The 57,671-nt window shown below is 55.4% G+C and carries 51 protein-coding genes (1 of these 51 running past the window's edge); 16 read left to right on the top strand and 35 right to left on the bottom strand.

From position 1 onward, the window contains the following. Positions 1–87 precede the first annotated feature (87 nt). Positions 88–654 carry a D-glycero-beta-D-manno-heptose 1,7-bisphosphate 7-phosphatase gene (gene gmhB, locus AB1287_RS19720; RefSeq protein ID WP_312626264.1) on the bottom strand — a complete coding sequence of 189 codons (567 nt, stop codon included), beginning with the start codon at positions 652–654 and terminating at the stop codon, positions 88–90. A gap of 188 nt (positions 655–842) precedes the next feature. Here gmhB and metN point away from each other — a divergent pair, with 188 nt between their 5' ends. From metN to proS, 6 genes are all read left to right on the top strand, one after another. After that, a complete protein-coding gene (gene metN, locus AB1287_RS19725) occupies positions 843–1,874 on the top strand; it encodes a methionine ABC transporter ATP-binding protein MetN (RefSeq protein WP_435618843.1) in 1,032 nt (343 codons plus the stop codon). After that, positions 1,867–2,520 (top strand): methionine ABC transporter permease MetI, encoded by a 654-nt coding sequence (locus AB1287_RS19730; RefSeq protein WP_312626262.1) that lies wholly within the window; start codon positions 1,867–1,869, stop codon positions 2,518–2,520. Before metN ends, AB1287_RS19730 begins: the two co-directional genes overlap by 8 nt. Positions 2,521–2,562: 42 nt before the next feature. Then, positions 2,563–3,378, top strand: a complete 816-nt coding sequence (gene metQ / locus AB1287_RS19735; RefSeq protein ID WP_312626261.1) for a methionine ABC transporter substrate-binding lipoprotein MetQ — start codon at positions 2,563–2,565, stop codon at positions 3,376–3,378. A gap of 106 nt (positions 3,379–3,484) precedes the next feature. After that, entirely contained in the window at positions 3,485–3,889 is a 405-nt protein-coding gene (gene rcsF, locus AB1287_RS19740; RefSeq protein ID WP_312626259.1) for an Rcs stress response system protein RcsF, read from the top strand. Continuing rightward, complete coding sequence (gene tsaA / locus AB1287_RS19745) at positions 3,886–4,593, top strand: tRNA (N6-threonylcarbamoyladenosine(37)-N6)-methyltransferase TrmO (protein WP_312626257.1); 708 nt, start codon at positions 3,886–3,888, stop codon at positions 4,591–4,593. The genes rcsF and tsaA overlap by 4 nt, the downstream gene beginning before the upstream one ends. A gap of 112 nt (positions 4,594–4,705) precedes the next feature. Then, entirely contained in the window at positions 4,706–6,424 is a 1,719-nt protein-coding gene (gene proS / locus AB1287_RS19750; RefSeq protein WP_435618844.1) for a proline--tRNA ligase, read from the top strand. A 50-nt stretch (positions 6,425–6,474) separates the two neighbouring features. On the opposite strand, the gene nlpE is transcribed toward proS, so the two are convergent. The 3 genes from nlpE to AB1287_RS19765 are packed head-to-tail and all read right to left on the bottom strand — an operon-like array spanning position 6,475 to position 8,169. After that, on the bottom strand, positions 6,475–7,173 hold the full coding sequence (nlpE, locus tag AB1287_RS19755) for an envelope stress response activation lipoprotein NlpE (RefSeq protein ID WP_435618845.1): 699 nt from the start codon (positions 7,171–7,173) through the stop codon (positions 6,475–6,477). Between the two features lie 31 nt (positions 7,174–7,204). Next, a complete protein-coding gene (arfB, locus tag AB1287_RS19760) occupies positions 7,205–7,627 on the bottom strand; it encodes an alternative ribosome rescue aminoacyl-tRNA hydrolase ArfB (protein ID WP_312626253.1) in 423 nt (140 codons plus the stop codon). Then, complete coding sequence (locus tag AB1287_RS19765; RefSeq protein WP_435618846.1) at positions 7,624–8,169, bottom strand: YaeQ family protein; 546 nt, start codon at positions 8,167–8,169, stop codon at positions 7,624–7,626. Before AB1287_RS19765 ends, arfB begins: the two co-directional genes overlap by 4 nt. A 195-nt stretch (positions 8,170–8,364) precedes the next feature. On the opposite strand from AB1287_RS19765, the gene AB1287_RS19770 reads away from it, so the two are divergent. Together AB1287_RS19770 and rof are read left to right on the top strand one after the other, a co-directional pair. Beyond that, a complete protein-coding gene (locus AB1287_RS19770; RefSeq protein WP_312626250.1) occupies positions 8,365–8,565 on the top strand; it encodes a YaeP family protein in 201 nt (66 codons plus the stop codon). Beyond that, a complete protein-coding gene (rof, locus tag AB1287_RS19775) occupies positions 8,552–8,812 on the top strand; it encodes a Rho-binding antiterminator (RefSeq protein ID WP_312626249.1) in 261 nt (86 codons plus the stop codon). Before AB1287_RS19770 ends, rof begins: the two co-directional genes overlap by 14 nt. A gap of 17 nt (positions 8,813–8,829) precedes the next feature. Here rof and tilS read toward each other — a convergent pair whose 3' ends face one another. From tilS to rpsB, 20 genes are all read right to left on the bottom strand, one after another. Beyond that, entirely contained in the window at positions 8,830–10,131 is a 1,302-nt protein-coding gene (gene tilS / locus AB1287_RS19780; protein ID WP_435618847.1) for a tRNA lysidine(34) synthetase TilS, read from the bottom strand. 3 nt (positions 10,132–10,134) lie between these two features. Then, a complete protein-coding gene (locus AB1287_RS19785) occupies positions 10,135–10,524 on the bottom strand; it encodes a VOC family protein (protein WP_312626246.1) in 390 nt (129 codons plus the stop codon). Between the two features lie 59 nt (positions 10,525–10,583). After that, positions 10,584–12,722 carry a lysine decarboxylase LdcC gene (locus tag AB1287_RS19790; RefSeq protein ID WP_312626244.1) on the bottom strand — a complete coding sequence of 713 codons (2,139 nt, stop codon included), beginning with the start codon at positions 12,720–12,722 and terminating at the stop codon, positions 10,584–10,586. A 105-nt stretch (positions 12,723–12,827) separates the two neighbouring features. Beyond that, positions 12,828–13,787: an acetyl-CoA carboxylase carboxyl transferase subunit alpha gene (accA, locus tag AB1287_RS19795; protein ID WP_312626242.1), complete on the bottom strand. Its 960-nt coding sequence runs from the start codon at positions 13,785–13,787 to the stop codon at positions 12,828–12,830. A 12-nt stretch (positions 13,788–13,799) separates the two neighbouring features. Continuing rightward, positions 13,800–17,282 carry a DNA polymerase III subunit alpha gene (gene dnaE / locus AB1287_RS19800; protein WP_435618848.1) on the bottom strand — a complete coding sequence of 1,161 codons (3,483 nt, stop codon included), beginning with the start codon at positions 17,280–17,282 and terminating at the stop codon, positions 13,800–13,802. Positions 17,283–17,304: 22 nt separating this feature from the next. Then, a complete protein-coding gene (gene rnhB, locus AB1287_RS19805; protein WP_435618849.1) occupies positions 17,305–17,901 on the bottom strand; it encodes a ribonuclease HII in 597 nt (198 codons plus the stop codon). Then, on the bottom strand, positions 17,898–19,043 hold the full coding sequence (gene lpxB / locus AB1287_RS19810; protein WP_312626238.1) for a lipid-A-disaccharide synthase: 1,146 nt from the start codon (positions 19,041–19,043) through the stop codon (positions 17,898–17,900). Before lpxB ends, rnhB begins: the two co-directional genes overlap by 4 nt. Continuing rightward, positions 19,043–19,831, bottom strand: coding sequence for an acyl-ACP--UDP-N-acetylglucosamine O-acyltransferase (gene lpxA, locus AB1287_RS19815; RefSeq protein ID WP_435618850.1), 789 nt, complete (start codon positions 19,829–19,831; stop codon positions 19,043–19,045). Before lpxA ends, lpxB begins: the two co-directional genes overlap by 1 nt. Positions 19,832–19,834: 3 nt before the next feature. After that, positions 19,835–20,290: a 3-hydroxyacyl-ACP dehydratase FabZ gene (fabZ, locus tag AB1287_RS19820; protein ID WP_012016126.1), complete on the bottom strand. Its 456-nt coding sequence runs from the start codon at positions 20,288–20,290 to the stop codon at positions 19,835–19,837. A gap of 102 nt (positions 20,291–20,392) precedes the next feature. Then, positions 20,393–21,418, bottom strand: a complete 1,026-nt coding sequence (lpxD, locus tag AB1287_RS19825) for a UDP-3-O-(3-hydroxymyristoyl)glucosamine N-acyltransferase (RefSeq protein ID WP_435618851.1) — start codon at positions 21,416–21,418, stop codon at positions 20,393–20,395. Between the two features lie 3 nt (positions 21,419–21,421). After that, entirely contained in the window at positions 21,422–21,916 is a 495-nt protein-coding gene (gene skp / locus AB1287_RS19830) for a molecular chaperone Skp (RefSeq protein ID WP_312626231.1), read from the bottom strand. A gap of 123 nt (positions 21,917–22,039) precedes the next feature. Next, the gene (gene bamA, locus AB1287_RS19835) at positions 22,040–24,451 is read right to left on the bottom strand and encodes an outer membrane protein assembly factor BamA (RefSeq protein WP_312626229.1); all 2,412 of its coding nucleotides are present in this window, start codon (positions 24,449–24,451) and stop codon (positions 22,040–22,042) included. Between the two features lie 31 nt (positions 24,452–24,482). Further along, positions 24,483–25,838, bottom strand: coding sequence for a sigma E protease regulator RseP (rseP, locus tag AB1287_RS19840; protein WP_435618852.1), 1,356 nt, complete (start codon positions 25,836–25,838; stop codon positions 24,483–24,485). Between the two features lie 11 nt (positions 25,839–25,849). Then, the gene (gene cdsA, locus AB1287_RS19845; protein ID WP_435618853.1) at positions 25,850–26,707 is read right to left on the bottom strand and encodes a phosphatidate cytidylyltransferase; all 858 of its coding nucleotides are present in this window, start codon (positions 26,705–26,707) and stop codon (positions 25,850–25,852) included. A gap of 12 nt (positions 26,708–26,719) precedes the next feature. Continuing rightward, positions 26,720–27,478, bottom strand: a complete 759-nt coding sequence (gene ispU, locus AB1287_RS19850; protein ID WP_312626225.1) for a (2E,6E)-farnesyl-diphosphate-specific ditrans,polycis-undecaprenyl-diphosphate synthase — start codon at positions 27,476–27,478, stop codon at positions 26,720–26,722. A 187-nt stretch (positions 27,479–27,665) separates the two neighbouring features. After that, positions 27,666–28,862, bottom strand: coding sequence for a 1-deoxy-D-xylulose-5-phosphate reductoisomerase (ispC, locus tag AB1287_RS19855; RefSeq protein WP_312626224.1), 1,197 nt, complete (start codon positions 28,860–28,862; stop codon positions 27,666–27,668). Between the two features lie 92 nt (positions 28,863–28,954). After that, positions 28,955–29,512 carry a ribosome recycling factor gene (gene frr / locus AB1287_RS19860; RefSeq protein WP_312626223.1) on the bottom strand — a complete coding sequence of 186 codons (558 nt, stop codon included), beginning with the start codon at positions 29,510–29,512 and terminating at the stop codon, positions 28,955–28,957. Between the two features lie 163 nt (positions 29,513–29,675). Next, positions 29,676–30,401, bottom strand: a complete 726-nt coding sequence (pyrH, locus tag AB1287_RS19865; protein WP_312626222.1) for a UMP kinase — start codon at positions 30,399–30,401, stop codon at positions 29,676–29,678. Between the two features lie 150 nt (positions 30,402–30,551). Further along, the gene (gene tsf, locus AB1287_RS19870; protein WP_435618854.1) at positions 30,552–31,403 is read right to left on the bottom strand and encodes a translation elongation factor Ts; all 852 of its coding nucleotides are present in this window, start codon (positions 31,401–31,403) and stop codon (positions 30,552–30,554) included. 117 nt (positions 31,404–31,520) lie between these two features. Next, the gene (gene rpsB / locus AB1287_RS19875) at positions 31,521–32,246 is read right to left on the bottom strand and encodes a 30S ribosomal protein S2 (protein ID WP_097162942.1); all 726 of its coding nucleotides are present in this window, start codon (positions 32,244–32,246) and stop codon (positions 31,521–31,523) included. Positions 32,247–32,568: 322 nt separating this feature from the next. Here rpsB and map point away from each other — a divergent pair, with 322 nt between their 5' ends. The 4 genes from map (at position 32,569) to AB1287_RS19895 (ending at position 37,443) form a co-directional block, all read left to right on the top strand. After that, positions 32,569–33,363: a type I methionyl aminopeptidase gene (gene map, locus AB1287_RS19880; protein ID WP_312626220.1), complete on the top strand. Its 795-nt coding sequence runs from the start codon at positions 32,569–32,571 to the stop codon at positions 33,361–33,363. A gap of 60 nt (positions 33,364–33,423) precedes the next feature. Further along, positions 33,424–36,087 (top strand): bifunctional uridylyltransferase/uridylyl-removing protein GlnD, encoded by a 2,664-nt coding sequence (gene glnD / locus AB1287_RS19885; protein WP_435618855.1) that lies wholly within the window; start codon positions 33,424–33,426, stop codon positions 36,085–36,087. Between the two features lie 30 nt (positions 36,088–36,117). Further along, complete coding sequence (gene dapD / locus AB1287_RS19890; protein WP_097162939.1) at positions 36,118–36,942, top strand: 2,3,4,5-tetrahydropyridine-2,6-dicarboxylate N-succinyltransferase; 825 nt, start codon at positions 36,118–36,120, stop codon at positions 36,940–36,942. Positions 36,943–37,053: 111 nt separating this feature from the next. Then, a complete protein-coding gene (locus AB1287_RS19895; RefSeq protein ID WP_154159731.1) occupies positions 37,054–37,443 on the top strand; it encodes a DUF3461 family protein in 390 nt (129 codons plus the stop codon). 106 nt (positions 37,444–37,549) lie between these two features. Here AB1287_RS19895 and cdaR read toward each other — a convergent pair whose 3' ends face one another. From cdaR to dgt, 3 genes are all read right to left on the bottom strand, one after another. Next, entirely contained in the window at positions 37,550–38,710 is a 1,161-nt protein-coding gene (gene cdaR, locus AB1287_RS19900) for a DNA-binding transcriptional regulator CdaR (protein WP_435618856.1), read from the bottom strand. Positions 38,711–38,876: 166 nt separating this feature from the next. Continuing rightward, on the bottom strand, positions 38,877–40,313 hold the full coding sequence (degP, locus tag AB1287_RS19905; RefSeq protein WP_435618857.1) for a serine endoprotease DegP: 1,437 nt from the start codon (positions 40,311–40,313) through the stop codon (positions 38,877–38,879). 139 nt (positions 40,314–40,452) lie between these two features. After that, the gene (dgt, locus tag AB1287_RS19910; protein WP_435618858.1) at positions 40,453–41,967 is read right to left on the bottom strand and encodes a dGTPase; all 1,515 of its coding nucleotides are present in this window, start codon (positions 41,965–41,967) and stop codon (positions 40,453–40,455) included. A 74-nt stretch (positions 41,968–42,041) separates the two neighbouring features. Here dgt and mtnN point away from each other — a divergent pair, with 74 nt between their 5' ends. Genes mtnN through AB1287_RS19925 form a run of 3 tightly spaced genes read left to right on the top strand, consistent with a single transcriptional unit; the run spans position 42,042 to position 44,171 of the window. Then, positions 42,042–42,740 carry a 5'-methylthioadenosine/S-adenosylhomocysteine nucleosidase gene (gene mtnN, locus AB1287_RS19915; protein ID WP_312626211.1) on the top strand — a complete coding sequence of 233 codons (699 nt, stop codon included), beginning with the start codon at positions 42,042–42,044 and terminating at the stop codon, positions 42,738–42,740. Continuing rightward, positions 42,733–43,533, top strand: coding sequence for a vitamin B12 ABC transporter substrate-binding protein BtuF (gene btuF / locus AB1287_RS19920; RefSeq protein WP_435618859.1), 801 nt, complete (start codon positions 42,733–42,735; stop codon positions 43,531–43,533). Before mtnN ends, btuF begins: the two co-directional genes overlap by 8 nt. A gap of 14 nt (positions 43,534–43,547) precedes the next feature. Beyond that, entirely contained in the window at positions 43,548–44,171 is a 624-nt protein-coding gene (locus AB1287_RS19925; RefSeq protein WP_312626208.1) for a TRIC cation channel family protein, read from the top strand. A 45-nt stretch (positions 44,172–44,216) separates the two neighbouring features. Here AB1287_RS19925 and erpA read toward each other — a convergent pair whose 3' ends face one another. Next, positions 44,217–44,561: an iron-sulfur cluster insertion protein ErpA gene (gene erpA / locus AB1287_RS19930; protein WP_097162931.1), complete on the bottom strand. Its 345-nt coding sequence runs from the start codon at positions 44,559–44,561 to the stop codon at positions 44,217–44,219. Positions 44,562–44,639: 78 nt separating this feature from the next. Further along, positions 44,640–46,058 (bottom strand): H(+)/Cl(-) exchange transporter ClcA, encoded by a 1,419-nt coding sequence (clcA, locus tag AB1287_RS19935; RefSeq protein WP_312626206.1) that lies wholly within the window; start codon positions 46,056–46,058, stop codon positions 44,640–44,642. 180 nt (positions 46,059–46,238) lie between these two features. Here clcA and hemL point away from each other — a divergent pair, with 180 nt between their 5' ends. Continuing rightward, positions 46,239–47,519: a glutamate-1-semialdehyde 2,1-aminomutase gene (gene hemL / locus AB1287_RS19940; protein WP_435618860.1), complete on the top strand. Its 1,281-nt coding sequence runs from the start codon at positions 46,239–46,241 to the stop codon at positions 47,517–47,519. Between the two features lie 100 nt (positions 47,520–47,619). Here hemL and fhuB read toward each other — a convergent pair whose 3' ends face one another. The 6 genes from fhuB to hrpB form a co-directional block, all read right to left on the bottom strand. After that, complete coding sequence (gene fhuB, locus AB1287_RS19945; protein ID WP_435618861.1) at positions 47,620–49,602, bottom strand: Fe(3+)-hydroxamate ABC transporter permease FhuB; 1,983 nt, start codon at positions 49,600–49,602, stop codon at positions 47,620–47,622. Next, positions 49,599–50,489, bottom strand: a complete 891-nt coding sequence (gene fhuD / locus AB1287_RS19950; protein ID WP_435618862.1) for a Fe(3+)-hydroxamate ABC transporter substrate-binding protein FhuD — start codon at positions 50,487–50,489, stop codon at positions 49,599–49,601. Before fhuD ends, fhuB begins: the two co-directional genes overlap by 4 nt. Next, positions 50,489–51,286 carry a Fe3+-hydroxamate ABC transporter ATP-binding protein FhuC gene (gene fhuC / locus AB1287_RS19955; RefSeq protein ID WP_435618863.1) on the bottom strand — a complete coding sequence of 266 codons (798 nt, stop codon included), beginning with the start codon at positions 51,284–51,286 and terminating at the stop codon, positions 50,489–50,491. The genes fhuD and fhuC overlap by 1 nt, the downstream gene beginning before the upstream one ends. Before the next feature lie 49 nt (positions 51,287–51,335). Continuing rightward, the gene (gene fhuA / locus AB1287_RS19960; protein ID WP_435618864.1) at positions 51,336–53,582 is read right to left on the bottom strand and encodes a ferrichrome porin FhuA; all 2,247 of its coding nucleotides are present in this window, start codon (positions 53,580–53,582) and stop codon (positions 51,336–51,338) included. Positions 53,583–53,876: 294 nt separating this feature from the next. Continuing rightward, positions 53,877–56,411 carry a bifunctional glycosyl transferase/transpeptidase gene (mrcB, locus tag AB1287_RS19965; RefSeq protein ID WP_312626196.1) on the bottom strand — a complete coding sequence of 845 codons (2,535 nt, stop codon included), beginning with the start codon at positions 56,409–56,411 and terminating at the stop codon, positions 53,877–53,879. Between the two features lie 231 nt (positions 56,412–56,642). After that, positions 56,643–57,671 carry the final stretch of an ATP-dependent helicase HrpB gene (gene hrpB, locus AB1287_RS19970; protein ID WP_435618865.1) on the bottom strand. 1,401 nt of this gene lie beyond the right edge of the window, so only the last 1,029 of its 2,430 coding nucleotides appear in the window; its start codon lies off the right edge, out of view — the gene reads right to left on this strand; the stop codon is at positions 56,643–56,645.

Below are 57,671 nucleotides of genomic sequence, written 5' to 3' on the forward strand. Positions count from 1 at the left end.
ATGGAGGCGCATTATAGGGAGCTCCCGAGGAATGACAAGCGGAAAAATACATTTTTATTTCAACCGCTCATCTTTTCGCCTCAAAGCCTACTTTTTCTGCTTTTTGATGGCTGCAGGCAACGCTGCCAGGCTATCAATCACCCAATCAGCTGCATTTTCAGCCTCATTGGTAACAGGTTTGCCGGTACGGACCAGGACCTTCGTTCCAACGCCTGCGGCAGCAGCGGCCTGCATATCTTCAACTTTGTCGCCAACCATAAAAGAGGCGTCCATATCGATATGCAGGAAATCACGAGCAGAGATAAGCATTCCCGGGTGCGGCTTACGGCAATCGCACACCTGGCGAAACTCTTCAACCGTGCCCTGCGGATGGTGAGGACAATAATAGATGCCATCCAGATCGACGCCACGGTCGGCCAGTGACCAGTCCATCCACTCGGTCAGAGTTTCGAACTGCGCTTCCGTAAATTTACCGCGCGCAATACCGGACTGGTTGGTTACCAGCACCAACGCGTAGCCCATCTCTTTCAGCTCGCGCATAGCGTCAATGACGCCATCGATAAACTCAAATGCATCAATTTCGTGGACGTAGCCATGATCGACATTAATGGTGCCATCACGGTCTAAGAAAATAGCGGGAACGGTTTTTGCCACCGGTTTACTCCTGAATAAGGCTTGTGCCGCTAGTATCTCATGTTTCTGACGCCAATAAAGTGCTCATTATCGCCGCTCCGGATTGATTTAGACGTCTGGATGCCTTACCATCCATTTCATTGACGGTCTCTGCGCTGTGCAACAGCAGAAAATGCCACGGCAAATCACTACACGATAATAAATAGCTAATGATTAAACTTTCGAATATCACCAAAGTGTTCCAGCAGGGTCACAGAACCATTCAGGCACTGAATAATGTCAGCCTGCATGTTCCTGCAGGACAAATTTACGGCGTCATCGGCGCGTCAGGTGCAGGTAAAAGCACCCTGATCCGCTGCGTTAATTTACTTGAGCGCCCAACCCAGGGAAGCGTTCTGGTTGATGGCCAGGACTTAACCGCCCTTTCTGAATCCCAGTTAACCAAAGCTCGTCGCCAGATAGGCATGATTTTCCAGCACTTTAATCTGCTGTCCTCCCGTACCGTATTTGGCAACGTAGCTTTGCCGCTGGAGCTGGACAACACGCCAAAAGAGGAAATCAAACGTCGCGTAACCGAGCTGCTCGACCTTGTTGGCCTGGCAGATAAACACGACAGCTACCCGGGCAACCTCTCCGGCGGGCAAAAACAGCGTGTCGCGATCGCACGCGCCCTGGCAAGCAACCCTAAAGTACTGTTATGCGATGAGGCCACCAGCGCGCTGGATCCCGCCACAACCCGTTCAATTCTCGAGCTGCTGAAGGACATCAACCGTCGCCTGGGCCTGACCATTCTCCTTATTACGCATGAAATGGATGTCGTGAAACGCATCTGTGACTGCGTGGCCGTGATCAGCAACGGCGAGCTGATTGAGCAGGACACCGTCAGTGAAGTGTTCTCTCATCCGAAAACGCCGCTGGCGCAGCAGTTTATTCAGTCCACGCTGCATCTGGATATTCCGGAAGATTATCTGGCTCGCCTGAAGCCTGAACAGCAATCTGACAGCGTCCCGATGCTGCGCATGGAGTTTACCGGCCAGTCCGTTGATGCCCCTTTGTTATCGGAAACCGCGCGCCGCTTTAACGTGAATAACAACATTATCAGCGCGCAGATGGATTACGCAGGCGGCGTGAAGTTCGGCATCATGCTGACCGAAATGCACGGCACACAAGAAGATACGCAGGCGGCCATCAGCTGGCTGCAGGAACACCATGTAAAAGTAGAGGTACTAGGTTATGTCTGAGCCAATGATGTGGTTGCTGGCGCGCGGCGTCTGGGAAACGCTGGCGATGACCTTTGTTTCCGGTTTCTTTGGCTTTGTGCTGGGCCTGCCGGTAGGCGTGCTGCTGTACGTCACTCGTCCGGGTCAGATTGCCGAAAGCGCGAAGCTGTATCGTACCCTTTCTGCGGTCGTAAACATCTTCCGTTCTATTCCTTTTATTATCCTGCTGGTCTGGATGATTCCCTTCACTCGCGTGATTGTCGGAACCTCAATTGGCCTTCAGGCGGCGATCGTCCCGCTGACCGTCGGCGCAGCTCCGTTTATTGCCCGCATGGTAGAAAACGCCCTGCTGGAAATCCCTACGGGCCTGATTGAAGCTTCACGCGCCATGGGCGCAACAGCCATGCAAATTGTACGCAAAGTCCTGCTGCCAGAAGCGCTGCCGGGCCTGGTGAACGCGGCTACCATTACGCTAATTACCCTGGTCGGCTACTCTGCAATGGGCGGTGCCGTTGGTGCCGGTGGTCTGGGCCAGATTGGCTATCAGTACGGCTACATTGGTTATAACGCTACGGTTATGAATACCGTTCTGGTATTACTGGTGGTTCTGGTTTATTTAATTCAATTCTCTGGCGATCGCATCGTCCGGGCTGTCACTCACAAGTAACGTTACACACAACATACAACTCTAAGAGTTTAAGGAAAGAAAATGGCGTTCAAGTTTAAAACCTTTGCGGCAGTGGGTGCCCTGATTGGTTCTCTGGCACTGGTGGGTTGCGGTCAGGATGAGAAAGACCCAAACCATATTAAAGTAGGCGTGATCGTGGGTGCTGAACAGCAGGTTGCTGAAGTCGCTCAGAAAGTGGCGAAAGAGAAATACGGCCTCGACGTTGAACTGGTAACTTTCAACGACTACGTACTGCCAAACGAAGCGCTGAGCAAAGGCGACATTGACGCCAACGCCTTCCAGCACAAGCCATATCTGGATCAGCAGATCAAAGATCGCGGCTACAAACTGGTTGCGGTCGGCAATACCTTCGTTTACCCGATTGCAGGCTACTCCAAAAAAATCAAATCCCTGGATGAGCTGCAGCCCGGCTCTCAGGTTGCCGTACCTAACGATCCAACCAACCTTGGCCGCTCCCTGCTGCTGCTGCAGAAAGTGGGTCTGATCAAACTGAAAGACGGCGTGGGTCTGCTGCCAACCGTTCTGGACGTTACCGAGAATCCAAAAAACCTGAAAATTGTTGAGCTGGAAGCGCCTCAGCTGCCGCGTTCTCTTGACGACGCTCAGATTGCTCTGGCCGTTATCAATACCACTTACGCCAGCCAGATTGGCCTGACGCCAGCAAAAGACGGCATCTTTGTTGAAGACAAAGACTCCCCATACGTGAACCTGATCGTGAGCCGCGAAGACAACAAAGATGCGGAAAACGTGAAGAAATTCGTTGAAGCGTATCACTCTGATGAAGTGTACGAAGCTGCGAACAAGATCTTCAACGGTGGTGCCGTTAAAGGCTGGTAATCTTTTCACAAAGTAATATTATTCAGGACGGGCTTTATGCCCGTCTTGTCATTTTTGGCCGCCGCCTGATTCAAAACGGTCGGCTTTTATTTATTGAGGGAATCCTATGCGTGCTTTACCGATCTGTTTCTTAACGCTCATCCTGAGCGGCTGTTCAATGCTGAGCAGATCTCCTGTCGAACCAGTACAAAGCACCGCCGCGCCTGCCAAAACAGAGCCAGCGAAACCAAAAGCTACGCGCCCTGCGCCAGTAAGAATCTATAACAGTGCCGAAGAGCTGGTCGGGAAACCGTTCCGCGATCTCGGTGAAGTCAGCGGCGAATCCTGCCAGGCCTCTAATCAGGACTCCCCACCGAATATCCCGACAGCTCGCAAGCGCCTGCAAATCAACGCAGCCAAAATGAGGGCCAACGCCGTTCTTCTGCACAGCTGTGAAGTCACCAGCGGTACGCCTGGCTGCTACCGCCAGGCCGTCTGCCTTGGCACCGCCCTCAACGTTTCGGCGCAATGAGTGGATTTTCCTTCGAGCAGATAGGCGTTATCCGCTCACCCTATAAAGAGAAGTTTGCCGTACCCCGCCAGCCTGGCCTGGTACAATACGGCAGCGGCGAGCTTCACCTCCTTCCACCCTACAATCAGACTGACGCCGTTCGGGGTCTGGAAGATTTCAGCCATCTTTGGGTACTGTTTGTTTTCCATCAAACCATGGAAGGCGGCTGGCGACCTACCGTGCGTCCACCGCGCTTAGGGGGTAACGCCAGAATGGGCGTGTTTGCCACCCGTTCGACGTTTCGCCCGAACCCTATTGGAATGTCGCTTGTTGAGCTGAAAGGCGTGCGCTGCCACAAAGATCAGGTCATTCTGCAGTTGGGCGGCCTCGATCTGGTCGACGGCACGCCAGTTGTTGATATCAAACCTTATTTGCCTTTCGCCGAAGCGTTGCCGGACGCGCAGGCGAGCTACGCCCAGCAGGCGCCTGTGGCTAGCGTTAATATCAGCTTCACAGCGGAACTGGAAAGCCAGTTTCCTGTTCTGGAAAAGCGCTACCCTCATCTGCGTGCGTTTATTGCCGACGTGCTGGCTCAGGATCCTCGTCCGGCCTATCGTAAAGGCGAGGAAACCGGGAAAACCTACGCCGTCTGGCTACACGATTTTAACGTCCGCTGGCGCGTGACCGATGCGGGGTTCGAAGTCTTTGCTTTAGAAGCTCGCTAATTTTCGCCTCCTCTCTTTTGACAACTCTGCCAGGCTGATAAACTAAACCACTTTTTTTGTATCAGGCGGGCAACCCCGCCTGCGCCCATCGTTCAAATGGAACCGTAATAACATGCGTACTAGTCAATACCTGCTCTCCACGCTGAAGGAGACACCTGCCGACGCCGAGGTTATCAGCCACCAGCTGATGCTGCGCGCCGGGATGATTCGCAAGCTCGCTTCCGGGTTATATACCTGGCTGCCGACCGGCGTGCGCGTCCTGAAAAAAGTCGAAAACATCGTGCGTGAAGAGATGAACAACGCCGGTGCCATTGAGGTATTGATGCCGGTGGTTCAGCCCGCTGACCTCTGGGAAGAGAGCGGCCGCTGGGAACAGTACGGTCCTGAGCTGCTGCGTATTGCCGATCGCGGCGATCGTCCGTTTGTGCTCGGCCCAACGCATGAAGAAGTGATCACCGACCTGATGCGTAATGAGCTGAGCTCTTACAAACAGCTGCCGCTGAATCTCTTCCAGATCCAGACAAAATTCCGTGACGAAGTACGCCCACGCTTCGGCGTAATGCGTTCCCGTGAATTCGTCATGAAAGACGCCTACTCGTTCCATACATCTCAGGAATCCCTGCAGGAAACCTACGACGCGATGTATGCAGCCTACAGCAAAATATTCAGCCGTATGGGTCTGGATTTCCGCGCCGTTCAGGCAGATACCGGTTCGATTGGCGGCAGCGCGTCTCATGAATTCCAGGTTCTGGCTTCCAGCGGTGAAGATGACGTTATCTTCTCTGACGCCTCTGACTTTGCGGCAAATATTGAGTTCGCTGAAGCGCTGGCACCGAAAGAACCTCGCGCAGCCGCGACGAAGGAAATGACGCTGGTCGATACGCCAAATGCCAAAACCATCGCTGAGCTGGTTGAGCAGTTTGGTCTGCCGGTTGAAAAAACCGTGAAAACGCTGCTGGTGAAAGCCGTTGAAGGCAGCAGCTATCCGCTGGTCGCGCTGCTGGTACGTGGCGATCACGAGCTGAATGAAGTTAAAGCGGAGAAACTGCCGCAGGTCGCCAGTCCGCTGACTTTCGCGACCGAAGCAGAAATCCGTGCCGTCGCCAACGCAGGTCCGGGCTCTCTGGGTCCAATCAATATGCCTGTTCCGGTGGTAATTGACCGTACCGTTGCCGCCATGAGCGATTTCGCCGCTGGCGCAAACGTGGACGGCAAGCACTACTTCGGCATTAACTGGGATCGCGATGTAGCGACGCCGGAAGTAGCAGACATTCGTAACGTTGTGGCGGGCGATCCAAGCCCGGACGGCAAAGGTACGTTGCTTATCAAACGCGGTATCGAAGTTGGCCATATCTTCCAGCTCGGCACCAAATATTCCGAAGCGATGAAGGCTGCCGTTCAGGGTGAAGATGGTCGTAACCAGACGCTGACTATGGGCTGTTACGGTATCGGCGTTACGCGTGTGGTCGCAGCGGCCATTGAGCAGAACCACGATGAGCGCGGTATCGTCTGGCCGGACAACATCGCTCCGTTCCAGGTCGCTATCCTGCCGATGAACATGCACAAATCCTACCGCGTGCAGGAACTGGCGGAGAAACTCTACGCTGAACTGCGCGCACAGGGCATCGAAGTGCTGATGGACGACCGTAAAGAGCGTCCGGGCGTGATGTTCGCTGACATGGAGCTGATTGGCATTCCGCACACTATCGTCATCGGCGATCGTAACCTCGACAGCGACGACATCGAATACAAATACCGTCGCAACGGCGAGAAGCAGATGATTAAAACCGGGGAGATCCTCAACTACCTGGTGAAGGCCATCAAAGGCTAAAAACACAAAGGCCTCGCAGTGCGAGGCCTTTTTCATTTATCTGCGCTAACTTAATTCCTGCACTCTTTCCCAGGCATAAACTTCGCGTCTTTATCCGTCTTCAGCGTCTTGACCTGTTCGCCCGTGTCCGGGTTTGGCTCCAGCGTAAAGTGCGCTTCCACCGTCAGCAGCACCGGCTTCGTTGCCGTTCCACGCGCGGCGGCATAGTCACGTTCCAGCTGCGCATTATTCGCCACGGCAACGCGTTTACCGGTTGCACAATCGGTGAAGGTGGCGGCATCGGCCATGTAGGAATACATGCCGCGCATGGCCATTGGCGTATTCGGCAGGCTGGATTTAACCGGCTCCAGCGTGTAGTTCAGCTTAGAGACAATAGGGTTCCCTTCCCTGTCCAGCATTTCCAGCTTATCGCCTTTCGCGCGGTAGTAGGACTTCTCACCCTGGCTGTCAGTAAGCACCAGCTTCTCGGCAGTGCGTGCCCAGGTGCCATAAGAACCAAATGACGAAGGTTCATGTGCCACACCCTGGTAGCGCTCATTCATTACCCAGGTGCCATCTTTTTCGAGGAACAGCGTCGTTTCAATGCCTTCGCAATCCGCACATGGCAGCACACCACGCCAGCTCTGCTGCATCGGCTGTAGCGCAGCTTCCTGCCCGGCTTTCAGAGTTTGCTCATCTGAACGATTATTACAGCCCGGCAATACGCTCAGTATGCCCATCGCTGCGAGGGCGACCAGTACCTTCTTCACTTTAATTTCCTTATGCTTTTAATTCATCGAGTTATTCGCCGCCATGGCGAACTTTTCCCCGCATCGCTTTCACCGATGATTTTTGTGATTTTGACGCCAGACGCCGCTCTTTCGACGCGCGGGTCGGGCGGGTTGCACGGCGATGCTTCTGTTCGGCGGTTAACGTCTGAATGACTGACACCAGTCGTGCCAGCGCCGCTTCCCGATTCATTTCCTGACTGCGATATTCCTGCGCCTTGATAATAATAATGCCATCAGCCGTGATCAAATGGTGGCTGGCAGCTAACAGGCGCGATTTGTAATACTCTGGCAGGCCGGAGGCCCGGATGTCAAAGCGCAGATGAATAGCCGTAGAGGCTTTGTTCACGTGCTGTCCGCCGTTGCCCTGCGCACGAATAGCGGTGATCTCCACCTCTTCGTCAGCAATAGCCACCTGACGGGAGATAACGATCATTGCGGTTGTTGCCAGTTAACGGGAATAATTTCCAGATTATTCCGAGCGTCGGAGAGCCATAGCGTGCCCTCCTGTAGCGTCGCCTGCAGCGTCATGTTACGCGCAGCGAATGCTATCAACTGCGCGAGTTGGGCATCGTCGAAATACCAGACGGTGAGGTTATCAAATCCCGAAAGCGCAGCCTGATTTTGCTGCCACCAAATCTCTGCCGCACGGGTGTTGTAGGCAAACAGAGCCACCTGTTTCGAACGAGAGCAGGCTTTTTTGATTCGCCGCTCGTCCGGCAAGCCCAGTTCAATCCACAGATCCACGCCCAGATGATCGTTCAGTAGCCACACTTCCGGCTCGTCTTCCGCGCTGAGACCGCGGGTAAACTGCAGCCGGTCGTCGGCATACATGATCCATGCCAGCAGGCGCAGCATCATGCGCTCTTCGGTTTCCGACGGATGACGAGCCAGCGTCAGGCTGGCATCGAGGAACTGGTTACGGTCGAGATCGGCAACGTTCACCACCGCTTTATAAATAGTCGCTTTCAGCGCCATGATTTTACTCCTGAAAATTGGCGGCCATTGTACCGAAATCGGCCGCAAAAGGCTGTCGCCAATTCAGCGCTGAACCGCTCATCCTGCTGATATTGCTTAAATGAGTATGGTATAGTCACCTTGCTAAACAGAGTTTATCTTCGTAGGCTTAAACTTGCATCCCACAGTTAAGTCAGAACGCTGACAGGAGGACATGTGGAAAACTATTGTGAGTTAATACGCAAGCGGTATGCGGAAATAGCCAGCGGGGACTTGGGATATATTCCGGATGCGCTGGGTTGTGTGCTAAAAGTATTGAATGAAGTGGCGGCAGATGACGCGATTTCAGAGTCGGTCAGGGAAAAAGCCGCGTATGCGGCGGCAAACTTACTGGTGAGCGATTATGTCAACGAATGAGTCTTATCAACCGATCAACTGTGACGACTATGACAATCTCGAACTCGCCTGTCAGCACCATCTTGTTCTGGCACTGGAACTGAAGGATGGCGAAGCGCTGAAGGCGAAAGCCAGTGACTTAGTCTCACGAAAAAACGTCGAATATCTGGTGGTTGAGATCTCAGGCGAAAGCCGGGAACTGCGACTCGACAAGATAGCAAGCTTCAGCCACCCGGAAATCGGTACCGTCGTGGTGAGCGTCGAATAACCCCTGAACGGGCAGTGTTACTGCCCGTTTTTTTGTCTGATAAGCGCCAGCCCGACCTCTCCTTCCCTGTACTGCCCTTCAACCGTCACAAAGTAACCCGCCGCTGCAATCAGCGTATCACCATAAAAAAGCAGCGGCGTGGTATCCCGTAACCACGGTGCGACCCCCATCTCCTGCCAGATTTTCTTGAGTTTTCGCCCACCCTGACGCCCAACGATATGCAGCGTTCCTGAAGCGGCATAACGAATACTTACGGGTTCATCCGCTTTCGGCGCGCGAATCTCCTCTCCGGTAACCAGGCGAAGCACGCCGGAACCTGGCAGCAAGAGTGGCTGGTCCGTATCCGCCCAGGCCTGCTGCGAATAAAGTTCACGGTTGTATGCGGCAACCAACCACAGCTGCTGCTGATAGCGGCGAACGTCAATGTTCCCCAGGCGCAGCAGCGGGGCGGCATCTTCACGCGCGAGGGCGACCTCCTGCCACAGGCGTTCCAGCATGCCACGCGAAGGCATCGTCATCTGATGCTGCGCCAGCCAGCGGCGCAGAATGGCGGCTCGCCGGATCTCGCTGACCGCCAACAGGGGCTCAATCGCAATCTGCCCATATTCCCCCGTCAACGCCGCCAGTTCTTCGGCAAGCAATTCATCCAGGAGCTGTTCCTGTTCACCGCACAGCGACGCGCTACGTGCTACGGCCTGAGAAAAGTGCGGCCAGCGCTCAGTAAGCAAAGGGACGACACGAAGACGCAGGAAGTTGCGATCGTAAGCATCGTCCTGATTGCTTTCGTCTTCAATCCAGCTCAGCTGGTGGGAAATAGCCCAATACTCCAGCGATACCCGGGATTCGTTAAGCAATGGCCTGAGCAGACGTGTGCCGGCAAACGCTGAATCATTGGCCATCGCCGACAGCCCGGCAGGGCCACTTCCCCGCTTCAGCGCCAGCAGCAGCGTTTCACATTGATCGTCGATATGCTGCGCGGTTACCAGCACTTCTCCCTCGCGCAAAGCCTCGCGGAAAGCCTGATACCTGGCTTCACGCGCGTGAGCCTCTGTCCCTTTTCCGTCATCGGCGAGGCTGACTCTTGTGACAATGAGCGGTACCTGCCAGTCGGTACAAACCTGCTGACAGTGCTCCACCCACGCATCAGCGTTGGCACTGATCCCATGATGGACATGAATTGCGCGCAACTGTAAATCAGGTGTGCGTTCACGCAGATACACTAGCTGATGCAAAAGGACCGTCGAATCCAGGCCGCCGCTAAAGGCGACCAGAATGTTTCGGTGGGGATGTAACGCATCGACGAGGGAGTTAAGATTCATGATTTATTGCTGATACAGCTCCAGCGGCAGGCCGTCCGGATCGTTGAAGAAGGTAAACCGACGTTCGGTGAACGGATCGACACGAATCGCCTCACACTTCACGCCGTGGCTTTCCAGATGAGCGACCGCCGCATCGATATCATCGACGCTGAAGGCCAGATGACGCAGGCCACAGGCTTCGGGTCGCGACGGGCGCGCAGGCGGGAAAGGGAAAGAAAACAGCTCGATAGTGTACTGGCCGTTGAGCGCCAGATCGCCCTTCCAGGAGTCTCGCTCTTCGCGATAGAACTCGCTCTCCAGCGTGAAGCCGAGAATGTCACAATAGAACGCCTTACTGTTGGCGTAGTTGCTGGCGATGATAGCGATATGGTGAACCTGTTTTAAACCGAGCATGTTTTCTCCTTTGAGGTGTCGCAGCACGTTACCTGCCCCGGCCCGCCTGAGGCAAGCACTCAGGCCTCTTTTAAGACTCGTACCCGGTACACACCATCCTCGTCGCGCTTCGCGCCGTGAATGTCGGTTTCAAAACCGGGATAGTGGCGGCCAATCGAGCAAAGCATCAGCAGAAAATCGAGTACGGCGCGACTCTCCTCGGTGATCATTTCCCCCGGCATCAGCAGCGGCACGCCTGGCGGATAGGGCAGGATCATATTAGCCGATACGCGCCCCACCAGCTGTTCGATTTCGATCGTCTCAACTTCTCCTTTGATCTGCCGCTGCCAGGCCTGGTGCGGCGTCATTTTCATTTCGGGCAGCACGTCAAACGCACGCAGCATCAAATGGGACAGCTGATGCTGACGAATCAGCTTATGGATCCCCTGCGCCAGATCCTGAATACGCATATTGCGGTAGAAATCAGGATCTTCAGCATACAGATCCGGGAGCATATTTTTGACGCGAAGATTCAAATCGTAGGATCTTTTAAACTCCGTCAGGCCGCGCAGCAGCCCCATCGCACGGGTTTTGTCGATGCCGATGCTGAACAGAAACAGCAGATTATACGGCCCGGTTTTCTCAACCACGACGCCGCGTTCATCAAGAAACTTCGCCACCAGCGCAGCCGGGATCCCTTCATCGCTCATGTTGCCCTGCTCGTCCATACCCGGCGTCAGAATGGTCACTTTTACCGGATCGAGATACATATGTTCGGCATCAGCATCGGCAAAACCGTGCCACTCTTCGCCCGGTGATACCGGCCAGCACATTGCTTCATCGACGTTTTCCGGCTGCCAGATATCGAAGAACCAGCCATCAGACTCTTCACGCAGACGCTGAACCTCTTTGCGGAAATGCAGCGCACGTTCAACCGAGCGATTAATCAGGCGCTTACCCGGATTGCCGCGCAGCATCGCCGCAGCGGTTTCAATTGAGGCAACTATCGGATAGCTCGGCGAAGTAGACGTGTGCATCATAAAGGCTTCGTTGAAGGTATCTTCATCGTAATCGCCTTTGATGTGTATAAGCGACGCCTGCGACAGCGCCGCCAGCATTTTATGCGTCGACTGCGTTTCGTAGATCACTTTCCCCGGCACCCGCTCGCCGCTCATGCCGCTTTTTCCCTGATAAATCGGGTGAAAATGGGTGTACGGCACCCAGGCGGAGTCAAAGTGAATCGACGGCACGTCGAGCGTCTCTTTAATCCAGGTGGTGTTATAGAGCAGACCGTCGTAGGTGGAGTTAGTGATCACCGCATGAACCGGCCATTTCGCCCCGGCAGTTGCATTTACTTTTTGCGAAATTGTCTCGCGGGTGAATTCACGCTTCGGAATACCGCCGAGGATCCCCAGTGCATTGCGCGTTGGCTTCATCCACAGCGGCACCACGTCACTCATCATCAGTAAATGCGCCAAAGACTTATGACAGTTGCGGTCGATAAGCAGCGTGCTTCCCGCCGGAGCGGCGTACATGCCGACGATTTTGTTCGACGTCGAGGTGCCGTTCGTCACCATATAGCTTTGCTCAGCACCAAAGGTGCGGGCAATGTACTCTTCGGCTTCCAGATGTGGGCCGGTATGATCGAGCAGGGAACCCAGTTCGGTAACGGAAATGGAGACATCCGCCTTTAGCGTATTGCCGCCAAAAAAGTCATAGAACAGGCAACCGACCGGGCTTTTCTGATAGGCCGTACCCGCCATGTGTCCCGGTGTGCAGAAGGTATACTTGCCCTCTTTCACGTAGTTGAACAGCGCGCGGGTAAACGGCGGGGTAATGTTGTCGAGATACTCTTTGGTGTATTGCCCTATACGCGTGGCGATGTCTTCTGCCGCGCCGAGCGCGTATTCAAAGAACCACAGCGCCATGCGCATATCGTTGATGCTGACGTCGAGCGTCGAATGGGTATTGATGAAGGCATACAGCGGCAGGTATTCGTTAAGCTGATTGATGTCGCTGCACAGGTCTTCGCCGTACTCATCCCAGTCGAAGATAACCCCGCAGATCCGCGGATTTTGCTCAACGAATTTAATGAGATCGGCGCTGTTCTGCGGCCAGATAATTTTGAATCCCTGTTGGGTCAGTGCCGCTTCAAGATCTTTAATCGGCTGATCTTTGTGGTAGACGCCGTGCGGCCCCATGATGGCGATAATATTCACGCATTCCTCCTGGAAAAAACCTCCGTTAATCATAGCGCAGGTGGATAGCGGAAATAAAAAAAGCCACACGTAGTGTGGCTTTTTCAGAGCACTCTTTACGCTTTCTTACGCGTAGCCGTAGCTCATCAGACGCTGATAGCGACGGTTGAGCAGATCTTCGGTGCTCAGCACGTCGAGATCGGCCAGATCCGCCAGGATCTGCGCTTTCAGGCTCGCAGCCATCACTTCCGGCTTACGGTGTGCGCCGCCCAGTGGTTCCGGGATGACGGTATCGATAAGCTTCAGCTCTTTCAGGCGCGGGGCAATAATGCCCATCGCTTCTGCGGCCAGCGGCGCTTTATCAGCGCTTTTCCAAAGAATGGAAGCACAGCCTTCCGGAGAGATAACGGAATAGGTGCTGTACTGCAGCATATTCACTTTATCGCCCACGCCAATCGCCAGTGCGCCGCCGGAGCCGCCTTCACCGATTACGGTGCAGATTACCGGCACCTTCAGGCGAGACATTTCACGCAGGTTACGTGCGATAGCTTCAGACTGACCGCGCTCTTCCGCGCCCACGCCCGGATACGCACCCGGCGTGTCGATGAAGGTCACGATCGGCATGTTGAAGCGCTCTGCCATTTCCATCAGGCGCAGCGCTTTACGGTAGCCTTCCGGCGCTGGCATGCCGAAGTTACGGCGGATTTTCTCTTTGGTTTCACGGCCTTTCTGATGGCCAATCACCATCACCGGACGCCCATCAAGACGCGCGATACCGCCGACGATAGCTTTGTCATCGGCATAGGCGCGGTCGCCTGCCAGCTCGTCGAATTCATCGAACGCCAGACGCAGATAATCCAGGGTATATGGGCGCTGCGGATGGCGAGCCAGCTGAGCAACCTGCCATGCACCGAGATCGGCGAAGATTTTACGCGTCAGCTCTACGCTTTTTTCACGCAGACGATGCACTTCTTCGTCGATGTTAATATCCAGTTTTTCATCCTGACGGCCAACGGACGTCAGAGAATCGATTTTCGCTTCCAGCTCTGCAATCGGCTGTTCGAAATCAAGGAAATTCAGACTCATAGTATTCCTGTATTAGTCAAACTCCAGTTCCACCTGCTCCGACCCAATGAGGCCACGCAGATCGTTGAGTAAACGATCGCTCGGAGAAACACGCCAGGTCGCGCCAAAGCGCAATCGTGCGCGTGCATCCGCCCTCTGATAGTAGAGATGTACTGGAATGGTCCCCGACCGATGGGGTTCCAGAGACTGACGGAGACGGTTTAAAAGCTGGTCATCAATTTGCCTGTCCGTCAGCGAGATAGCAAGCCCGCGAGCATATTTTTCACGGGCTTCGTCAATATCCATCACTTCGCGGGCCATCATTTTAAGGCCGCCGCTGAAGTCATCAAAGCTGACCTGTCCGCTGACGATAAGTATGCGGTCTTTTTCCAGCAAATGCTGGTATTTATCCAGTGCGTCGGTGAATAACATCACCTCCAGACGCCCGGAACGGTCATCCAGCGTACAGATGCCGATGCGATTGCCGCGTTTGGTGACCATAACCCGCGCGGCAATCACAAGCCCCGCCGCCGTGGTGACTTTACCACGATCGGTCGGATGCATGTCTTTGAGCCTTACGCCCCCGGCGTAACGCTCAATCTCTTTCAGATATTGGGTGATTGGGTGTCCGGTCAGGTAGAGACCCAGCGTTTCCCGCTCCCCTTCCAGAACAATCTGTTCCGGCCATGGCTGACAGCTGGCGTAGGATTGTTCCACCTGTTCTGGCTCTTCCGCCAGCACGCCGAACATATCGACCTGCCCGATGGCTTCGGCTTTTGCATGCTGATCGGCTGCCTTCAGCGCGTCCGGCAACGAGTTCGCCAGCGCCGCACGATGCGGGCCAAGCCTGTCGAACGCGCCGGACATAATCAGCTTTTCCAGCACGCGCTTGTTCAGCTTTTTCGTGTCCACGCGGGCGCAAAGGTCGAAGAGCTCGCGGAAATAGCCGCCTTCGTTTCGCGCTTCGAGAATAGCTTCAATCGGACCTTCGCCAACGCCCTTAATGGCGCCGATGCCGTAGACAATCTCCCCGTCATCGTTGACGTGGAAATGGTACAGGCCAGAGTTAATATCCGGCGGCAGAATCTTCAGCCCCATGCGCCAGCACTCGTCCACCAGGCCGACGACTTTCTCAGTGTTGTCCATATCGGCGGTCATCACCGCAGCCATAAACTCTGCCGGATAGTGCGCCTTCAGCCACAGCGTCTGATACGACACCAGCGCATACGCCGCAGAGTGGGATTTGTTGAAGCCGTAGCCCGCAAATTTTTCGACCAGGTCGAAGATTTTCATCGACAGCTCGCCATCGATGCCGTTCTTAATAGCCCCTTCTTCGAAGGTGCCGCGCTGCTTCGCCATCTCTTCGGGCTTTTTCTTACCCATCGCACGACGCAGCATGTCCGCGCCGCCAAGCGTATAGCCGGAGAGCACCTGAGCAATCTGCATCACCTGTTCCTGGTACAGAATGATGCCGTAGGTCGGCTCCAGCACCGGCTTCAGGCTTTCATGCTGCCACTGCACGTCCGGGTAGGAGATCTCTTCACGGCCGTGCTTACGGTCGATAAAGTTATCCACCATGCCCGACTGTAGCGGCCCCGGGCGGAACAGCGCCACCAGAGCGATCATATCTTCGAAGCAGTCCGGCTGCAGGCGCTTAATCAGATCCTTCATGCCGCGGGATTCAAGCTGGAACACGGCGGTCGTTTCCGAGCGCTGCAGCATGTCGAAGCTTTTCTTGTCGTCGAGCGGGATAGCGGCGATATCAATCGGCTCAAGACCCTGCTTCGCCCGACGTGGGTTGATCATCTTCAGCGCCCAGTCGATGATCGTCAGCGTTCGCAGACCGAGGAAGTCAAACTTCACCAGCCCGGCATATTCAACGTCGTTTTTATCGAACTGGGTAACCGGATGATGCCCGGATTCGTCGCAGTAAAGTGGTGCAAAATCGGTAATTTTGGTTGGCGCGATAACCACGCCCCCGGCGTGCTTCCCGGCGTTACGCGTGACGCCTTCAAGCTTACGCGCCATGTCGATCAGCGCTTTAACCTCTTCATCTGCCTCATATATTTCCGGCAGTTGCGGTTCAGCTTCAAAGGCTTTGGCCAGCGTCATGCCCGGATCGGGCGGCACAAGCTTCGAAATGCGGTCAACAAACCCATAAGGATGGCCAAGCACGCGCCCTACGTCACGTATAACCGCTTTTGCGGCCATCGTACCGAAGGTAATTATCTGAGAAACGGCATCGCGCCCGTACATATCGGCGACGTGCTCAATCACCTGGTCACGTTTCTCCATGCAGAAGTCGACGTCGAAGTCGGGCATCGAGACACGTTCCGGGTTAAGAAAACGTTCAAAAAGCAGATCAAATTCAAGCGGATCGAGGTCGGTAATCTTCAGCGCATAGGCCACCAGAGAGCCCGCACCGGAACCACGGCCCGGCCCTACCGGCACGCCGTTATCCTTCGACCACTGGATAAATTCCATTACGATCAGGAAGTAGCCCGGGAACCCCATCTGGTTAATAACCTGAAGTTCGATATCCAGACGTTCGTCATATTCCGGGCGCTTCTCCGCGCGAACAGCCGGATCCGGGAATAAGAACTCAAGACGTTCTTCCAGCCCTTCCTTCGATTTCACGACGAGGAAATCTTCGGTGGTCATGTCGCCGGTCGGGAACTGTGGCAGGAAGTATTCGCCAAGGCGCACGGTCACATTACAGCGTTTGGCAATCTCAACGGTATTGGCCAGCGCTTCCGGAATATCCGAGAACAGTTCGCACATTTCGTCTTCGGTGCGCATGTACTGCTGCGAAGAGTAATTGCGCGGACGCTTGGGATCGTCGAGGGTAAAACCATCATGGATGGCGACGCGAATTTCGTGGGCATCGAAGTCACCCGCGTCAATAAAGCGCACGTCGTTGGTCGCGACAACCGGCAGCCCGCGATCTTCAGCAAGCTTCACGGCGGCATGAAGATAGTTTTCTTCATCGGCCCGGCCCGTGCGGATTAATTCGAGGAAATAACGATCCGGAAAATGCTCTTTGTAGAATGCCACACACTGCTCAACCAGCGCGGTGTTTCCGCGCAGCAGCGCTTTCCCGACGTCGCCCATGCGCGCGCCGGAAAGTAAAATCAGACCTTCTTTCTGCTCAACCAGCCACTCACGGTCGATATACGGCCCCTGAGCGCCATAACCACGCTGATATGCCCGTGAAATCAGCAGCGTAAGATTCTGATAGCCTTCGTTGTTGGCGGCAAGCACCGTCAGCTGAGTCAGCTCCTCGGCAAACAGATCGCTCTGAACGTGGAAATCGGCCCCGATAATCGGCTTCAGGCCCGCACCATGCCCCGCACCGTAGAACTTCACCAGACCGCAAAGGTTGGTGAAATCGGTGATCGCCAGCGCCGGCATGCCGAGCGCGGCCGCCTTTTTCACCAGCGGCCCGGTTTTCGCCAGCCCGTCAATCATGGAGTAGTCGCTATGCACCCGCAGGTGCACGAAACGTGGTTCAGCCATCTTCAGTTCCCGCTTAACTTAATCAGGCAATGCCCAGTGCGCGTTTGACAGGCCCGAAACTGCGCCGGTGGTGTTCGGTGGCGCCATGCAGAGCCAGCTTTTCCAGATGAAAAGCCGTTGGATACCCTTTGTGCCGGGCAAAGCCATACTCAGGGAAAGTCTGGTCCAGCGCCGCCATCTCCGCATCGCGGGACACTTTCGCCAGAATGGAAGCCGCGCTAATTTCTGCCACGCGACTGTCGCCTTTGACTACGGCCATCGACGGCACCGGCAACGCCGGGCAGCGATTACCATCGATCAGCACATATTCCGGCGGAATATGCAGGCCAGCCACGGCGCGCTGCATCGCCAGCATTGTGGCGTGCAGAATGTTGAGCTCGTCAATTTCATGCGGCTCGGCACGGCCAAGGCTCCAGCTCAGCGCCTTCTCTTTGATTTCACCGAACAGCGCCAGGCGGCGCTTTTCGCTTAGCTTTTTAGAGTCGTTGAGGCCGACGATCGGCCTTGCCGGATCGAGGATCACCGCCGCGGTGACAACCGCGCCCACTAAAGGACCGCGGCCTACTTCGTCGACACCCGCCACCAGGTAAGTGTGCGGATAAACAAATACGTCGGTCATTGCGCCAGCTCCAGCACCGCTTCTGCTGCCTGCTCATCGGCATTACAGCGAATTTGCTGGTGCAATTCGCGGAAGGTATCGTGCATAGCGTGGCTGGTTTTACCATCCGCGAGCAGCGGAAGCAGTGCCTCAGCGAGGCTTTCCGGCTGACACTCATCCTGCAAAAGTTCTTTCACCAGTTCCCGGCCCGCCAGCAGATTAGGCAGCGAGACGTAATCGGTTTTCACCAGACGTTTCGCCAGCCAGAAGGTAAACGGCTTCATGCGATAGCCCACGACCATCGGGCACTTCGCCAGCATGCATTCGAGCGCCGCCGTGCCGGATGCCAGCAGCGCAGCGTCGCTGGCGATCATCGCCTCACGACCCATACCGTTCAGCATATGCACGTTGAGATCGGGTGCGATCTCCGCTTTGATGCGCTCAAACTGCTCACGGCGTTTGGCGTTAACCAGCGGCACCACAACTTCCAGATCGGGGTAGTGATTGCGCAGAAGCTGCGCCGTTTTCAGGAAATCTGCGCTAAGCATTTCCACTTCCGCGCCCCGGCTGCCCGGCAGTAACGCCAGACAATGCACGTCATGGGCAATGCCGAGCGTATCACGTGCGGCATTTTTATCAGGATCGAGCGGCATCGCATCTGCCATCGTGTGTCCGATAAAGCGGCAGGGCACGTTGAAACGGTCGTAAAACGCTTTTTCGAAAGGCAGAAACGCGAGCACCAGATCGGTGGCTCTGCCGATTTTGAAAACACGTTTTTGTCGCCATGCCCAGACGGACGGGCTGACATAATGGATGGTTTTGATTCCCTGCTTCTTCAGGTTCCCTTCGAGGGTAATGTTGAAATCCGGGGCATCAATACCGACGAACACATCGGGCTTGAGTTCGGTAAAGCGACGGGTCAGATCGGCACGGATATGCAGCAAACGGCGCAGACGACCGAGGACTTCGACAATCCCCATCACCGCCAGCTCTTCCATTTCGTACCAGGCTTCACAGCCTTCAGCCTGCATCAGCGGTCCGGCTACGCCGACGAATCGGGCGTTCGGAACCCGCGCTTTCAGGGCACGAATCAGACCTGCACCAAGAATATCGCCGGAGGTTTCTCCGGCGACCAGGGCAATAGTTAACGGACGTTCAGCCATTAACGAATCAGACCACGCGTAGAGCGTTCGAAGAAGTCAGAGAAGGCTTTCACTTCAGGATGCTGCTCTGCAAGGTCGGCGATTTCCGGTTTGGCTTCTTCCAGCGTTTTACCGCTGCGGTAAAGCAGTTTGTACGCATTGCGAATGGCAATGATTGCTTCTCTGCTGAAACCACGGCGCTTCAGGCCTTCGATGTTGACACCGAAAGGCGTGGCGTGGTTGCCCTGCGCGATAACGTAAGGCGGAACGTCCTGTGCGACGCCGGAGCAGCCGCCAACCATCACGTGTGCACCAATGATGCAGAACTGATGGACAGCCGTCATGCCGCCGACAATCACAAAATCGTCCAGAGACACGTGACCCGCGAGCGTTGCGTTGTTCGCGAGGATGCAGCGGTTGCCCACTGTGCAATCATGCGCGACGTGCGCGTTGATCATCAGCAGGTTATCGCTGCCTACCTTCGTCAATCCACCGCCCTGTGTTGTGCCACGATGAATGGTGACGCTTTCGCGAATGCGGTTGCGATCGCCAATCTCCACACGGGTTGGTTCGCCAGCGTATTTCAGATCCTGGTTAACTTCCCCGATGGAAGCGAACTGATAAATTTCATTGTCGCGACCAATGGTCGTGTGACCATTTACCACCACATGAGACTTCAGTACGGTCCCTTCGCCAATGGTGACGTTCGGACCCACAATACAAAACGGACCAATGTGAGCGTTGGCACCGATAACGGCGCCCTCTTCCACAATGGAGGTTGGATGGATAAAGGCAGTTTTATCAATCACGTATCAGGCCTCCCGGCTACGCGCACACATCATCGTTGCTTCGCAAACCACTTTCCCGTCAACCGATGCCACGCCTTTGAAGCGAGTCAGGCCACGACGGGTTTTCTCGAAAGTCACTTCCATGATCATCTGATCGCCTGGCACGACAGGACGCTTAAAGCGCGCTTCATCAATGCCTGCAAAGTAGTAGAGTTCACCCGGCTCAAGTTTACCGACGCTCTTGAATGCCAGAATACCGGTGGCCTGAGCCATGGCTTCCAGAATCAGTACGCCTGGGAAAATCGGTTTACCCGGGAAATGTCCCTGGAAAAACGGCTCATTTACGGAGACATTTTTAACTGCGCGAAGAAAACGACCTTCTTCAAAATCCAGCACGCGATCGACCAGCAAGAACGGGTAACGGTGCGGCAGAAGTTCCAGAATCTCTTCAATGTGCAGAGTATGAGTGTCAGTAGTCAAAATACTCTTCCTGTCTAAAAATACTTAAAGTGCAATAATAACACGGCCTGCCGGATTCTAAAAAATCAGACAGGCCGGGAAGATGGCGCCTATGATGTAACGTTAGTCTTGCTGACTGTTTTTACGCTCAAGTGCTTTAAGGCGCTTGCTCATGTCATCAATGTTCATCACCAGCGCGGCGGTTTTGCGCCATGCCTTGTTAGGCTGCAGCGGAATGCCGGAGGAGTATACGCCAGGCTCAGTGATCGGACGCATTACCATACCCATCCCGGTCACCGTCACTTTGTCGCAGATCTCCATGTGGCCGTTGATGACGCTTGCGCCACCAATCATGCAGTAGCGGCCAATTTTCAGGCTGCCTGCCATGATAACCCCGCCCGCAACGGCAGTATTGTCACCGATGACCACGTTGTGCGCAATCTGGCACTGGTTATCAATGATCACGCCGTTACCGATGACGGTGTCATCCAGCGCGCCACGATCGATGGTGGTACAGGCACCGATCTCTACGCGATCGCCGATGATAACGCGACCCAGCTGAGGGATCTTCACCCAGTTGCCGCGATCGTTAGCATAGCCAAAGCCATCCGATCCAATAACGGTACTGGACTGGATCAGGCACTGCTCACCGATCTCAATTTCGTGATAAACCGATACGTTCGCCCACAGGCGTGAACCGGCACCAATTTTGGTGTTCTTACCGACGAAACAGCCCGCGCCAATGCGAACGTTATCACCGAGCACGACCCCGGATTCGATAACTGCATTTGCGCCAATTGAGACGTTTTGTCCAAGCTTTGCCGTCGCATCAACCACCGCGCTGGGCGCGATGTCCTGCGCCGGCTGCGGCGTGGAGTCAAGAATTTGCGCCATACGGGCGTAAGTCAGGTAGGGATTTTTCACTACCAGCGCCGCGCTTTTGGCAAAAGGCAAATCGTCTGCCGTCATCACGACAGCAGAAGCCTGGCATGCGGCCAGGTGTTCACGGTATTTAGGATTCACCATGAACGTGATATGGCCTGCATTAGCGGATTGCATGGACGCAACAGCGGTGATGACGATATCGCCATCACCGTGTAATTCTGCATCCAACTGCTGCGCTAAGTCAGCCAGTCGAATTGAAGGCATTACTTATTTAACCTGTTTCAGCACATCAGCGGTGATGTCTTTCACGTCACTGCTGTTGTAAGCAACGGTATTTGCGTCAACAACCAGATCGATTTTCTGGTCAGCCGCTACGCTCTTCACTGCAGCCTGGATACGAGTCACCAGCTTACCGCGCTCTTCGTTAGAACGACGCGCACGATCCTGCTCAAACTGCTGGGCTTTCTGAGAGAAAGTCTGACGCTGAGCCATGATGTCTTTCTCCATTTTGCTGCGTTCGCTCGCTTTCATGGTAGATCCATCACGCTGCAGACGCTGCATTTTGGCCTGGAGATCGGATTCCTGGCTCTGCAGATCGCTTGCGCGGCCTTTAAACTCACTTTCCAGCTTCGCAGAAACACCGGTTTTCTGTGCAACCTGCTGGAACAGGCTACCCATGTTAACAATTGCAATTGTGTCTGCTGCTTGTGCAGACGCGGCCATTGCTAAACCCAGACCTGCAGCTACTAACCACTTTTTCACAATAAAACTCCTTACCATCCCATGAGTGCCCGAAGGCACCGTTCTTTGCGAAGTCATACAACCACGCGAGTGATCGTCAGATGTCATCGCTACACTGCACTAGCATTCCTTTGCACAAAGCAATTACCAGGTTTTACCAATGTTAAACTGGAATTGTTCTGCTTTGTCTCCCTCGTACTTTTTAAACGGCTGGGCGTAGGAGAAGACCAACGGCCCCAATGGAGACATCCATTGTAATGCGATACCGGCGGACATACGGATATTGCCCGGGTCGCCGTAATCCGGCACCCCTGCGGCCTGCATCTGCGCGGTGTTTTCCCAGTTAGTATCCCAGACGGTACCGGCATCCCAGAAGACGGAGGTACGGACTGAGTTAGCGTATTTATCACTGATAAACGGCGTTGGCACGATCAGCTCGGCGCTGGCGACGGCCATGGCGTTACCCCCGACTGCATCGTCGGATCGACATACGCCAGTTGAGGTGGTGCCGCAGTTATCCTGGTTCGGGCCGTAATAAACGGCTTTCGGACCGATGTTGTTCGACTGGAAACCACGCACGGTGCTTGAACCACCAGCATAGAAGTTCTCATAGAACGGCAGCTCTTTACCGCCTAAGCCATCGCCATAGCCCCAACGAGTACGTCCCAACAGGACCCACTTGTGATCGTCATCGATCGGGAAGTAGGACGCCGTATCGAGAGTGACTTTATAGAATTCGTTATCGGAACCTGGGATTGTCACTTTACCGTTCAGGTTGACGCGAGAACCGTCCGTCGGGAAGAAGCCACGGTCAAGGTGGTTATATGTCCACCCATAGTTGAACGTGAAGTCATCTGCCGAGAAATCGTTATCGTTCTTCGTGGTGCTGGCATCCTGACCAATCGAATCCAGATAACGGTTCATCGCCACCTGCGGCTGCATGTTGGACAGGTCGTTATGCACATAACCTAAGCCCGCGCGCAGCGTGTTGTACTCGTTGATTGGGAAGCCCAGCGTACCATCAAGGCCGTAGCTCTTGTTGGTGTACGAGGAAAGGTCCGCATCATCCGCTTTAAAGTCATTGTAGAAGATACGCCCGCCGAGGCTCACTCCATCCACCGTAAAGTACGGGTTGGTCACAGAAAACTCGGAATAGGTCTGATAGTCGTTTTTGGTGCCGTTAATGCCAACCGAGTAGCCTGTACCCAGCCAGTTATCCTGCTGAACGCCGACCTGGAAGCTGACGCCGCTTTCCGTACCGTAGCCCACACCGAAGTTGAAGCTACCGGTGTTACGTTCTTTCACCTTGTAAACCACATCAACCTGATCCGGGCTGCCCGGCACGCGCTGAGTGTCAACATCCACGGTTTCGAAGTAGCCCAGACGGTTCAGGCGATCCTTACCGGAATCGACCAAATCGCTGCCAAGCCACGCGCCTTCCATCTGACGCATTTCGCGACGCAGAACGGCATCTTTAGAAGTGTCGTTGCCTTCAAAGCGAATTTTACGTACATAGTAGCGGTTACCAGCATCAACGCTGACGTGCAGCTTAACGGTTTTATCCGCATCGTTGATTTCTGGCTGAGACTGTACGCGTGGGTAGGCGTAGCCGTAGCGACCAAGAAGTTTCTTGATGTTATCTTCCATTTTGGTCACTTTGGCGCCGTTATAGAGCTCACCTGGCTCTACTTTGGTCAGGCTTTCGATCTCCGCAGAGTGCCCCGCCAGGTTACCGTTCACCTCAACGCCCGACAGCTTGTACTGATCGCCTTCGGTGATGTTAATGGTGATGTAGATCCCTTTCTTGTCCGGCGTCAGGCTGACCTGAGTGGAGTCGATGTTGAAGCGTGCGTAGCCGCGATCCAGATAGTAGCTGCGCAGGGTTTCAAGGTCACCCGCCAGCTTCTGCTTCTGATATTTACGATCGCCGACCACGTTCCACCACGGCACTTCATCGCGCAGCTGGAAGGTGGAAATCAGTTCATCGGTGCTGAACGCATGGTTACCGACGATGTTGATCTGCTGAATTTTGGCTGAAACACCTTCCTGGAAGACCAGCTTGAGGTCAACGCGGTTACGCGGCAGCGGCGTAACAACGGCCTTAACGCTCGCGCTGTACTTACCGACGCTATAGTAGAAATCTTCCAGGCCTTTTTCGATATCCCCGAGCGTAGTACGGTCGAGAGATTCACCTACGCGGACGCCAGAGGCTTCGAGGTTCTGCTTCAGCATGTCATCTTTCACCGACTTATTGCCGGAGAAAGTGATGCTGGCAATCGTTGGGCGCTCTTTGACCTGCACCAGCAACGTATCGCCGTCACGCAGAACACGCACATCCTCGAAGTTGCCTGTGGCAAACAGCGCACGGATGGTGTTACTGATGTCTTCATCAGTCACCGTATCGCCGGGACGAACGGGCATGCTGAGGAGGGCCGCACCAACGGCGACTCGCTGCAAGCCTTCGAAATGAATATCCTTCACTACGAATCCGTCAGCACCGTATACGGTCGCGCTGCCGAAAAGCAGCGACGCTATGAGCAACTTTTTCATCGCCATCGTTATTATGCGTTCTTCCTAACACTCTCGCTTATAGCCGAGAGAAATCATTGAAAAGTGCAAGCCCCATTAACAGCACCAGCAGTATTGAGCCAATGCGATAACTAAAGTCTTGAACTCGCTCGGATACCGGCCCGCCCTTCAGCTTTTCAATCGCCAGGAAGAGCAGATGACCCCCGTCTAACACGGGAAGCGGGAACAGGTTGATAATGCCCAGATTCACACTGATGAGCGCAAGGAACATCAAATAGTAAATCAACCCAAACTCCGCTGACATCCCAGCCCCCTGAGCAATCGAAATTGGCCCACTGAGGTTGTTCAGTTTTACGTCACCGGTGATCAATTTCCCCAGCATCTGAACCGTTAACTTCATCAACTGCCAGGTTTTATCCGTGGCCTGGATGATGGCGGCAAACGGCCCGTACTGGCGCACTGTTTTATACTCATCGGGCAGCGGGATAATTTTTGGTACAACCCCTGCAAACCCTTCAGCTTTCCCTTTATTACCGGGCTTTGTGTCCGGCGTCAGCGTAACGGACAGAGCGCTGCCCTGTCGATCAACCTCGAGCGCCAGAGGCTTCCCGGGATTGTCGCGCACCAGAGTGACAAATGTCATCCACTGTGCCAGTGGCTGACCATCGACTTTAACGATCCTGTCGCCCGCTTGCAAACCTGCTTTTCGCGCGGCGGAGTCGTTTTGCACTTCAGCCAACACAGGTTCAATCTGCGCCCCACGCGGTCGAATCCCCAGTGACGTAACGGGATCCTCCTTGTCAGGCTCAAAAGCCCAGTGACGCAGATTAAGGATTTTATCCTGGCGCTGCTGCGTTCCGAAAGGGGCAACGGTCAGCGTGGTTTGCTCGTCGCCGATTTTGGTCACCAGCGCCAGACGGACTGCATCCCAATCAGGCGTTTCGATACCATCTACGGCTTTAAGTTCCGTACCAGGCGCAATTTGTGCTTCCGCAGCAATCGAATTGGGCGTTATTTCACCAATAACCGGGCGCACGCCGGGAACGCCGATGATAAACACCAGCCAGTAGGCGAAGATAGCAAACAGAAAATTCGCAACCGGACCGGCTGCAATGATGGCGGCCCGCTGGCCGACGGTTTTGTTGTTAAACGCAGAATGACGCATTTCCGGCGCAACCGGCTCAACGCGTTCATCCAGCATTTTGACGTAGCCGCCCAGAGGAATAAGGGCGATAACGTATTCGGTTCCCTGACGGTCAACGCGGCGCCAGAGCGCTTTCCCAAAACCAATGGAAAAACGCTCCACGCGTACGCCGCAGCGACGAGCAACCCAGAAATGACCAAATTCATGCACGGTGATCAGCACACCCAGTGCAACAATGAATGCCGCCAGATTCCAGAGAATGCTCAGCATAAACCCTTCCGTCAAATCGTCCTGAAGACTAAAAGTAGCAGGCAAGCAAAGACCGGCACCGCCGCCGTAAGGCTGTCGATTCGGTCAAGAATACCGCCATGTCCTGGAATCAAGTTCCCGCTGTCTTTGATACCGGCTTCACGTTTGAACATACTTTCGGTCAAATCACCCAGCACTGAAGCCAGCGCCGCGACCAGTGAACATGTCAGCAGCGTGACTGGTGCAACGTCCAGATCCACACACAGGCCGTAAACCCAGGAAATGACAGCCGCGGTAAACAGGCCACCAATAAAGCCTTGCCAGGTTTTACCTGGGGAGACTTTAGGGGCCAGTTTATGCTTACCAAACAGCTTGCCAAACATGTAAGCGCCGGAATCAGCGCCCCAAACCAGAATCATGATGTACAGCAACCAGACGGCTCCGCTGTAGTGATTCTCATCATAATGCCAGGCACGCAGCGCCAGCATTCCCCAGAAAAAAGGGATAATCGTTAGCAGACCGAACAGCAAACGTAACGCTTTAGAGTTTCGCCAAATCGCAGCGGAACCCGGATAAAATAGCACCAGCAGCAAGGCCGCAACCCACCATCCCATTGACGCCCAAAGGGCTCCTTCAACCAACGGCTGATGGACGTTATGATGATATTCCGGTAGCCAAAAGAGCATCGCGGCAAGTATTAACCCGCAAAGCACCGCCAGCCATACTCGCTGAGAGCGAGTTTTAAAACCGCTTAATTGACCCCATTCCCACGCCGCCAGCATACACACCACCAGCGTGACAATCGCGAAGGCGACAGGCGGCAGCAAAAACAGCGCCGCGATTACAACGGGTATTAAAACGAAAGCAGAGATCAGGCGATACTTCAGCAAGAGCTACCCCCATCAGGCTTTGTCGCCACCAGGCTCGGTGCCGCCGAAACGACGCTCTCGATTGGCAAAGGCATGCAGCGCACCTTCAAAGTCTTGTTCATCGAAATCAGGCCAAAGAACATCTGTAAAGTAAAGTTCGGCGTAGGCAATTTGCCAAAGCAAAAAGTTACTGATGCGATGCTCTCCCCCTGTCCTAATTACCAAATCTACGGGAGCCAGTTCATGCATACAGATTTGCTGCCCCAGCAAATCTTCGGTTATCTCTTCCGGACGCAGTTGCCCTTCCTGAACCTGTGCAGCCAGATGCTGAACTCCCTGGATGATATCCCAGCGTCCGCCGTAGTTCGCAGCAATGTTGAGCGTCAGGCCGGTATTATTCCCGGTCAACGCCTCTGCCTTACGGATACGCTCCTGTAATCGGGCGTTAAAGCGGCGGGTATCACCAATGATGCGCAAGCGAACGTTATGTTTGTGCAGGCTTTTGACTTCGCTATCCAGCGCCCAGACAAACAGCTCCATCAGCGCGCTGACTTCCTGCTCGGGGCGGTTCCAGTTTTCACTGCTGAAAGCGTAAAGGGTTAACGCCTTAATCCCGTTATTAGCTGCAAATGAGACGGCCCGGCGTACTGATTTCGCCCCCGCTTTATGACCGAAGGCGCGGATTTTTCCCTGTCTTTTCGCCCAGCGACCATTGCCGTCCATAATGATGGCCACATGCTGGCAGCCGTGGGCAGGCAGATTTTCGCTGATTGGTTGGTTAGCAGACAACATAACGCGTTATTAGTCCATGCAAAGGAATTAGCGGTACCGGAATACAGACGCTTAGCGCAAAAAAAGCCGTGCAAATCCACGGCTCACCTGATAACGCTTTGTCGTTACGGCGTTATCGAGTGGCGCAGACTATAACACTGAAGCCCAGCGCTAACAAATGAAGCCGCATTCGTTGGGCGGATAATCATCAGCTTGCGAGACGCGTCACCTGTTGGCTTGCAACGCTTCTGGCGTGAGCATCCACGCTCATGACCTCCTCAACGCTGGCAGGTTCCTGCAGATCCAGCGCGGAGAGCACAGCCAGATTGACGGCCGCAATATCCGTGAAGCGGATCTTCGACGTCAGAAACGCATCAACGCTCACTTCATTAGCGGCGTTCAGCGCCGTCGTTGCCGCCTGTCCGCGATCGAAAGCGTCCATCGCCAGCTTCAGGCACGGATAGCGCTGATAATCCGGCGCGGCAAAGGAGAGCTCGCTTAGCGCATAAAAATCCAGAGGCTTCACGCCGGAGGCCACGCGATTCGGCCAGGCCATGGTGTGCGCGATCGGCGTGCGCATATCAGGCTCACCAAGCTGCGCCAGCACGCTACCATCACGGTAGCGCACCATCGAATGGATCACGGACTGAGGATGGATAATGACTTCCATCTGGCTTGCCGAAGCGTTAAACAACCAACGCGCTTCAATGTATTCCAGACCTTTGTTCATCATGGTGGCGGAGTCGACGGAAATTTTACGTCCCATCGACCAGTTCGGATGGCGGCAAGCCTGATCCGGCGTCATAGCACGCAGATCGGACAGCGGCGTCTCGCGGAACGGGCCACCAGACCCGGTCAGCAGAATCGACAATACACCGTTCTGCTCCAGGGAAGCGTACCCCAGCTGATTTTGAATTGTTTCCGGTAAACTCTGAAAAATCGCGTTATGTTCGCTATCTACCGGCAGCAGTCTCGCCCCGCTCTCTTTTACCGCGTCCATAAACAGACGACCGCAGGTGACCAGCGACTCCTTGTTCGCCAGAAGGATAGTTTTTCCGGCCCGGATAGCGGCAAGCGTCGGCATCAGCCCGGCCGCCCCGACAATCGCTGCCATGACATGGTCAACATCATCCAGCGCCGCAACATCGCAGGCGGCCTGCTGTCCATTCAGCACTTCCGTTTGGCTACCATGCTCACGTAACGCCACAACCAGCGCGGCTGCGCTTTGTGCATCGTCCATCACGGCATACTGCGGAGAGAATTCCAGGCATTGCTCGACCATACGCTCGACGTTTTTACCCGCCACCAGAGCAGTAACGCTGAAAAGGTCGCGATTGTTACGCACCACGTCAAGCGTGCTGCAGCCAATAGAGCCCGTGGAACCCAGAATGGTTAAATGCTTCATGAAAAACCCGAAGAGAGAGGAACTAAAAAGCAAAACGCCGCCAGCAAAACCCGAAGGTTTCCTGAACGGCGTTCATCAGATTACGTCAGAAATCAGAACTGCATCAGTTCTGCTTCTTTCTCTGCCAGCGCCGCGTCCACTTTCTTGATCGCAGCGTCAGTCAGTTTCTGCACATCGTCCTGAGAACGACGGTCATCATCTTCGCTAATCTCTTTTTCTTTCAGCAGAGCTTTCACTTTGTCGTTCGCATCACGGCGTACGTTACGCACGGAAACACGAGCCTGCTCAGCTTCACCACGAACGATCTTCGTCAGATCTTTACGACGTTCTTCCGTCAGCGGAGGCAGCGGAACACGGATATCTGAACCCGCAGAGCTTGGGTTCAGGCCGAGATCGGAAGCCATGATCGCTTTCTCAACGGCCGGGCCCAGAGAGCGGTCAAACACGTTGATTTTCAGCGTACGGGAATCTTCTACGGTCACGCTTGCCAGCTGGCGCAGAGGAGTAGCCGCACCGTAGTATTCTACTACGATGCCGTCCAGCAGGCTTGGAGAAGCACGGCCGGTACGGATCTTGCTGATCTGGTTTTTGAATGACTCTACGCATTTTTCCATGCGTACTTCGGCATCTTTTCTGATATCGCTAATCACGTTACGAATCCTTGAAATCTTGTCTCAGGCTGACCATACAGCGCGCCCACGGTTTGCGAGTGTGCTAAGTATAGCCCGTATAAAACTTGCCGCCGCAAAGGGCCGCCCGGTAAGCGTCGCAAAAATAAAGCGGAATCTTACCCTGATTTGTGGCTGACGGAAATTATTCCGTAATTAAAGTACCTTCTTTCTCACCCATGACGACGCGACGCAGCGCGCCCGCTTTGTTCATGTTAAAGACACGAATCGGCAACTTGTGGTCACGAGCCAGCGTGAACGCGGCCAGATCCATCACTTTCAGCTCTTTATCCAGCACTTCTGCGTAGGTCAGCTGATCGTACATGGTCGCGGAAGGATCTTTTGCCGGATCGGCGGTAAATACACCATCAACTTTGGTGGCTTTCAGCACCACATCGGCTTCAATTTCGATCCCACGCAGGCAGGCTGCGGAGTCGGTGGTGAAGAACGGGTTACCGGTACCGGCGGAGAGAATCACCACACGGTTGTTGCGCAGCAGGCTGATAGCTTCGGCCCAGCTGTAGTTATCACACACGCCATTCAGCGGAATGGCGGACATCAGGCGGGCGTTCACATAGGCGCGGTGGAGTGCATCACGCATAGCCAGGCCGTTCATGACCGTCGCCAGCATGCCCATGTGGTCGCCCACAACGCGGTTCATACCCGCTTTTGCCAGACCCGCACCACGGAAAAGGTTACCGCCACCAATCACCACACCGACCTGGATCCCCAGTTCGACCAGCTCTTTAATTTCCTGCGCCATACGATCGAGAATGCTGGCATCGATACCGAAGCCTTCAGTTCCCTGCAGTGCTTCGCCACTGAGCTTAAGCAGAATGCGTTTGTAGACGGGTTTTGCATTGGTAGCCATATTTCTTTCCTGGGACTGTCAACGTTTGAGAAGGGTTATATCTGGCGACAAGAGTATGTCGCTCATCAGTGCAAGCCTATAGGAGCCTGGCTGATTTTCACTTGATGGGGCTCAAAAAGAAGCCGCCCTCAGGCGGCTCCTTTAAGAAAATTAAGACTGCTTGGACATCGCAGCAACTTCTGCTGCAAAGTCAGTCTCAACTTTCTCAATACCTTCGCCCACTTCGAAGCGGATGAAGTTAGTTACGGTCGCGTTATGCTCTTTCAGGAACTGACCCACGGTTTTGCTTGGATCCATAACGAAAGGCTGGCCGGTCAGAGAAACTTCGCCGGTGAATTTCTTCATGCGGCCTTCAACCATTTTCTCTGCGATTTCTTTTGGCTTGCCAGACTGCATGGCGATGTCCAGCTGAACCTGGTACTCTTTATCTACCACGTCAGCAGACACGTCTTCTGGGTTCACGAACTCAGGCTTGCTTGCAGCAACGTGCATTGCAACGTGCTTAACCAGCTCTTCGTCAGCGCCTTTAGCGGCAACCAGAACACCGATGCGAGCACCGTGCAGGTAGCTACCCAGAACGTCGCCTTCCAGTGCAGCAACGCGACGGATGTTGATGTTCTCACCGATTTTAGCAACCAGAGCAACACGCTCTTCTTCGAACTGCGCTTTCAGAACCTCAACGTCAGTGATTTTGCCAGCAACCGCTGCGTCCAGAACTTTGTTTGCGAAAGCCTGGAAACCGCCGTCTTTAGCAACGAAGTCAGTCTGGCAGTTAACTTCCAGAATGATACCGTAGTTGCCGTTGATCTTAGTGATGATCACGCCGTCAGCAGCCACGTTGCCTGCTTTCTTAGCCGCTTTGATCGCACCAGATTTACGCATGTTTTCGATTGCCAGCTCGATGTCGCCGTTCGCTTCGGTCAGCGCTTTTTTGCAATCCATCATGCCTGCGCCAGTACGTTCGCGCAGCTCTTTTACCAGGGAGGCGGTAATTTCAGCCATTCTAAAATCCTCGGGAAATGGTGACCGCCCGGCGTTCAGCCAAACGGTCTAAAAGTGAAAAAGGGGCCGCTAAGAGGGCCCCTATCCATACTCGGTACTAATAAGGGCTAAACCTTATTATTCAGCTTCTACGAAGCTTTCTTCCGCCTGAGAAGCCAGATCCTGAGAACGGCCTTCACGAACGGTCTGAGCAACGGCATTCAGGTACAGGTTAACTGCACGGATTGCATCGTCGTTACCAGGGATAACGAAGTCAACGCCGTCTGGATCAGAGTTGGTATCAACGATAGCAAATACCGGGATACCCAGGTTGTTTGCTTCTTTGATAGCGATGTGCTCGTGGTCAGCATCGATAACAAACAGTGCGTCCGGCAGGCCGCCCATGTCTTTGATACCGCCGAGGCTGTTTTCCAGCTTGCCCAGTTCACGAGTACGCATCAGCGCTTCTTTCTTGGTCAGCTTGTCGAAGGTGCCGTCCTGAGACTGAGTTTCCAGGTCTTTCAGACGTTTGATAGACTGACGAACGGTTTTCCAGTTAGTCAGCATACCGCCCAACCAGCGATGGTTCACGAAGAACTGGTCGCAGTTGTTAGCAGCTTCTTTTACCGCTTCGCTTGCAGCACGTTTAGTACCAACGAAAAGGATTTTACCTTTGCGAGAAGAGATCTTGTTCAGTTCAGCCAGAGCTTCGTTGAACATTGGTACAGTTTTCTCAAGGTTGATGATGTGAACTTTGTTACGCGCGCCGAAGATGAAAGGCTTCATTTTCGGGTTCCAGTAACGGGTCTGGTGACCAAAGTGAACACCAGCCTTGAGCATGTCGCGCATGGAAACAGTTGCCATGTTTAAAACCTCTATATAGAAAGTTGGGGTTATGCCTCCACGTATCCCATACAACCGACCCCGAAGGGCACCCCGGCGTATGTGCCGATACGTGTGTGTTATTACACAAAGTGAGATTAGTCGCTGCCAGACCGTTTCTGTGTATAGCAAACGGAATGGAAGTTCGGCGCGCTTTATACCATAAATCGAGCGTGGAAACCAATAAATGTTGGCGCTGAGTGCTGTTAATGATTCTCAATTTGGCACGAGGTGCGGCGGGCTGTTACCATTGACGGCACTTACACTAGTATTGCCGATAAATCGGCCCTGATGGACAGAATTCATGGCTATCTCTATTAAGACCCCCGAAGAAATTGAAAAAATGCGCGTGGCGGGCCGACTGGCCGCTGAAGTGCTGGAAATGATCGAGCCCTTTATCAAACCCGGCGTCAGCACCGGCGAACTGGACCGCATTTGCAACGACTATATCGTTAACGAGCAGCACGCGGTTTCCGCCTGCCTCGGCTATCACGGTTTTCCGAAATCCGTCTGCATCTCTATTAATGAAGTGGTGTGCCACGGTATTCCGGACGACGAAAAGCTGCTGAAAGATGGCGATATCGTCAACATCGACGTTACGGTCATTAAAGACGAATATCACGGCGATACTTCGAAGATGTTTATCGTTGGTAAACCAACTATCCTCGGCGAGCGTCTGTGCCGCGTCACGCAGGAAAGCCTTTATCTGGCGCTGAAGATGGTAAAACCAGGCATTCGCCTGCGCACTCTCGGCGCGGCGATTCAGAAATTTGCTGAAGCAGAAGGCTTCTCCGTGGTGCGTGAATATTGTGGTCACGGTATCGGCCGCGTGTTCCATGAAGAGCCGCAGGTGCTGCACTATGATGCCGACGACGGCGGCGTGGTGCTGCAAAAAGGCATGACCTTCACCATCGAGCCGATGGTGAACTCTGGCGATTACCGCATCCGCACCATGAAAGACGGCTGGACGGTGAAAACCAAGGACCGGAGCTTGTCTGCGCAGTACGAGCATACTATTGTGGTGACAGACAACGGCTGCGAAATACTGACGTTACGCAAGGATGACACCATCCCGGCGATAATCTCGCACAACGAATGATGAAAAGCCGGCGCAAGCCGGTTTTTTTATGGGTAATTGTTTTTTCTTATGGGTGGCGCAATGAGCAATTCCTTACCTGACACAACCTTACCTGTTCTGCCAGGACAGCCGGAAAACCCGGCCACCTGGGCCGAGTCGGCGCTGGATTGCGCCAGTATCAAAGCGCGCCTCGACGCATTCCAGCGCTGGCTGGGTGAAGCCTTCGACAACGGCACATCGGCCGAACAGCTGATGACCACCCGAACAGAATTTATCGATCAGATGCTCCAGCGCCTGTGGCTGCATTACGGTTTTGGTGATGCCGAGGATACGGCGCTGGTCGCCGTTGGCGGTTACGGTCGCGGTGAGCTGCACCCACTCTCTGACATCGACCTGCTGATCCTCAGCCGCAAAAAGCTGCCCGACGACCTGGCGCAGAAGATTGGCGAACTGCTGACGCTGCTATGGGATCTGAAACTGGAAGTCGGCCACAGCGTGCGAACCCTGGAAGAGTGCCTGCTCGAAGGTTTGTCTGACCTGACCGTCGCCACCAACCTGATTGAATCCCGCCTGCTGATTGGCGACGTCGCCCTGTTTCTGGAACTGCAAAAACATATCTTCAGCGAAGGCTTCTGGCCATCGGAGAAGTTCTTTGCCGCCAAAGTGGAAGAGCAGAACGAGCGCCACCAGCGCTACCACGGAACCAGCTACAATCTCGAGCCGGATATCAAAAGCAGCCCCGGCGGCCTGCGCGATATCCACACGCTGCAATGGGTGGCGCGCCGCCACTTCGGCGCCACGTCGCTGGATGAAATGGTCGGCTTTGGTTTCCTCACTGAAGCAGAACGTAATGAGCTTAACGAGTGTCTGCACCTGCTGTGGCGTATTCGTTTTGCGCTGCATCTGGAAATAAACCGCTACGACAACCGCCTGCTCTTTGACCGTCAGTTAAACGTTGCCCAGCGCCTGAACTACAGCGGGGAAGGAAACGAGCCCGTTGAGCAGATGATGAAAGACTTCTATCGTGTCACCCGTCGGGTCAGCGAGCTTAATCAAATGCTGCTTCAGCTCTTTGACGAAGCGATTCTTGCCCTCACCGCTGATGAAAAACCACGTCCGATTGACGACGATTTTCAGCTGCGAGGCACGCTTATCGATCTGCGTGACGACAGCCTGTTTATGCGTGAACCGCAGGCTATCCTGCGCATGTTCCATATCATGGTGCGTAACAGCAGCATTACCGGTATCTATTCGACCACGCTGCGCCATCTGCGCCATGCCCGCCGTCACCTGAGCCAGCCGCTGTGCTATATCCCGGAAGCGCGTGAACTGTTTCTGAGCATGCTTCGCCACCAGGGCGCGGTCAGCCGTGGGCTGCTGCCGATGCACCGCCACAGCGTGCTGTGGGCCTACATGCCGCAGTGGTCGCACATTGTCGGCCAGATGCAGTTCGACCTGTTTCATGCTTATACCGTCGACGAGCATACGATTCGCGTGCTGCTAAAACTGGAAAGCTTTGCCAAAGAGGAAACCCGCTCACGCCATCCGCTTTGCGTGGAGCTGTGGCCGCGCCTGAATCACCCGGAGCTGATCCTGATTGCCGCCCTCTTCCACGATATCGCCAAAGGCCGCGGCGGCGATCATTCGATTCTTGGCGCACAGGACGTACTGAAATTCGCCGAGCTGCACGGGCTGAATTCCCGCGAAACGCAGCTGGTCGCCTGGCTGGTGCGCCATCATCTGCTGATGTCCGTAACGGCCCAGCGCCGTGATATTCAGGATCCGGAAGTGATCAAGCAGTTTGCCGAAGAGGTGCAGACGGAAAACCGCCTGCGCTATCTGGTCTGCCTCACCGTAGCCGATATCTGCGCCACCAACGAAACCCTGTGGAACAGCTGGAAGCAAAGCCTGCTGCGCGAACTCTACTTCGCCACCGAAAAGCAGCTGCGCCGCGGCATGCAAAGCACGCCGGATATGCGCGAGCGGGTACGTCACCACCAATTGCAGGCGCTGGCCCTGCTGCGCATGGACAATATCGACGAAGAAGCATTGCATCAGATCTGGTCGCGCTGCCGGGCGAACTACTTCGTGCGCCACACGCCAAACCAGCTGGCGTGGCATGCCCGGCACCTGCTGAAGCATGACCTGACGAAGCCAATGATCCTGCTGAGCCCGCAGGCCACGCGCGGCGGTACGGAAATTTTCATCTGGAGTCCTGACAGGCCTTACCTGTTCGCCGCCGTCTGCGCAGAGCTCGACCGCCGCAACCTCAGCGTCCACGACGCACAAATCTTCACCACCCGCGACGGTATGGCGATGGATACCTTTATTGTGCTCGAGCCAGACGGCAGCCCGCTTTCCCCCGACAGGCACGAAGCGATTCGTCAGGGCCTGGAGCAGGCAATTACTATGCGTAGCTGGCAACCACCAGCCCCTCGTCGCCAGCCGGCAAAACTTCGCCATTTTACCGTCGACACCGAGGTCAATTTCCTGCCAACCCATACCGACAGAAAATCATTCCTCGAACTGATTGCGCTCGATCAGCCAGGGCTCCTGGCGCGCGTCGGCCAGGTCTTCGCCGATCTCGGAATTTCACTCCACGGGGCGAGAATTACGACAATTGGTGAACGAGTAGAAGATTTATTTATAATCGCGACAGCGGACCGGCGTGCCCTTAATAATGAGCTGCAGCTGGAAGTGCAACAGCGGTTGACAGAGGCCCTCAATCCAAACGATAAAGGGTAGTGTGTTTTTTTTAATGGAAAGAGTTTAACAATGCAGCAGTTACAGAACGTTATTGAGACCGCTTTTGAGCGCCGTGCCGACATCACGCCGGCGAATGTAGATACCGTGACCCGTGAAGCGGTTAACCAGGTGATTTCCCTGCTGGATTCCGGCGCACTGCGCGTCGCGGAGAAGATTGACGGTCAGTGGGTAACGCATCAGTGGCTGAAGAAAGCGGTTCTGCTCTCTTTCCGTATTAACGATAACCAGGTCATTGACGGCGCGGAGAGCCGCTACTTCGATAAAGTCCCGATGAAATTCGCCGACTACGACGAAGCACGTTTCCAGAAAGAAGGTTTCCGCGTAGTGCCACCTGCGGCGGTACGCCAGGGCGCATTCATCGCACGTAACACCGTGCTTATGCCATCCTACGTGAACATCGGTGCCTACGTTGACGAAGGTTCAATGGTAGACACCTGGGCAACCGTCGGTTCCTGTGCGCAGATCGGTAAAAACGTTCACCTGTCCGGCGGCGTCGGCATCGGCGGCGTGCTTGAGCCGCTGCAGGCTAACCCGACCATCATCGAAGACAACTGCTTCATCGGCGCACGCTCCGAAGTGGTTGAGGGCGTGATTGTTGAAGAAGGCTCCGTCATCTCCATGGGCGTATACATCGGTCAGAGCACCAAAATTTACGATCGCGAAACCGGCGAAGTCTTCTACGGCCGCGTACCGGCGGGCTCCGTTGTCGTTTCCGGCAACCTGCCGTCAAAAGATGGCAAATACAGCCTCTACTGTGCGGTTATCGTGAAGAAAGTGGACGCGAAAACGCGCGGTAAAGTGGGTATCAACGAGCTGCTGCGCACCATCGACTAAACGAGTCGTTCAAAAAGCGGGGGCAACCCCGCTTTTTTTATATCTGCCGCTGGCGAAAATAGATTTTTTCGTTAATTATTCAAAGGTTATGTTTAATTCAAGGATACCGCTATGTACGACAATCTGAAAAGTTTGGGCATTACCAATCCTGATGAAATCGATCGTTACAGCCTCCGGCAGGAAGCCAATAACGATATCCTGAAAATCTATTTTCATAAGGATAAAGGTGAGTTTTTCGCAAAAAGCGTGAAGTTCAAATATCCGCGCCAGCGTAAAACCGTTGTTGCCGATGGCGTAGGCCAGGGTTACAAAGAGGTTCAGGAGATCAGCCCGAATCTGCGCTATGTGATTGATGAACTGGATCAGCTGTGCAAACGCGATCGCACGGAAGTGGATCTGAAGCGCAAGATCCTCGACGATCTGCGCCATCTGGAAAGCGTGGTGGCGAATAAGATCAGCGAAATTGAATCCGATCTCGAGAAGCTAACCCGAAATAAATAAGTGCGGTAATGAGGGAATTGTGTGGTCTGATGCCCTCACCCCAGCCCTCTCCCACAGGGAGAGGGAGAAAACACTAAAAACGGCAACCAACATTGCCGTTTTACATTTACCTCCGCTGTTCATCCAGCTGTAAAGCCACATACAGCAACAGCCGGTCGTCAAAACGCCCTAAATCTAATCCCGTCAGCTCAGAAATACGGTTCAGCCGGTACTCCAGCGTATTGCGGTGAATAAATAGCGCCTTAGACGTTGCCAGCGGCTGCACGTTATGACGAAACCAGGCGGCAAGCGTGCGTCTCAGCAATCCGTTGTTATCCATCGCTTTTAGTTTCACCAGAGGTCGTGCCAGTTCATTGGCCTGCCAGCCACCGCGCAGGCTGTCGAGCAGCACGGGCAGCATCAGATCCTGATAGAAGTAGCTGCGGCTTTCCGGCATACGCTGCTTGCCAACCATAAGGGTCGTGCGCGCAGTACGGTACGACCGTGCAATGCTGCCCTCGCCGGTAAAAAAGTTGCCCAGCGCGACGCGAAACCGCAGCTGGCCGTTCTCTTTCATCCGCGCAATCAGCTGTTCGACACGCTTGCGGTGATCTTCCGCATCCCAGCGACCAAAGCTGTTAAGCGCGGGTTTCAGCACCACCATTTCCGTTAACGACACAATGGCGACCAGGTTATTCCTCTCCGGTACGGTCAGCGCAGTTTGCAGCTGCTGTAATTCTGCCATCGCGCTATCCACACCGAGCTGGCCGCTGTCGACCTCCACCACCGCAACCACGCGTGGCTGATTAAGATCGATTCCCAGGCGCTGCGCCCATTCGGTCAGCGCGGGCGTCTGCTCTTCAGCCTGTATCAGGTTCATCACCAGCTCTTCACGCAGGCGCGTATCCTGCGCCAGCAGATGCATCAGCCGCGACTGTTCCAGCATCATTTCAGCCGTCATACACACCAGCTCACCGTATTTCCGCAGCTGGGCCGGTTCTCCCGTCAGGCCAATCACGCCAACAATTTCCCCTTCCAGGCGCAGCGGCAGGTTGATCCCCTGGCGAACACCGTGAAGGTGGCGCGCTACGGCGTCGTCAATATCCACAACGCGACCCTGAGAAAGCACCAGCAGCGCACCTTCGTGCAATTCACCAATGCGTTCACGATCGCCGCTGCCGATAATCCGCCCACGTGCGTCCATGACGTTAATATTGGTATCAATAATGCGCATGGTGCGCGCCACGATATCCTGCGCCATTTTGGTATCAAGATGCCAGCCAGCCATAACAACCCCTCCCGTCAGCAGGAGAACAGCATAGAGAAGCGCCTCAGCGCCTGCATTGTGCAAATGCCCAAACCGCGGAGAGGAAGTATGGAGATGTGGGAAAGTTCACAGAAAAGCAGAAGGGAAAGCAAAGCGCCCTTCTCCGGCTGGAGAAGGGCGTTGAGGATTACTGCATCAACAGATAGATAGTGCTGTCACCGCGCTGAATGTTCAGCGCCAGGACGGACGGCTTGCTGTCGAAGAGCTTACGCAGGTCAGCAATGTTTTTTACAGCCTGCTGGTTAGCGCCGATAATCACATCGCCTTTTTTCAGACCAATTTGCGCTGCCTGTGAGCCCGCTTTCACGTTGCTCACCACCACGCCTTTGTCATTGCCTTTGTTGCTCATCTCGGCGCCATCAATGCCGCTGAAGATAGTGTTGGAATCCACCTGCGTCTGGCTGCTCTGCTGCAGTTCGAGGCTGACGGTCACCGGCTTGCCGTCGCGCACCAGGCCAAGCTCGATTTTGCTGCCCACAGGCATAGTGCCAACCTGAGCACGCAGCGCCGAGAAGCTGCTGATAGGCTTGCCGTTCAGCGAGGTGATCACATCCCCGGCTTTAATTCCCGCCTTCGCCGCAGAAGAATTTGGCAGCACCTGGCTTACGAAAGCACCACGCTGTGCGTCGACTTTCATCGCTTTCGCGAGGTCAGAGCTCAGCTCGGTGCCCATAATGCCCAGCTCGCCGCGCTTAACCTGGCCATATTTCACCATCTGGCCAGTCAGGCTTTGCACCATGTTACTTGGAATAGCGAAGCCGATACCGATGTTGCCACCGTCAGGTGCCAGAATCGCGGTGTTAATCCCGATCAGCTCACCGTTAAGGTTCACCAGCGCACCGCCGGAGTTCCCGCGGTTGATTGCCGCATCGGTCTGGATAAAGTTTTCATAGTTTTCGACGTTCAGGCCACTACGACCCAGCGCCGAAACGATACCGGAAGTCACGGTTTCGCCCAGGCCAAACGGGTTACCGATAGCCACGGTGTAATCCCCTACGCGCAGCGCGTCGGAGTCAGCGATTTTAATGGCGGTCAGGTTTTTCGGATCCTGAATCTGAATCAGAGCAATATCGGAACGCGGATCTTTGCCGACCACTTTCGCATCAAACTTACGGCCGTCGCTCAGAGACACCTTGATGGTGTTGGCGTTATCCACCACGTGGTTATTGGTGACCACGTAGCCCTTCGCGGCATCAATAATAACGCCGGAACCCAGCGCCATGAATTTTTCCTGCTGGCTGCCGCCGTTACCGCCAGGACCACCCTGCCCGCCCTGACAGAACGGTGAGTTCTGGAACGGGGAACCGTCCTGGCAGAACGGTGAATTATCCCCGAAGAACTGCTGGAAGTTGCGCCCCATGCGCGGGGTGTTCACCGTGGTGCTACCCTCCACATTGATGCTCACAACGGAAGGCATCACTTTTTCCAGCATCGGCGCCAGACTCGGCATCGGCTGGGCGGCGGTTGCCGCGGACGATGTTTCCGCAGCCGATGCGGACAGCGGGGACAGGGCCAGACCTAAACTCAGCGCCAGAGCACTCATTGCTAATGTGGTTTTTTTCATGTCTCGTCATCTCAAATGTCAGATAAAGCAAAAGTTGCTGTGTACGTGACTGTCAGAGTCAATTTATTACGCGAAGTTCCGGATTTAAGTCTCTGGAAAAAGTAAAAAATTATTGTCCGTCTTTACAAAACTCAGCGCATTATTCCACAGCCATCAGTCGGCGATATTCATCCCATGCATAGAGATCCGTCATGCCGCTGATATAATCCTGGATCAGGCGACAGCGGTAATAGTACTCCATGAGTGGATACTCAGCGGCATCGCATGGGATTTTATTCACCGCTTCAACATAGGCCAGCCGGTGTCGTGTTGAGAGCTTCTGGAACAAACGGCTTTCAATAGGCAAATGGCGAAGCCGCTCTTTTTCCACCAGCTCATTGAAATCCGCGAGAGATAATTTTAGCAGCGGCTGGTAGATCTCCAGCAGCCCGCTGATAACGCGGTATCCCTGCAGTTCCAGCTGCTCAACGTCCGGATGACTGAACACCTGTTTAATGGCGACATTTTTATATAATTCAAGTAGCTGGCTAAAGTCGCTGTCATCTTCCAGCAGCGCATGATTGAAATCCCCGGCAAATATCTGCGGCAGATTATCGATAAATCGCTGCGCCGCAAACGGCACCAGCTTATTCAGCGTATTGACCCGCAAATACATAAAGAACTGATCTTCAGTGCTACGGCTCAGCGTATTAGAGCGAGATTTCTCCCAGGCGTTTTCGACAACCTGAGAGAACAAGCAACCTTTTTCGTGGGCACCCCATGCGTCATATAAATGCTGATAGAGTTGCTCCACGCTGAAGATGCGTTTTTCCACGGCATCTTCAAGATCGGCCACGCAATAAGAAATATCGTCGGCAGCTTCCATAATCCACGTCAATGGAAAGCGGCTGTAAGGGGCCAAATCAAGTTCTTTACGTAATCTTGAAATATAGGCTTCTTCGGCGAAATAGTAGCCAGGTTTCTTCATTAAATAGCTGTGGCTTTCCGGCGGATTTCCCCGCCACCAGGCAGGACGAGTGTACTTCAGAATACAGCCCACCTGTGACCAGGTGAGGTTCATGCGCATCAGGGTATGCACCAGGCGAATGCCCTGGGCGTTACCCTCAAACTGGCACAAATCCTGGCGCACGCGGCGACGTAATTCATTCAGCGTATCTTCGCCGTCACGCAGGCGCAGCGAATCGATCAGACAACGATCCTCACTTAGCGGCTGGCTGGCCGCATCGCCGGGCCACAGCAGCTTGCGAAACCAGTCGTTGATCGCCGCTTCGCCAAAATGTCCGAACGGCGGATTGCCGATATCGTGCATCAGGCAGGCCATCTCAACGATGCTTTCAAACGGCCCGGTGAGTTCATCAAGACCGTAAACTTCCAGCAGCTTGCGCTCCTTCAGGCGGCTCAGCACTTCTTTGGCGATATAGCGCCCGACCTGCTGTACTTCCAGAGAGTGCGTCAGCCGCGTACGCACCGCAGCGTTGCGCTCCAGCGGGAAGACTTGCGTTTTCTGCTGCAGGCGGCGAATAGCCGGAGAATTGATAATTCGCCCGCGATCGCTTTCAAAAATGCGCAGGATTTCATGCTCCGTCGCCGCGCCCTGTGGCGAACGGTAACGTCGGTGCCAGTTTATCTTTGTGCGAAAATCAATTGTGGCCATAGCCTCTCCCGGTCCGGAAATGCGTGCTCCATGATAAACTATGCCTTTAAACCCAAAACATCGCGAGTAAATCTATGAAAATCGGCATTATTGGTGCAATGGAAGAAGAAGTGACGCTGCTGCGTGACAAGATCCAGAACCGTCAGACCCTCACCATTGGCGGCAGCGAAATCTACACCGGCCAGCTAAACGGCGCTGACGTTGCGCTGCTGAAATCAGGGATCGGCAAAGTGGCCGCCGCGATGGGGGCTGCCCTGCTGATTGAACTGTGCAAGCCAGACGCCATCATCAACACCGGTTCTGCGGGCGGTCTCGCATCAACGCTGAAAGTCGGCGATATCGTGGTCTCCGATGAAACCCGCTATCACGATGCCGACGTCACCGCGTTCGGCTACGAATACGGCCAGCTTCCGGGCTGCCCGGCAGCGTTTGCCGCCGACAGCAAACTGATCGAAGCAGCGGAAAGCTGCATCAAACAGCTCAACCTGAATGCGGTACGTGGCCTGATCGTCAGCGGTGACGCATTCATCAATGGCTCCGTTGGCCTGGCCAAAATTCGCCACAACTTCCCGCAGGCCGTTGCCGTCGAAATGGAAGCCACCGCTATCGCGCACGTTTGCCACAACTTCGGTGTGCCGTTCGTGGTCGTTCGCGCCATTTCTGACGTGGCCGATCAGCAGTCGCACCTGAGCTTCGACGAGTTCCTCGCCGTCGCCGCCAAACAGTCCAGCCTGATGGTGGAAACCCTGGTTCAGAACCTGGCGAATGCGTAAGCACCTCACTTCAGGGTTTATCGCCCTTCTGTTGACCCTTCCGGCGTGGCTGATGGCTGCGCCGAGGGTTATCTCCCTCTCCCCCGCTAACACCGAGCTGGCATTTGCCGCAGGCATTACGCCTGTCGGCGTGAGCAGTTTTTCGGATTTCCCACCTGAGGCCAAAGGGATTGAAGAAGTCGCCAACTGGCAGGGAATGAATCTCGAGCGTATCGTCTCACTTAACCCCGATGTGGTGCTGGCATGGCGCGGCGGTAATGCTGAACGGCAGGTGAACCAGCTGAGTGCGTTGGGGATCAAAATAATCTGGGTCGAGACGAGCAGCGTGGAGCAAATTGCCGACACGCTACAGCAGCTCGCGGCATGGAGCCCAAAACCACAGCAGGCAAAGCTTGCCGCAAAATCTCTGCGCGATGAATTTGCCGCACTGAAGCGTGCACACGCTCACGACAGCAAGAGAACCGTTTTCCTGCAATTTGGCACTAACCCCCTCTTTACCAGTAATAAAGACTCCATCCAGAACGAAATTATCGAGGCCTGCGGCGGCAACAATATCTTCGCCAACAGCCGGGTGCCCTGGCCACAGGTCAGCCGTGAGCAGGTGCTGGCACGCCAGCCTCAGCTGATTATTACTGCAGGCAGCAAGGCTGAAGGCAACAAAATTGAAAGCTACTGGTGGGGTCAACTCAACATTCCGGTGATTCCTGTGAACAGCGACTGGTTTGAACGTGCATCCCCGCGTATTATCCTCGCCGCAAAACAGCTCTGCACCGCGATGGCGCAGGTCAATTAACGGGAAACGGATCAATGCTTGTCTATTGGCTGGATATTGTCGGGACCGCCGTATTTGCCATCTCCGGCGTGCTGCTGGCCGGTAAACTACGGATGGATCCTTTTGGCGTGCTGGTGCTTGGCGTGGTCACCGCCGTCGGTGGCGGGACCATTCGTGATATGGCGCTGGCCAACGGCCCGGTGTTCTGGGTGAAAGACCCTACCGATCTGGTCGTGGCGATGGTCACCAGCATGCTGACCATCCTGCTGGTACGTCAGCCTCGCCGTTTACCCAAATGGATTTTGCCAGTGCTGGATGCCGTAGGCCTTGCGGTGTTTGTTGGCATCGGGGTTAACAAAGCCTTTATTGCCGGAACCGGACCGATGGTCGCCATCTGCATGGGCGTGATCACTGGCGTCGGCGGCGGCATTATTCGCGACGTGCTGGCACGAGAAGTGCCTATGATCCTGCGAACTGAAATCTACGCCACGGCCTGTATTGTCGGGGGAATTGTGCATGCCACAGCCCATTACACGTTTAACATGTCGCTGGAAAACGCCGCCATGTTCGGCATGCTGGTGACGCTGATGATACGCCTTGCGGCCATTCGCTGGCACCTGAAGCTGCCGACGTTTGCGCTGGATGAAAACAGCAGATAGCAAAAAGCCGCTGAAATCAGCGGCTTTTTTGTGTCGGCATCATTCTCAGACGCTAAACGAAGACCCGCACCCACAGGTGCTTTTGGCGTTCGGGTTGGTCACGATAAAGCGTGAACCTTCCAGACCTTCGGTGTAATCCACAGAGCCACCAACCAGATATTGCAGGCTCATCGGGTCGACCACCAGGCCAACGCCCTGTTTCTCAATGGTCATGTCACCGTCGTTGATCTGATCGTCAAAGGTGAAGCCGTACTGGAACCCGCTGCAACCACCGCCGGTGATATAGACGCGCAGTTTCAGATTCGGATTGTCTTCATCGGCAATCAGGTTTTTTACTTTGCTGGCGGCCGCGTCAGTAAACTGCAGCGGCAGCGCTACGTCATCACTCATTTCTTACTCCAGTTAATTCACCAGGCCTGACAACTCGCCGGGTCTTTTCGCTCATTATCCAATACCTGACTAAATCGTTCAAGTATTCTCCCCGACGGGCTGTTTCTCTTTCGCCGCGTTTTCGGCCTCCTGCTTCGCCAGCGTTCGCGCCAGGATCGAGGAATAAAGCGGCTTGCCGCCGAGGAATTGTGCCAACAGTGTTGCGCCAAGACAGGTAATAATCATTGGCAAAATGAGCTGATAATTGTCGGTCATTTCCAGCACCAGCACGATCCCGGTCAGCGGGGCACGCACCGAAGCGGCGAACAAGGCCCCCATTCCGGCAATCGCAAAGGTGCCCGGCTCAAGATGATATGCCGGGAACCACGCGGTCGCAGCCATGCCAAATGCCGTACCTAAAAGCGTGCCCAGCGCCAGCATCGGCGCAAAAATCCCGCCTGGTGCCCCTGATGAAAAACAGAGCAGCGTGGTGACGACGCGGGCAATAAAGATAAACATCAGCAGGCCAACGGTGTAATTCCCCGCCGCCGCAATCGGAATCAGGTTAAAGCCACCGCCTGCCGCTTCAGGCTCGATTAGCCCAAGTACGCCGCAGATGCCGCCAAGCAGGCCGCCAATCAGCACCCATTTTTTGACATTGCCGCCGTGGATGCGCTGGAACATATCCTGCGTGCGCAGCACCAGGCTATTGAACAGCGGGCCGAAGCAGCCAAAAATCATCCCCAGGACGAGGTACAGCCACAGCGTGTTGACCGGCGCGTTGGCGAGCTTGCCCACCTCAATCACCGCCGTTTCCCCGTTAAAGATACGGAACACCACGCTGGACATAATAACGCCGATAAACACGGCCTTGATGGAAATCAGGTTGTAGCGAAACTGCGGGCGCATCTCTTCGATGATAAACAGGATCCCCGCCAGCGGTGCGTTAAACGCCGCCGCAAGACCCGCCGCCGCACCGGTCGCCAGCAGCGAATGACGCGCCTCGGCCGTTCGTAGCCGGAAAATATCGAGCACCATGCGCCCGATATTGCCACCGAGCTGTACCGTCGGCCCTTCTCGCCCCAGCACCATTCCGGCACCAAGCGTACCCATGCCGCCGATAAACTTCACCGGCAGCACACGCCACCAGCGCACCGGGCGAAGCTCTTCGAGCGCCCCTTCGATTTCAGGAATGCCGGAACCACCCGCTTCTGGCGCAAAGCGGCGCACCAGGTAATAACCGACCATCGCCAGCAACGCGGAAAGAATAAAGGCCAGCGGCCAGACCCAAAACCAGTGATTCGCTGCCTGGGCCAGCGTGCCAATTCGCACGTTCTGCACCCAGTTAACGGCTTTCTCAAACGCAACACCGACCAGCCCCGCCAGCGTACCGACGACGGCGGCCATCAGCAGAATTGCCAACGGCGTTTTATCCCTGCGAACTAAACGACGAACCGCATCCCCGCGGCGCAAACGAACGATTTGCTGTGATTCAAAAGAGGGAGTTTCTGCTTTCATGCCATTAATCATTTATTGGTAATACAAATTGCAGCGCGCATTGTAACCAGCCTGCGGCGGTACGTCGCGTTAAAAGTCCTTCAGAATGACATTGTTTCAATTGGGCAAAACTTTCATAACTTTCCTAGAATACCTTAGAATAGTCGGCTAACACGCTTTCTACGAACCAGGACCCTCGCAATGAGCAAATCTGAGAACCTCTACAGCGCGGCGCGCGAACTGATCCCCGGTGGCGTCAACTCGCCGGTCCGCGCCTTTACCGGCGTCGGCGGCACCCCGCTGTTTATTGAACGTGCCGATGGCGCGTATTTATACGATGTGGACGGCAAGGCCTACATCGACTATGTCGGTTCCTGGGGCCCAATGGTGCTGGGTCATAACCACCCGGCCATCCGCGACGCGGTGATTGAAGCCGCAACGCGCGGTCTGAGCTTCGGCGCACCGACCGAAATGGAAGTCAAAATGGCGGCGCTGGTCACCGAACTGGTGCCGACCATGGACATGGTTCGTATGGTGAACTCCGGTACCGAAGCCACCATGAGCGCCATCCGTCTGGCGCGCGGCTTCACCGGCCGCGACAAAATTATCAAATTTGAAGGCTGCTATCACGGTCATGCCGACTGCCTGCTGGTCAAAGCGGGCTCCGGTGCGCTGACCCTCGGCCAGCCAAACTCTCCGGGCGTTCCAGAGGATTTCGCGAAGCACACCCTGACCTGCACTTATAACGATCTGGATTCCGTTCGCGCGGCGTTTGAGCAGTATCCGGAAGAGATCGCCTGCATCATCGTGGAACCCGTAGCGGGCAACATGAACTGCATTCCACCGCAGCCGGCGTTCCTGCCAGGCCTGCGTGCGCTGTGCGACGAGTTTGGCGCGCTGTTTATCATCGACGAAGTGATGACCGGTTTCCGTGTCGCCCTGGCGGGCGCGCAGGACTACTACGACGTGGTGCCTGACCTCACCTGTCTGGGCAAAATCATCGGTGGCGGTATGCCGGTTGGTGCGTTTGGTGGACGTCGCGAAGTGATGGAAGCCCTGGCCCCAACGGGCCCGGTTTACCAGGCGGGTACGCTCTCCGGTAACCCGATTGCGATGGCGGCAGGTTTTGCCTGTCTGACGGAGGTCGCTCAGCCTGGCGTGCATGAAACGCTGACCAGCCTGACTAACCAACTGGCAGACGGCCTGTTACGCGCGGCGAGTGAAACGGGTGTTCCTCTGGTGGTGAACAACGTTGGCGGCATGTTCGGGATTTTCTTCACCGACGCCAAAACCGTGACCTGCTACGCTGACGTGGTGAAATGCGACGTTGAACGCTTCAAAAAGTTCTTCCACCTGATGCTGGAAGAAGGCGTGTATCTGGCGCCGTCAGCGTTTGAGGCGGGCTTTATGTCCGTGGCGCACAGCGAAGAAGACATCAATAAAACGATTGATGCGGCTCGTAAGGTGTTTGCCAAAATCTAAAGCAAAACGGCAACTTCAGTTGCCGTTTTTAGTCTTTGCACCCTCTCCCTGTGGGAGAGGGCTGGGGTGAGGGCATCAGGCCGCAGAGGAAGTGCTTTTATTACCGGCTCTGCTTCCTCAGCAAATAAATAAAGTACGGCGCGCCGATAAACGTCGACAGCAGCCCCGCCGGGATCTGGTACGGGAACAGCAGCATACGGCCACACCAGTCCGCAAACACCAGCAAAATCCCCCCGACTAACGCCGACAGGATCATGTGCGGCATCGTGCGACGGAAGCCCATCATCCGCGCAATATGCGGCGCCATCAGACCAATAAAGCTCAGCGGGCCGATGGTCATTGTGGCGGTTGCCGTCAGGCTTGCCGCCAGCAGCAGCAGAAGAACGCGGGTCAGCGTCAGTGCCATGCCAACGGCTCGAGCGGTGTCACCACCGAGCGGCAGAATCGTCAGCCAGCGTCGACACAACGGTGCCACAGCCAGCAGCACGATCATCACCAGCCCCGTGCGCCAGACCTGCTCGTAAGAGGCGTTATACGTCGAACCGGAAATCCAGGTGAGAATTTGCGCCATGCGCGGATCGCCGCTCGCCTGGAGCATCATCAGCAGCATGGTAAACGCGGTGCTGAGCGCCATACCGGCCAGCAGCATTCGGTGCGGAGAAAAACCGCCCCGCCCGGCAGCAATCAAAATGATCATCAGCGTTGCTGCGGCTCCAAGACTGCCTGCTGGCAGCAGCCAGCCAAAGGCGTTGCCCGGCACAAAGAAGAGCATCAGCACCACGCCGAACGCGGCACCGGATGAGATCCCCAATACTTCCGGGCTCGCCATTGGATTGCCGGTCAGGCGCTGAATAATGCATCCGGCTACCGCCAGCATCATCCCGGCGATCAGAGCCGCCAGAATGCGCGGTGCACGCCATTCCATCAATGCATTGAGAAGATCGCCACTCGCCCAGTGCCAGCCGTGGGCGTCACGCCCCAGCGTCAGCGCGACAAGCATCCCAAGTAGCAGAACCCCAGCCCCAACAAGCGACCAGGTCAGCACTCGCTGCCGTTCGCTGTAAATACGATCGCCCGCGTTCATCGCCGGCGCGCTGATGCTACGCAGGCGCGGCAGCAGCCACAGCAGCAGCGGTGCGCCAATCAGCGCCGTCACGGAACCGGTAGAGACTTCCATCCACACCGTCGAGAGCCAGAGGATAATCTGATCGGATAGCCAGAGGATCAGCGCACCAATCAACGGTGCGAGCATCAGGCGAGCCAGCAGGCGACGCGCGCCAAGCATTTTCGCCAGCAGCGGTGCGAACAGGCCGATAAAACCGATAATACCCACGGCATTGACCAGCAGAGCGCTGATCGCGATAGCCAGCGTCAATGCGCCCAGGCGCGCCAGAGACAGCGCCAGCCCGAGATTGCGCGCCACGCCGTCGTCCAGCCCCATCAGGGTCAGCGGCCGCAGCAAAAGCAGGGTCAGCATCACGCCGCCGAGCAGCTGCGGCCACAGCTGCTGCACCACGCTCCAGTCGGTTTGCGTCAGCGTCCCGGTGCTCCAGAGGAACATGCTTTGCAGCTGGTCGTGATGGAAAATCACCAGCAGCTGATTCACCGCCCCGCAGTACATGCTGACGACCAGCCCGGCGAGGATCAGCGTCACCGGCGAAAGACGTTTGCCCCAGGAGACGCCGAACACCAGCGCCCCAACGATGCAAGCGCCCGCCAGAGCAGCAAACTGCGTGGAAAACGCACCGGGCAGCACCCACAGCGTAGTAATGGTGATCCCAAGTTGTGCGCCGGTTGCCACGCCGAGCGTGGTCGGTTCCGCTAACGGGTTACGCAGCACCTGCTGGAACAGCACGCCAACCAGCCCGAGACCTGCCCCTACCAGCAGGGAAATCACCAGTCGCGGCAATAAGCTGTAGTGGAACAGCATCTGGCTGATGCTGTCGATATCAGGCTGCCAGAGCGCTTCGCGCCACTGAGCACGCGGCAGAGCGACGTTAAAATTGTGCCAGCTCAGCCAGGCTGAGGCGATAAACAATCCCAGAAGCAGCAGCGCCGGGAAGCGCGCGATACGCGGCCTCATGCCTTGCCTCCCAGCGCGTTATCAAGAATGCGGACAAAATTCATCACCGAGAGCGTTGCGCCGTAGAACCACACGGCGGGTACGCGCTGGAAACGATTTTGACGAACAAACGGCATCGCCTGCCACAGCGGGGTTGCCATTAGCTTTTGCATATCAGTTTCGTTGCCGTGATCGAAGCAGATCACATCAGCATCTTTAAACACGCCGAGCCGGTCAATACCCACCACCTGACTGCCCCAGAAGTTGGTTTCCCCCTGCCAGACGTTAACAATCCCGTAATCATCAAGGATTTGCTGGAACAGACAGTTTGGCCCGAAAGCCAGCACGTGGCGGGCATCGAGCTGCGTGATCATCAACAGCGGACGGCTGCCTCGGGCGGCAAAGCGCGGTTTGCGCTGCGCCACGAATTCGTCGAAATGCGTAAGATGTGCGCGAGCCTGTTTGTCCATCCCCAACAGCTGTCCCATTTCGAGAAGCGACTGACGGGCATTGGCAAGCGGGTGTCTGCCATCGCTGAAGTTAAAACCGCGCCCCGGCGCGATACGCGCCAGCTTTTCCGGCGCCGGGCCATAGCCAGCCGACCAGAACATGTAGGACGGCTTCATTTCGGTCAGCAGTTCAAGATTGGGTTCAGTGCGCAGGCCAACGTCAATAACCGACGCAGGCAGCGTCGGTTCGTTCACCCACAGGTTGTAATTAGGGATATCAGCGACGCCATAAGGCGTGATGCCCAGCGCCAGCAGCAACTCCACCGGCAGCCATTCGAGGGCCACGATACGGTGCGGATCCACCGCAGCGGCGTGCGCGCTTTTCATCTGCCAGAGCAGAGGAGACAGGGCCATCGCCGTCAGTAAGCGACGACGGCTAATCAGATGAGAATCATTCATCAGTAGACAAAACTTACCGGGGCCGCGCCTGCGGGATGCGGCAGTATGCCCATCGGAATGCCGTAAATCTGTTCGAGCGTTTCGCCGCGCATCAGCGTCTCCGGCGTGCCCTGAGCAATCATTTCTCCACCGCGCAGCGCCACCAGGTAGTCGCAGTAACGCGCGGCCATGTTGATATCATGCAGTACAGCAACCACCGTTAAGCCACGCTGCTGGCTCAGGCGATGGACCAGCGCCAGCACATCGACCTGATGAGCAATATCCAGCGCGGAAGTTGGCTCGTCGAGCAGTAAACAGCGGCTGTCCTGCGCCACCAGCATCGCAATCCATGCGCGCTGACGTTCGCCGCCGGAGAGGCTGTCCACCAGCCGATGGGCCAGCGGCTTCAGGCCGACTAACGCTATCGCCTCTTCCACTTTTTCGCGATCCGCCACGCCGAAACGCCCCAGCGCACCGTGCCACGGGTAGCGGCCAATCGCTACCAGCTCGCGTACCGTCATCCCTTCCGCCTGCGGCAGCTGCTGCGGCAGATAAGCGACTTTGCGGGCAAAAGCTTTACTGTTCCAGCTCTCAAGCGGCTGTCCGTCAAGCAGAATATCGCCATCGGACGGTGACTGGTGACGGCCTAACATTTTCAGCAGTGTGGATTTTCCCGAACCGTTATGGCCGATAAGGCCGGTCACTTTACCGGGAGGAAAGGTCAGCAAAAGCGGGTGCAGCAGCGTACGGCCTGGTACACGAAAAGTAACCGCGTTCAGGGCGAACGTGGTGTCGGTCTGAGTTGTGGTGTCCTGCATAACGGCCAACTTGTTAAAAGGGCACGGCGAACCGTGCCCAAAGACGAGATTAGAAACGGAAGGTGGCGGTAGCCACAATCTGACGCTCCGCGCCCCAGAAGCAACCGTAAGTGTTGAAGCAGCTCGCCACATATTCACGATCGAACAAGTTGTTCACATGAAGAGCCACGCTGGAACCCGCCATGCCAACACGCGCAAGATCGTAGCGCACTAATGCATCAACAACGGTATAACTACCCACCTTGAAGGAGTTTGCTGGATCGCCGTAGCTGGAGCCCGTCAAACGCCCACCAGTGCCTAACGTCAGACCAGAAAGTGCACCGTCATAGAAGGTGTAATCGCCCCACAGGGATGCCATGTGTTTTGGCACCTGCGCAGGGGTGTTACCTTTCAAAGTCGTATCCGTCGTATACTCAGCATCGGTGTAGGTGTAGGAACCCACCACATTGACGCTGGCAGACAGTGCGGCTTTCGCTTCAACCTCAACGCCACGCGCACGGATCTCCCCGCCCTGTACAGAGAAGAATGAACCCGCCGGGTCAGCCATCAGATTGTTGGTCTTCGTCAGCTGATATACCGCACCGGTGATCACGATTGGGCGATCTGCTGGCACATATTTTACACCCGCCTCGTACTGTTTACCTTTAGAAGGTGCAAACAGATTGCCCTGGGCGTCTGTTTGTGAGGCAGGTTCGAACGACTCGCTGTAGCTGAAATATGGCGTCACACCATTATCAAACAGGTAGTTAACGCCACCGCGCCAGGTAAACTGCTTATCGTCACGCTCTGAAGTTGTACCCGCCACTCGGTTAAAGGAACTCTGATCGGCCCAGTCATAACGGCCACCCAGCGTAACTAACACCTTATCCCACTGTGCCTGGTCCTGAACGTACAGGCCCGTTTGCTTCTGACGGTTCAGTACCTGATAAGGACCTGAGTTAGACGGATCTTTCGAGTTAAAATCAAAGTCGCTATAGACAGGATTGTAAAGGTCCAGCAGCGGTACCGAGCCATCGTAGCCAAACCAGGAGTTGATGTCGTTACGCATACGCATAAAATCGACTCCCGTCAGCAAGGTATGATCTACAGAACCCGTCGCAAATTTACTCTGCAGCTGCGTATCAACGTTAAAGTTTTGCAGCTTTTCATTATCAACAACGTATTTACGCGCCAGGTAACGGCCTTTGTCTTCAGGCGCTAACGCCGAGCAAAGCGAATTGAAGCTGTTTGCAGGATCGGAACAGACACCATAACCGTACACGCTGTTTTGCGAGGTTTTGTTCTCTGCAAAACGCAGGTTCTGACGCACGGTAAAGGTATCGTTAAACGCGTGGTCGAAGCTGTAGCCCACCATCTTCTCGTTACGAGAATAGGTATTATTCTTCGCACCTTCGTTGAAGTCGGTAGGCAGACGCTTACCGTTTGGCAATGGCTCAACCGTACCCTCTTTTGGCAGCCAGCCGTAATAGCCCGTATCTGGCTCATTCTGGAAGTAAGAGAGGAAGGTGAAGTTCGTTTTATCATCCGGGCGCCAGGAGAAAGACGGCGCGATAGTATAACGCTGTTCCTCTGCACGCTCTTGCTGTGCATTGTTAGAACGCGCCAGCCCCGTTAATCGGTAGGAATAAACGCCGTTATCATCAATGGAATCGCTGAAATCAAAGCCAGTCTGAAGCAGGTTATCGGTCCCCACTTTAAACTGAATTTCCTTTAACGGTTCCGTCGTCGGGCGTTTGCTGACCATATTCAGTAAACCGCCAGGACTGCTTTTTCCGTACAGGACAGAAACCGGACCGCGCAGAATCTCCGCACGCTCAAGCATGTAAGGGTCAACGATCGCATCGTTGTAGAAGTTACCCTGCAGCTTCATGCCATCCAGATAGTTATTCTGGCTTTGGCCATCCGCAGCAAAACCGCGGATCACCAGATAGTCATAAGTATTCGAAGCACCACGGGTGCCTGTCGCCACGCCCGGGGTATAGCTTAAAGCTTCCTTCACCGATTTCGGCTGATGCAATGCCATTTCTTCGGCTGTGACCACAGAAATAGACTGAGGAACTTTTTGAATAGGCGTGTCGGTTTTCGTACCGGTCGCAGACTGACGCGCAGCGATGGTCGCTGCAGGACCCCAAGCGCTTTCTGTCGGCGCAGGTGCTGCCGTCACGGTAATGGTTTCTTCTTTCGGTTGTGTTGCCGCATGTGCAAAAGCGGACATGCCGCCGACCGCTGTGGCTACTACCACGGCAAGCTTACGCAGCGAGGTATTAATTGGCTGAGCAGTGTTGAGACGCGCCATTGTTTTTCTCTGATGATATTGAGTGAATGATAACGTAAACGAGAATTATTATTATGCCCGCAAAATAATAGGCGAAACGCGGAAGGCATGGCAAGCGGAATACATCCCTGGCCGAAGTGAGGGTTTAAAAAATAACCTTGTGGTTGCCATGGAGTTATGAAGAGGTTAATGCCGAGTTTGAAAATCCCCTCACCCCGGCCCTCTCCCCAAAGGGGCGAGGGAGAAAACCGAAGAGCCAAATCGCCCCCTAACCTTCTCCCTTGAAGGGAGAGGGTTAGGGTGAGGGGCTAATAGTTAATTCCCGCCAAACATATCCTTAATCCAGCCAGCCACGCCGTCGCTCTTCTCCTGCTTCGGCTGTTGTTGCTGTTGTGGCTGCTGCTGAGGCTGTTGCGGATTGTCGCCGCTGAACGGATTCGCGTCCTGCTGCTGTTGCTGCATCGCCTGGCTCTGCTGGCAGAGCTGATCCGGATTGGTCGTCCAGACCGGGAGCTGACGCATTCCGCCGCCGCCGCAGATAAAGTTGCCGTTGTCGTCGACGCCCATATTGACGATATCTTCCGGTGCTGTCAGATCCAGCGGGATCGGCGACTCGTTGGAGAGATAGCGCTGATAGATGGACATCGCGCCGCTGGCACCGTACAGCTTCGTCGGCTGGTTGTTGTCACGACCCACCCAGGTGATCACTACTTCGCGGCCGTCAATCCCGGCAAACCAGGTATCGACGTTGTTGTTGGTGGTCCCGGTTTTCCCTGCCAGATGCAGGTTCGGGTATTTTGCCCCCAGCTGACGGCCGGTACCACGCTGTACAACCTGCTGCATGGTCCACAGCGTCATATACGCCGCCTGTGCAGGAACAGCGCGTTCCGCCTGCGGATAGCTCTGATAGAGCACGGTACCATCTTCGGCTATGACCGAGCGCAGGGCGGAAAGCGGAGCCCGGTTACCGCCGCTGGCGATGGTCTGGAACGCCTGCGCCACTTCGATTGGCGTCAGGTTCAGCGCCCCCAGCAGCATCGCCGGCACGGCGTTGAGCTGATCTTTCGGCGCGCCCAGCTTCTGCCAGGTATCGGTCACGGCTGGCAGGCCAATCGCCATCCCGAGGTTTACCGTCGGCACGTTCATGGAGCGAGTAAGCGCGTCCACTAACATCACCTGCCCGCTGAAGCGCTTGTCGTCGTTCTGCGGCGACCACGTCTGACCATTCGACAGGTGGATCGTCACCGGCGCATCGGCAATCCAGGTATTCAGTCGATAGGTGTTCGGCTGGCTGAGCGCGGTCAGATAGGTTGCCGGTTTTGCCAGGGAGCCAATCGAGCGACGAGCCTGCATCGCACGGTTGTAGCCCGCAAACTGCGGCTCTGCCCCGCCAACCATCGCCCGCACTTCACCGGTCATTCGGTCGACAATCACCATTGCCGTTTCGAGATCGGCCAGCTTACGCTGTTTCTTCAGTACCGGAATGCCTTCGGTAGCCGCTTTTTCAGCGGCATCCTGTGCGACAGAGTCAAAGGTGGTGAAGATTTTCACGCCGGAAAGATCTTTCACCTTATCGCCGAGCTTCGCCTGCAGCTCCTGGCGCACCATCTGCATAAAGGCTGGCTGCGGGGAGATCACGCCACCGCGTGGCTGCACGCCCAGCGGACGTGCGCTCAGCATGTCGTACAGCTCCTGATCGATCACCTTCTGCTGCTGCAGCAGGCGCAGAACCAGGTTACGACGCTCCAGCGCCAGTTTCGGGTTACGCCACGGGTTGTAGATCGACGCCCCTTTCACCATACCTACCAGCAGCGCCTGCTGGTCGAGGCTCAGCTCTTCCACCGGGCGACCAAAGTAGTAGAGGCTGGCCAGCGGGAAGCCGCGAATTTCATTGTCGCCGCTCTGACCGAGATAGACCTCGTTCATGTACAGTTCGAGAATGCGATCTTTGCTGTAGCGCGCGTCCATGATCAGCGCCATATACGCTTCGTTAGCCTTACGCCAGTAGGAGCGTTCGCTGGAGAGGAACAGGTTTTTAACCAGCTGCTGGGTCAGGGTACTTGCGCCCTGCACCGTACGACCTGCCGTCAGGTTCGCCAGCACTGCACGCCCCATGGAGTAGAAGCTAATGCCGTCGTGCTCGTAGAAGTGACGGTCTTCGGTCGCAATCAGCGTATCGATCAGCAGATCCGGGAAGCCGCTACGTGGCACAAACAGGCGCTGCTCGCCGTTCGGCGAGGACATCATGGTGATAAGACGCGGATCGAGACGGAAGAAACCGAACTGGCGGTTGTTCTCCATGTTGGTGATCGAATCCAGACGATCGCCGTCGAAGGTCAGACGCGCACGCACCTGCCCTTCTTTGCTGTCCGGGAAATCAAACGGACGGCGGATCATCTCGATACTGTTCGCCTGCACGGTGAACTCACCCGGACGAGTCATCGCGGTGACCTGGCGATACTGCGTCGCGGTCAGCAGGCGAACCATCTCACCTTTGCTGATCGACATATCCGGCTCAAGGCTGACCATGCGGCCATAAACCGCCGCCGGCAGCTGCCAGACTTTTCCGTCGATACGGCTGCGAATTTTCTGATCAAGGTAGACGCCGTAAATCGCCATCAGCACCGCGAAAACGATGCCGAGCTTTACCAGCAGCCAGAACCAGCCGTATTTACGCCGTGGTTTTTTACCTTTGCCTTTCCCGTTGCGCGGCATGGGTTCGTCTTCCTCATCATCGTAATCGTCATCGTCGTACTCATCGTCCCGAAGACGACGACGGCTAATCTTTTGCTTTGCCGGGCGCGCAGGCTTGCCTTTGCGCCCAATCGGCTCGCGGTCATTCCCCGCCATACATTTTCTCCGCTAAATTCAGGCGTAAGCGCCTGATTCTCTTTTCTTTCACGCTCAGGTGAAAGAAGAAATCTCTCAAAATAAACAGCAAAATCGTCCCCTCAGGGGCGATTTTTAATGTTTGCTCCCTCTCCCGTGGGAAAGGGTCGGGGTGAGGGCACCAGCACGCACTCATCAATACATCGCCCGGCGGCGCTTCGCTTGCCGGGCCTACAAATGCGTTTACCTTCTTTACGAATACTTCTTCGTGCGCCGCGTCGGGGCCGTGCTCGCCGGATCGTCCGGCCAGACGTGTTTCGGGTAGCGCCCTTTCATCTCTTTTTGCACTTCACGGTACGCGCCGGCCCAGAAAGCGCTAAGGTCACGCGTAATTTGCAACGGCCGCTGCGCCGGGGAAAGCAGCTCCAGCACCAGCGCCACGCGGCCCTGAGCAATGGTCGGCGTCACGGCCTCGCCAAACATTTCCTGCATTCGCACAGAAAGCACTGGCGGATTATCGGCATCGTAACGCAGCCCAATCCTGCTTCCGGTCGGCACAGTGTAATGCGTGGGTAACTCACTATCCAGACGTTGTCGCAATGACCACGGCAGAAGTCCCTGTATCGCCTCGCGAATATTCAGCGCCTTCAGGGCCTTGAGTGAATGCACGCCGCTCATGTGTGGCAGCAGCCATGACTCCAGCCCTGCCAGCAGCGCCTCATCGTCCACCGCAGGCCACTCGTCCTCCGGCAGCCAGCGTGCAGCGCATTGAATACGCAAGCGTAGCTGCTCCGCTTCGGGCGTCCAGTTCAGCACGCTCAATCCTTTATCACGAATACCGTTGAGCATCGCCTGATGCAGCTCCTCTTCGGACGGTTTAGCCAGCGGTTGTACTTTCACCGTCAGCTGTCCGATGCGGCTGCGCCGCCAGGCCTTCAGCGTGCCCTGATTCTCATCCCATTCGATGGTGTCGGATTGCGTGAGCAACGCCGGGCACGCTGCCGCCAGCGCATCAACGTCCAGCGGCTGCGCCTGCAATATCCGCGCATCCGGTGACTGGCTGCCCTGCAATAACAAAGGTGCAATCAGCCACTCATAACGGCTCAGCGCATCGTCAGCATCAAGCATCGCCCCCATGCCGTTAGCCAGCTGATAGCGCCCTTCCTGCCCACGGCGGCGGGCGATACGATCGGCAAAGCCCTGCGCCAGCAAGGCTGGAATGAGTCCGGCATCGGTTGATCCGCAGGGAGAATTCAGACGCTGCGCCAACGCCCTCGCACG

This window comes from Scandinavium sp. UTDF21-P1B, assembly GCF_040750395.1.
Taxonomy (GTDB): Bacteria; Pseudomonadota; Gammaproteobacteria; order Enterobacterales; family Enterobacteriaceae; genus Scandinavium.

What these genes read in the sequence shown, in the direction of transcription:
- metN (WP_435618843.1), top strand. Translation starts at nt 843, where the DNA reads ATGATTAAACTTTCGAATATCACCAAAGTGTTCCAGCAGGGTCACAGA.
- AB1287_RS19730 (WP_312626262.1), top strand. Translation starts at nt 1,867, where the DNA reads ATGTCTGAGCCAATGATGTGGTTGCTGGCGCGCGGCGTCTGGGAAACG.
- metQ (WP_312626261.1), top strand. Translation starts at nt 2,563, where the DNA reads ATGGCGTTCAAGTTTAAAACCTTTGCGGCAGTGGGTGCCCTGATTGGT.
- rcsF (WP_312626259.1), top strand. Translation starts at nt 3,485, where the DNA reads ATGCGTGCTTTACCGATCTGTTTCTTAACGCTCATCCTGAGCGGCTGT.
- tsaA (WP_312626257.1), top strand. Translation starts at nt 3,886, where the DNA reads ATGAGTGGATTTTCCTTCGAGCAGATAGGCGTTATCCGCTCACCCTAT.
- proS (WP_435618844.1), top strand. Translation starts at nt 4,706, where the DNA reads ATGCGTACTAGTCAATACCTGCTCTCCACGCTGAAGGAGACACCTGCC.
- arfB (WP_312626253.1), bottom strand. Translation starts at nt 7,627, where the DNA reads ATGATCGTTATCTCCCGTCAGGTGGCTATTGCTGACGAAGAGGTGGAG.
- AB1287_RS19765 (WP_435618846.1), bottom strand. Translation starts at nt 8,169, where the DNA reads ATGGCGCTGAAAGCGACTATTTATAAAGCGGTGGTGAACGTTGCCGAT.
- rof (WP_312626249.1), top strand. Translation starts at nt 8,552, where the DNA reads ATGTCAACGAATGAGTCTTATCAACCGATCAACTGTGACGACTATGAC.
- tilS (WP_435618847.1), bottom strand. Translation starts at nt 10,131, where the DNA reads ATGAATCTTAACTCCCTCGTCGATGCGTTACATCCCCACCGAAACATT.
- AB1287_RS19785 (WP_312626246.1), bottom strand. Translation starts at nt 10,524, where the DNA reads ATGCTCGGTTTAAAACAGGTTCACCATATCGCTATCATCGCCAGCAAC.
- accA (WP_312626242.1), bottom strand. Translation starts at nt 13,787, where the DNA reads ATGAGTCTGAATTTCCTTGATTTCGAACAGCCGATTGCAGAGCTGGAA.
- dnaE (WP_435618848.1), bottom strand. Translation starts at nt 17,282, where the DNA reads ATGGCTGAACCACGTTTCGTGCACCTGCGGGTGCATAGCGACTACTCC.
- rnhB (WP_435618849.1), bottom strand. Translation starts at nt 17,901, where the DNA reads ATGACCGACGTATTTGTTTATCCGCACACTTACCTGGTGGCGGGTGTC.
- lpxB (WP_312626238.1), bottom strand. Translation starts at nt 19,043, where the DNA reads ATGGCTGAACGTCCGTTAACTATTGCCCTGGTCGCCGGAGAAACCTCC.
- lpxD (WP_435618851.1), bottom strand. Translation starts at nt 21,418, where the DNA reads ATGCCTTCAATTCGACTGGCTGACTTAGCGCAGCAGTTGGATGCAGAA.
- bamA (WP_312626229.1), bottom strand. Translation starts at nt 24,451, where the DNA reads ATGGCGATGAAAAAGTTGCTCATAGCGTCGCTGCTTTTCGGCAGCGCG.
- rseP (WP_435618852.1), bottom strand. Translation starts at nt 25,838, where the DNA reads ATGCTGAGCATTCTCTGGAATCTGGCGGCATTCATTGTTGCACTGGGT.
- ispU (WP_312626225.1), bottom strand. Translation starts at nt 27,478, where the DNA reads ATGTTGTCTGCTAACCAACCAATCAGCGAAAATCTGCCTGCCCACGGC.
- ispC (WP_312626224.1), bottom strand. Translation starts at nt 28,862, where the DNA reads ATGAAGCATTTAACCATTCTGGGTTCCACGGGCTCTATTGGCTGCAGC.
- pyrH (WP_312626222.1), bottom strand. Translation starts at nt 30,401, where the DNA reads ATGGCTACCAATGCAAAACCCGTCTACAAACGCATTCTGCTTAAGCTC.
- tsf (WP_435618854.1), bottom strand. Translation starts at nt 31,403, where the DNA reads ATGGCTGAAATTACCGCCTCCCTGGTAAAAGAGCTGCGCGAACGTACT.
- rpsB (WP_097162942.1), bottom strand. Translation starts at nt 32,246, where the DNA reads ATGGCAACTGTTTCCATGCGCGACATGCTCAAGGCTGGTGTTCACTTT.
- map (WP_312626220.1), top strand. Translation starts at nt 32,569, where the DNA reads ATGGCTATCTCTATTAAGACCCCCGAAGAAATTGAAAAAATGCGCGTG.
- glnD (WP_435618855.1), top strand. Translation starts at nt 33,424, where the DNA reads ATGAGCAATTCCTTACCTGACACAACCTTACCTGTTCTGCCAGGACAG.
- dapD (WP_097162939.1), top strand. Translation starts at nt 36,118, where the DNA reads ATGCAGCAGTTACAGAACGTTATTGAGACCGCTTTTGAGCGCCGTGCC.
- AB1287_RS19895 (WP_154159731.1), top strand. Translation starts at nt 37,054, where the DNA reads ATGTACGACAATCTGAAAAGTTTGGGCATTACCAATCCTGATGAAATC.
- cdaR (WP_435618856.1), bottom strand. Translation starts at nt 38,710, where the DNA reads ATGGCTGGCTGGCATCTTGATACCAAAATGGCGCAGGATATCGTGGCG.
- degP (WP_435618857.1), bottom strand. Translation starts at nt 40,313, where the DNA reads ATGAAAAAAACCACATTAGCAATGAGTGCTCTGGCGCTGAGTTTAGGT.
- dgt (WP_435618858.1), bottom strand. Translation starts at nt 41,967, where the DNA reads ATGGCCACAATTGATTTTCGCACAAAGATAAACTGGCACCGACGTTAC.
- mtnN (WP_312626211.1), top strand. Translation starts at nt 42,042, where the DNA reads ATGAAAATCGGCATTATTGGTGCAATGGAAGAAGAAGTGACGCTGCTG.
- btuF (WP_435618859.1), top strand. Translation starts at nt 42,733, where the DNA reads ATGCGTAAGCACCTCACTTCAGGGTTTATCGCCCTTCTGTTGACCCTT.
- AB1287_RS19925 (WP_312626208.1), top strand. Translation starts at nt 43,548, where the DNA reads ATGCTTGTCTATTGGCTGGATATTGTCGGGACCGCCGTATTTGCCATC.
- erpA (WP_097162931.1), bottom strand. Translation starts at nt 44,561, where the DNA reads ATGAGTGATGACGTAGCGCTGCCGCTGCAGTTTACTGACGCGGCCGCC.
- clcA (WP_312626206.1), bottom strand. Translation starts at nt 46,058, where the DNA reads ATGAAAGCAGAAACTCCCTCTTTTGAATCACAGCAAATCGTTCGTTTG.
- hemL (WP_435618860.1), top strand. Translation starts at nt 46,239, where the DNA reads ATGAGCAAATCTGAGAACCTCTACAGCGCGGCGCGCGAACTGATCCCC.
- fhuB (WP_435618861.1), bottom strand. Translation starts at nt 49,602, where the DNA reads ATGAGGCCGCGTATCGCGCGCTTCCCGGCGCTGCTGCTTCTGGGATTG.
- fhuD (WP_435618862.1), bottom strand. Translation starts at nt 50,489, where the DNA reads ATGAATGATTCTCATCTGATTAGCCGTCGTCGCTTACTGACGGCGATG.
- fhuC (WP_435618863.1), bottom strand. Translation starts at nt 51,286, where the DNA reads ATGCAGGACACCACAACTCAGACCGACACCACGTTCGCCCTGAACGCG.
- fhuA (WP_435618864.1), bottom strand. Translation starts at nt 53,582, where the DNA reads ATGGCGCGTCTCAACACTGCTCAGCCAATTAATACCTCGCTGCGTAAG.
- mrcB (WP_312626196.1), bottom strand. Translation starts at nt 56,411, where the DNA reads ATGGCGGGGAATGACCGCGAGCCGATTGGGCGCAAAGGCAAGCCTGCG.